The following is a 55,605-nucleotide window of genomic DNA, read 5'->3' on the forward strand; positions in this document are numbered from 1 at the left end:
ACCGTGGTCTCGGGCAACGGCACCCCGCAGGGCCTGCTCAACGCCACGATGTCCGGCCCCGCGCCGATCACCGGTGGCGCGTTCGGTCCCGAGGGCAGCCTGTACGCGGTGCTGTTCTGCGTGTTGGCGACGATCGTGTTCCTGTGGGTGGCCCACCGGCGTGGCCGCATGGTGCCCCGTCGTCGGCGCGCCGCCCAGGTTGTCGCCGCCACTACACTCGCCCAGTGATGGATCGTCGGCGCGCCCTGGAGCTGTGGCGCGGGTTCCACGTCACGGTTCGGGATCTCCCGTTCGGGGTGCTGATCCTGGCGGCGTCGTTCCTGCCGACCCTGCAGAACCAGGGGACGCAGGTGGGTGACCTGCCTGGCCGCCCCTTCGACGCGCTGGCCGTCGCGGCGATCGCCGTCGAGTGCCTCCCGCTGGCGGTGCGCCGGCGGTGGCCGGTGGTGTGCCTGGCCCTGGTGTCGCTCGGCTTCGCCGTCGACCAGCTCCGCGGCTACCACTCGCTCGCGGGCATCGCGCTGCCCATCGCGCTGGTGAGCGTGGGGGCCCACCTGGAACGCGGCCGCCGCACCACCGCGCTGGTGTTCTCCGCGGCGTACGTGGTGCTGGCCGTCGCGCTCTACCAGGTCGGCAATGGCGCCGAGTCGGTGAGCGAGTTCGTGACGTTCTACCTGGCGCTGGCCGTGTTGTGGGGCATCGGGGCGGGGCTGCGGTCCTCCCGGATCGCGGAAGCCGAACGCCGCCGCCGCGTCGCCGAGGACACCCGCGCCGCCGAGCGCACCCGCATCGCCCGCGAACTCCACGACGTGGTGACCCACCACGTGACCGCGATGGTCGTGCAGGCCGAGGCGGCGCGGTACCTGACCGCCGTCCCCGACCGCCTCGACCAGACCCTGAGCGCCATCACCGACACCGGCCGCCGGGCCATCACCGACCTGCGGCACCTGCTCGAACTGCTCAACCCCGACCACGGCACCGAACCGAGGACACCGACGCTCGGCGGACTGCGCACGCTGGTGGAGCAGACGCGCAAGGCCGGGCAGCCGGTGGAGTTCACCGAGGAGGGCACGCCGGCGGAGTCGACCGGCAGCGCCGACCTGGTGGCCTACCGGGTCGTGCAGGAGGCCCTGACCAACGCCCTCAAGTACGCCCACGGCAGCCGCACCTCGGTGGCGGTGCACCACGGTGAACGCGAGATCACCGTGGCGGTCAGCACGGACGGTTCCAGCTCCCGGTCCGGGTCCCCCGGCGGGAGCGGACGGGGCCTCGCCGGTCTGCGCGAACGGGTCGACGTGCTGGGCGGCGAGTTCAGCGCGGGCCAGCAGGAGGGCGGCGGCTTCGTCGTGCGGGCGCGCATCCCCAGCGGGAGCCGGTCATGACCGCACCGACCCGGGTCCTGGTCTGCGACGACCAGATGCTGATCCGCACCGGTCTGGTGACGATCATCGACGCGCAACCCGACCTGGAGGTGGTGGGCGAGTGCGGGGACGGGCAGGCCGCCGTGGACCTCGCCGGCCGACTGCGCCCGGACGTCGTGGTGATGGACGTGCGCATGCCGATCCTCGACGGCATCGAGGCCACCCGCCGGCTGGCCGGCTCCGGCGTGCCGGAACCCGTCAAGGTGCTCGTGCTGACCACGTTCAACCTGGACGAGTACGTCTACGAGGCGCTGCGCGCGGGCGCGAGCGGCTTCCTGCTCAAGGACGCGCCACCGCCCCACCTGCTCAACGGCATTCGGACCGTGGCCACGGGCGCGGCCCTGCTGGACCCCGAGGTGACCCGCCAGCTCGTGGGCAGGTACGCCGCCCGCATCCGGCCGGCCAAGGACACCCCGCGCGAGGTCCCGCTGACCCCGCGCGAACTGGAGGTGCTCCGCCTCATCGCGGACGGCCTGTCCAACAGCGAGATCGCCGCGGCCCTGGTGATCAGCCAGGAGACCGTCAAGACCTTCGTGTCCCGCATCCTCGCCAAACTCGGCCTCCGCGACCGCGTCCAGGCGGTGGTCTACGCCTACCGCCACGGCCTGGTGAACTGACCAGCCAGGTGAACCCGGCGACCGGTGGTTGCTCGAAAGAGTGATTTCCGGTGATGGCGGTGCCTGGCGGACTCGTCGCGGGGGATTGGCGGACGGGGGGGGCTGTGGCGTCGTCAGCCGACGTGATCGCGCGGATTCGTCAGGTTCTCGATCTGGCGGAGCAGAATGCCAAGGATCTGGATTCTGTTCAGGAGCGCGCCCGCGAGGTGTCCGAAATCCTGCTGGTGGTCGGTGAAGGCAGCAGCCGCTCGGATTTCTCGGCCGCGGCAGTGCTGTTCGACCGGTTGGCCGAGGGGACAGCGGTCTGACGTGGAACCAGCTTTCAGGGCGGCGGGGAGTGCCGCTGCTGACCTGGTGCGAGAAGGTTTTCTGATAACCGGAAGGACTGACCGGCAAGGGTACTTCCATCCCTGGACCGAGGGTACGCCCGAAGAAGCTGCGGCCTGGGTCGAGAAGCGGGTGGAAGAGATGATCAAAAGTGGTGAAGGGCCTTACCCGGGCGCGCCCTGTTGGTTCGATCTGGCGGGCAAGGAACGGCTCAAGCCGCCGGCGGACAGCGGGACCGGCTGAGGTGACGCCGGCCCGTCGGGCGGGGCGCCGGTCGGCTCACCCCACCCGGGACGGGACCACGGTCGACCGCCGGATCAGTGCGCGGCCAGGCCGGCGGGGCGGCGGGAGGGCTTGCCGTAGAGGTGGCCGTGCGGGGCGGCGTCCTCCACGTGGGCGGTGGCCACCTGACCGAAGTTGACCACGAACGAGCCGCCGTCCTCGGTCGGGATGGCGCGCACCTCGCCGGAGCGCACCCACTGCTCCAGCTTGCCGGGCAGGTCCTCGGCCGCGGACTCGGCCAGTGCCACCAGGACCGGGTTGGCCACCCCGGCCAGGTGCAGTACCAGTGCCTTCTTGGAATCGCTCATGCCCCAACCCAAGCGCAGCCGGACCGGACCGGCAACGCGGGTTCACCGTTGGCGGAGATTTTCAGCGCTGGGCGGACAGTCCGGCCGCCCAGCCGCCGTCAGAGGGGTCCACAGTGGACCACACTCCGGTTCTCACTTGCGGAAGAAGCGTTCCCGCTGACCCTGGCGCACCAGGCGCAGCCACTCCACGAACGCCTTGGGGTCGCGCCGCACGCCGACGAAGTACAGGCCGAACCGGAACACCTCCAGCAGGCCGAGCTTGCGCATGCCGGGCTGGGACAGCAGGTAGCCCCGGTTGCGGTAGGTGTAGTACCGCTTGATCTCGTTCTCCGGGTCCTGCGCGTGGAACCGCCCGCCGAGCATGGGCTTGAACTCGGCCGAGCCGTCCGGGTGCAGGAAGGTGGCGCGCAGGGTGGTGCCGAACGGCAGCCCGCTGCGCTGCAACCGGCGGTGGATCTCCACCTCGTCGCCGCGGAAGAACAGCCGGTAGTCGGGCACGCCCACGATGTCCAGGGCGGCGGCCCGGAACAGCGCGCCGTTGAACAGCGAGGCGATGCCGGGCAGGAAGTCGTTGCCCAGCTCGTCGGTGCCGCGCTTCCAGGTCAGGCCCCGGCGCAGCGGGAAGGCCAGCGTCTGCGGCCGTTCGATGTTGGCCACCACCGGCGACACCGCGGCCAGGTTGCGGGCCCTGGCCTCCTCCAGCAGCGTGGCCAGCACGGTCTCGTCGGCCGGGCGGCCGTCGTCGTCGCCGAGCCAGATCCACTCCGCGCCCAGCGCCAGCGCGTGCAGCATGCCGAGGGCGAACCCGCCGGCGCCGCCCAGGTTGCGCTGGGACAGCAGGTAGGTGGACGGGATGGCGCACTGTTCCACGACCTCGCGGGCCGGCTGGTCGGCGCCGTTGTCCACGACGACCAGGTGGTCGGGCACCCGGGTCTGGGCGGCCATCACCTTCAGCGACTCGGCGAGCAGCTCGGTGCGGTGGCGGGTGACCACCACGGCCACCACCGCACCCTTGGGCAGGTTCACGCTCATCCGTTATCGCCGCCACCGTTGCCGGCGAACGCCGGCGCCTCGCCGAGCCGTTCCAGCATCTCCGGGCTGAGGTTCTCGTACGGGTCCTTGCCCTTGTAGGCGGTGAGCACCTCGCGCAGGCTGCCGTGCATCTTGACCTTGCCCTCGTCCATCCAGATCGCCGAGTTGCACAGTTCCATCAGGAACTCGTCGGAGTGGCTGGCGAAGACCAGCAGACCCGATCGCTTGACCAGGTCGACCAGCCGGTCTCTGGCCTTGTTCAGGAAGGCCGCGTCGACCGCGCCGATGCCCTCGTCGAGCAGCAGGATCTCCGGGTCGATGGAGGTCACCACGCCCAGCGCCAGGCGCACCCGCATACCCGTGGAGTAGGTGCGCAGCGGCATGGACAGGTAGTCGCCCAGCTCGGTGAACTCGGCGATGTCGTCGACCCGCTGCTCCATCTGCTTGCGGCTCATGCCGAGGAACAGGCCCCGGATGATGATGTTCTCGAAGCCGGAGATCTCCGGGTCCATGCCGACGCCCAGGTCGAACACGGGCGCCACCTTGCCCACGATCCGGGAGGACCCCCTGGTCGGCTCGTAGATGCCGGACAGCAGGCGCAGCAGCGTGGACTTGCCGGCGCCGTTGTGGCCGACCAGGCCGACCCGGTCGCCCTCCTTGAGCGAGATGGAGATGTCGTGCAGCGCCTCGATGATCGGGATCTTCGTCTCGGTGGCGATCTTGCCACCGACCTTGCCGAGCACCAGCTTCTTCAACGAGCGCGACTTGGCCTCGAAGATCGGGAAGTCGACCGAGGCGTTCCAGACGTCGATGCTGACCATGTTCTTGCTGCCGCCTCACTCAGACCCAGTAGGAGACGCGGGCACGGTAGTTGCGCAACGCGGTCAGCGCCAGCGCCCAGCCCACGATGGTGAGCGCGCCGACCACCACCCAGTGGTGCCAGCTCTGCTGGTGACCGAGCAGCGGCGCGCGGACGATCTCGATGTAGTGGTACATGGGGTTCAGCTCGGCCACGGCGGTCCGCCAGCTGCCGGTCCCGTTGGTCACCTTGGTCAGGTCACCGGTGCTCCACACGATCGGCGTCATGAAGAAGACCAGGTTGATGAAGCTGCTGACCACCGGCGGGATGTCCCGGAACCGGGTGCTCACGATGCCGAACAGCAGGGCCACCCACGAGCCGTTGATCACCAGCAGGGCGAAGGCCGGGATGGCCAGCAGCATGCCCAGGCCGAGGCCGGGGTGCTCGACCTGGCTGTTCTGCAGGTAGTACGGGTGGCTGAGACTGGAGAAGAAGATCGCCAGCACGATGACGTAGACGATCAGGTTGTGCAGGAACAGCAGCACCTGCCGCCACACCATCCGCAGCACGTAGATGCTGATGGGCGCGGGCAGCTGTTTGATCAGCCCCTCGTTGGCGATGAAGACGTCCGTGCCTTCCACCACACAGCCGAGGATGAAGTTCCAGATGATGAACCCGACCGTGACATAGGGCAGGAACGTGGCGATGTCCTGGCCGAAGAGCTGTGAGTACAGCAGGCCGAGCGCCAGGGCGGTGCTGCCCATGCCGATGGTGATCCACAGTGGACCGATCACCGATCGTCGGTAGCGCTGCTTGATGTCCTGCCAGCCCAGGTGGGCCCAGAGTTCACGTTGTCCCCACGCCTCCCTGATGTCCCGGAAGGCGCGCGACCAGCTCCGCGAGTCGGACGCGGGCGGTGCTGCGGGCTGTTCGATCGTGCTGGTGGCTTGCACGAGGACTGAGGGTACCGGCGGCCCAATGGACTACTCGCCGCTGGGCGGTCACGGTGCGGTCACTCTGATGATGCCTTGCCGGTTGGCATACGCCTACCGCTGGTAGCCGGTCCGTCCGGCCGGTTGCTTCCTCCGGGTGGCGACTTGGTGATCATCGGGGTGATCAACGCCCGGGAGCCCGCCGTGCTGGGGCGACGGGTTCCCGGGCGGAGGCAAGCCGACCGGTCGTACCGCTCAGGGCTCGGCGCGCACCCGAGGGGTCAGGCCGTCACAGGTACTGGCCGGTGCCCCGGATGTGCGGCCCCTCGCCCTCGCCGCCGGCGCCGCCCGGCGGCAGCGCGCGCCCGCGCATCTGCTCCAACTGCACCCTGGCGGCCATCTGCTGGGCGAACAGCGCGGTCTGGATGCCGTGGAACAGCCCCTCCAGCCAGCCGACCAGCTGCGCCTGGGCGATCCGCAGCTCCGCGTCCGAGGGGGTGGAGTCGTCGGTGAACGGCAGGGACAGCCGCTCCAGCTCGTCGCGCAGCTCCGGGGCCAGGCCCTGCTCCAGCTCGCGGATGGAGGACTTGTGGATCTCGCGCAGCCGGTTGCGGGACGCCTCGTCCAGCGGCGCCGCCCGCACCTCCTCCAGCAGCTGCTTGATCATCGTGCCGATGCGCATGACCTTGGCCGGCTGCTCGACCAGGTCCGCGACCTCGTTGTTGTTCCTGCCCTCGTCGCCCTCAACCGCGCCGTTCAGGCCCGCGCCGGGCAGGCTGGCAGCGCCCAGCGGCACTCCGTCGGGGCCGACCACCACGACGTGCCGCTCCTGCCCGGCGTGGCCGGCAGCGTTCTCGTTCGGCTCGTTCATACCCTCCATCCTGCCCTTGACCGGGGCGGCGACGCCGACCCGGGCGGGCGGACCTGGTCACATCCGCGACATCAACTCCTCGCCCCGGCCACCGCGCTGTTTGGCGTCGTCCGTACGGTGTGGGCATGGCGTTCGACGTCGCTCGGGTTCGTGGGCTGTTCCCCGCGCTGGGCGACGGCTGGATCCACCTGGACGCTCCCGCGGGCATGCAGGTGCCCGAACAGGTGGCTACCGCCGTTTCCACCGCGCTGCGCGCCCCCGTGTCCGGCCCAGGCGGGATCTTCCCCGCATCACAACGTGCTGAGGCGATCGTGGACGCCGCCCGGCGTTCCATCGCCGACCTGGTGGGCACCGACCCGGCCGGGGTCGTGCTCGGACCGAGTTCGGCCGTGCTGCTGCAGCGGCTGGCCGACGCGCTCGCCGACGGCTGGCTGCTGGCCGACGAGGTCGTGGTGTCGCGGCTGGACCACTCGGCCAACGCCGCGCCGTGGCTGCGCGCCGCCCAGCGGGCGGGTGCCACGGTCCGGTGGGCCGAGGTGGACATCGAGACCTGCGAGCTGCCCGCCTGGCAGTACACCGACCTGGTCACCGAGCGCACCAAGGTGGTTGCGGTCACCGCCGCCTCGGGTGCGGTCGGCACCCGGCCCGAGGTCCGCAAGATCACCGACACCGCGCGCGCGGCCGGCGCCCTGTCCGTGGTGGACGCCTCCTTCGCCGCGCCGTTCGTGCCGCTGGACCTCACCGCCTTGGGCGCGGACGTGGTGGCGGTGTCGGCCAACGCCTGGGGCGGGCCGGCCGTGGGCGCGCTGGCCTTCCGGGACGCCGACATGCTCGACCGGCTGCCCTCGGGCGCGCTGGAGCCGGGGGTGCGCGGCCCGGCCCGGATGGAGCTGGGGCCGCACCCCTACCCGCTGCTGGCCGGCCTGGTCGCGTCCGTGGACTACCTGGCCGGGCTGGACGACGCGGCCGTGGGGCCGCGCCGGGAGCGGCTGCTCACCTCGCTGGGGTCGGTCAAGGCGTACCAGGCCGGGCTGCTCGCTAACCTGATTAACGAACTGCGATCACTTCGTCACGTTATGGTGATCGGCGACGCGATGCGCCGGGTGCCCGCTCTGGCGTTTACTGTGGCCGGGGTCAAGGCCACCGACGCCGTCGAGCACCTGTCCGCGCGCGGGGTGTGCGCGTTCGCCGACCCCGGGCACCACGGGGTGTTCGCGGCGTTGGGCGTGGGCGAGATCGGCGGTGCCGTGCGGCTCGGCCTCGCGCACTACACCAACGCGATGGAGGTTGACCAGCTCGTTCGGGCGGTGGCCGAACTGGGATAGGCGGAGAGCACCGGAGGTGGGGTGGACGAGTCACTGGCAGGCGAACTCGCCGACCTCGGTGCGATGCTCCGACTCGCCCCGCTGCTGACCGACTACCTGCCGACCGCGACCACCGACCTGCGCCCGGCCGCGTTGACCGCGGTGCTGGACGAGGTGCTGCTCGGCGCCCGCGTGGTCACCGTGCAGTGCGGGTGCGGCGCGTCGTCGGTGCTGTTGGCCCGGATGCTGGCCCGCCGAGGGTTCGGGCACCTGCTGTGCCTGGAGCACGACGAGCGGATGGCCGCGTTCGTGGGCAGCCAGCTGCGCCGGGAGGGCCTCGGCCACGTGGCCAGGGTGGTGTACGCGCCACTGGCCCCGCACCCGGCCGCGCCCGGTGGCCAGCCCTGGTACGAGCCGGAGCTGGTGCACGACGAGGTGGCCGGCTACGTGGAGCGGTTCGGCCTGGTCGACCTGCTGCTGGTGGACGGCCCCGGGCCGGCCGACCCGAACGTCCCGGACGGCCGGCACGCCCGCTACCCGGCGCTGCCGGTGCTGCGCGCGGTGCTCTCGCCCGGCGCGGCGGTGTTCCTGGACGACGTGGGCCGGGTGGGTGAGCTGGCCGTGCTCGACCAGTGGGAGCGGGAGTTCGGGCTGCGGTTCCGGTCCCTGCCGGGGACGGGTCTCGCCGCCGCGCACGCCACCCCGTAGCCTGCCCGCCCGAGGACGGGACCAGGCGGTGGAGGGGTGCGCGATGTCGTCGACGGTGCAGCGGGCCGAGGTGGACCAGGACACGGATGGGCAGCCCAGCTGCTACCTGCTGGAGTTCTCGGTCGGCGGGGGCGGCGCCCGGCACGCGGACGTGCACGCCTACGGCGACCTGGACAGCGTCCGGGCCAGCCTGGAGCGGCGCGGTGGCGTGGACGCGTACCTGGTGCTCTGGTACGGCGCGGTGCTGCACCTGTGGGTGGTGCGGCACGGGGCGATCGTCGAGGGCGTCGACCTGCACCCGTTCCTGCGCACCGGTGACGAGCGGCACGACCGGAGCGTCGCCCGGCTGCTGGCCTCGCGCGAGGGGCGGGACGGCGAGTCGGACGTGGACTGGCCCGCGCTCTTCGACTCGCTGTGCGAGGCCTGCGACTGGGATGCCCGCGCCGCGCTGCCACTGCTCACCCACCTGTTCGAGCTGCACGACCGGGGCGTCTCAGGTGATGCGGCGGCGGCCGAGGAACTGGCCGCGCTGACCGAGTCGATCGAGGAGGGGGAGCTGCCGGACGAGTTCGCGATCACCCCGGCCGACCACTCGTGTCTGGACCTCGACTGGGCCGCGATCGGCCGGGCCGTCGCGCCGCTGAAGCCGCCGGTGCTGGGCACCGGTGAGGTCCACGTGCGCTGGGCGGAGGACTGCGCGCCGCACCCGGAGAGCTTCCTGCGGCAGCCGTTCGGCCGTGCCGAGTTCCACGCCGGGGTGAACGACCTGGAGAACGGCGAGGACGAGTACCCGGAGGGACACCCCGGCGCGGAGTGAGCACCGGGGTGCCGCTGGTCAGCGCACCTTGAGCGCGAGCTTGCCGAACACGTCCTCCTCGTCGAGCATCCGGTGCGCCTCGCCGGCCTGGCGGATGTCCAGCACGTTGTGCACCACCGGGCGCACCACGCCGGACTCCAGCAGCGGCCACAGCCGCTCCCGCATGTCCGCGATGATCGCGCCCTTGCCGTTGGGGCCGTGCACCGGTCGGCCGCGCAGCCCGGTCCCGGTCACGCTGGCGCGCTTGACCAGCAGCTTGTTGAGGTCCAGCTCGCCCTTGCGGCCGCCCTGCAGGCCGATGACGACCAGCCGGCCGTCGTTGGCCAGCGCCTCGACGTTGCGGTCCAGGTAGGACGCGCCCATGTTGTCCAGGATGACGTCCGCGCCGTGGCCCTCGGTCTCCCGGCGCAGCTCGGCGACGAAGTCCTGGGTGCGGTAGTTGACGGTGATGTCCGCGCCGAGCTGGCGGCACTTGGTCAGCCGCTCGTCGCTGCCCGCGGTCACCGCCACGGTCGCGCCGAGCGCCTTGCCCACCTGGATGGCGTGCGTGCCGATGCCGCCGGCGCCGCCGTGCACCAGCAGCACGTCACCCTCGGTCAGGCCGGCGCCCATGACCACGTTGGACCACACCGTGCAGGCCACCTCGGGCAGGGTGGCGGCGGTGACCAGGTCCAGCGCGGCGGGCACGGGCAGCAGCTGCGCGGCGGGCACGGCCACCCGCTCGGCGTAGCCGCCGCCGGCCAGCAGCGCGCACACCTCGTCGCCGACCCGCCAGCCCTCGACACCCGGGCCCAGCGCGGCGATCGTGCCGGCGCACTCCAGGCCGATGATGTCGCTGGCACCGGGCGGTGGCGGGTAGAAGCCCTGGCGCTGCATCAGGTCCGCGCGGTTCACCGCGGTCGCGGCCACGTCGATCAGGACCTCGCCGGCACCCGGTGCCGGCTCGTTGACCTCGGTCCACTCCAGCACTTCGGGGCCGCCCGGCTCGCGGACAGTGATCGCATGCATGTCCTGACGGTAAACCGTTCGCGCCCGACCCGCCGTGGGCTCGACCCTGTGACCATGCGAACACCACCCACCCCCGTCGACCCCTGGCCGCTGCGGCACCTGGTGTTGCGCACCCCGCGCCTGGAACTGCGGCCCGACGACGACGCCGGCCTGCTCCAGCTGGCCGAGCAGGCCAGGCAGGGCATCCACGACCCGGAGTGGATGCCCTTCGGCGTGGCCTGGACGGACGCGCCGGCCGAGGAGCTGGGCACCGACGTGCTGCGGTTCCACTGGGGGCAGCGGGCCGCGCTGTCCCCGGCCCGCTGGACGGTCAACTTCCTGGTGCGCCTGAACGGCGAGGTGATCGGCAACCAGGGGCTGACCGGCCACGACTTCGCCGTCACCCGGGAGGTGCGGACCGGTTCCTGGCTGGGCCGGCGCCACCAGGGCCACGGCTACGGCACGGAGATGCGCGCGGCCGTGCTGATGCTCGCCTTCGACCACCTGGGCGCGCGCACCGCGCGGTCGTCCGCCCGGCTGGACAACGCGCCCTCGCTCGGGGTGAGCCGCCGGCTCGGCTACGTCGAGGACGGCACCGAGGTGGTGGCCGTGCGTGACGAGCCGTCACCACACGTGCGGCTGTTGCTCACCGCCGAGCGGTTCGCCGAGCACCGCCCGTCCTGGTGGGTGGACGTGCGCGGCCTGGACGCCTGTCTGCCCTTACTCATCTCGGGTGATGGGACGGCGTGACGTATTGACCTTGGCGGCGCGGTCCCGAAAGGGTGCCCACGGTGTTCGCCCCGTCAAGCAGTTCGGTCCAACCAGGTCCGCACGAAGGGAACAGCCCATGCCGGTAACCAGGGTTACGACACGCGTTGGCACGGCCGCGGTGGCCGTGGCCGCCACGGTGGGCCTGGCCTGCGCGCCCGCGTCGGCCAGCACCGACCGGGTGACCGGCCCGCTCGGGCCGGCGCTGGCCAGGCAGCTGACCAGCCAGGTGAGCGCGGACGGGGTGAACCGGCACCTGCTGGCCCTGCAGCGGATCGCCGACCGCAACGGCGGCACCCGGGCCGTGGGCACCAAGGGCTACGACGACAGCGTCGACTACGTGGCCGGCAAGCTCAACGCGGCCGGCTACCAGGTGAGCACGCCGCTGTTCACCTACCACGTGACCGTCGTGGACGCCGGCACGGCGAACGTGGCCGGCCAGCAGGTCGAGGCCGTCCCGATGGAGTACTCGCCGCAGACCCAGGCCGGCGGGGTGACCGGCCCGCTGGTGGCGGTGCCGCAGGACGACTCGCCCGGCTGTCAGCCCGAGGACTTCGCCGGCCTGCCGCTGCGCGGGGCCGTGGCGCTGATCCGGCGCGGCGGCTGCACGTTCGCGGACAAGCAGCGGTTCGCGGCCGAGGCTGGCGCGGCCGCCGTGCTGATCGCCAACAACGTGGACGGCCGGCTGGCCGGGGTCACCCTGGGCAGCCCGGACGCGGGCAGGGTCCCCACCGCCGGGATCAGCCGGGCCGACGGCGATGTGCTGTTCACCCGGACCGGCGCGAGCACCACGGTCGACGTGCGCTACCACCGCGACGCGCGCACCGCCCGCAACGTCATCGCGCAGACCCGCACCGGCCGCACCGACAACGTGGTGATGGCCGGCGCCCACCTGGACGGCGTCGAGGCCGGGCCGGGCATCAACGACAACGGCAGCGGCTCGGCCGGGCTGCTGGAGACCGCGCTGCGGCTGGGCGGCTCGCCGTCGGTGAGCAACGCGGTGCGGTTCGCCTGGTGGGGCGCTGAGGAGCTGGGGCTGGTCGGGTCCACCGAGTACGTCCGCTCGCTGAGCTTCGAGCAGCAGCTGGACATCGCCCTGTACCTGAACTTCGACATGATCGGCTCGCCCAACAGCGGCTACTTCGCCTACGACGGCGACAACTCCTCCGGCACCAACCCGGTGCACAGCCCGTACGGCTCGGCGCAGATCGAGCGGGCGTTCGTGGACTACCTGAGCGCGGTCGGCGTGGCCGTGGAGGACACCCCGTTCAACGGGCGGTCCGACTACGGCGAGTTCATCGCCGTCGGCATCCCGGCGGGTGGCCTGTTCACCGGCGCCGAGGTGGTCAAGACGCAGGCGCAGGCGGACAAGTGGGGCGGCCGGGCCGGCGCGGCCTTCGACCCCTGCTACCACCAGGCCTGCGACACCCTGGGCAACATCGACCGCGCCGCGCTCGGCCGCAACGCCGACGCGCTGGCCTGGGTGGTGGCCTCCTACGCGCTGAGCACCGAGGACGTCAACGGCGTGCCGGCCAGGGCGCAGCGCGCCGCGGTCCGGGGTGAGGCGGCCGGTCTGGTCGCGGCCAGCCAGCCGGCGGTCCGGCCGAGCCTGCTCGACCAGCGCTGACTCGGCCGGCGCTGACTCGATCGGCGCTGACTCGGCCGGCGCTGAGCAGTGCCTGCGGTGGTGGGCGCCGCGCGGTGCGGTGCCCACCCGGTGCTGGTGATCAGCCCAGGTCGCGGGCGCCGAAGGTGTCGCACCGCGCCGGGTCACCGGACTGGATGCCGGTGGTGAACCACTTCTGCCGCTGCGCCGAGCTGCCGTGGGTGAACTGGGTGGTGTCGATCCGGCCGCCGCCGATCTCGGACTGGATGTAGTCGTCACCGATGCGCGCGGCCGCGTCCAGCGCCCGGTTGATGTCGTCCTGGGTGATCTTGGTGATCAGCGGCTGGCCCGAACTGGTCGGCGTGGACGTGGCGTGCGCGGCCCACACCCCGGCGTAGCAGTCGGCCTGCAGTTCCAGGCGCACCGAGTCGGAGTTGGCGCCGCTGCGGGTGCGCACCCGGTCGGAGGTGCCGAGCAGGTTCTGCACGTGGTGGCCGTACTCGTGGGCCAGCACGTACGCCTCGACGAACTGGCCGCCCTGCGCGCCGAACCGGGTGCGCAGCTCGGTGAAGAAGCTCAGGTCGATGTAGACCTTGCGGTCGGCCGGGCAGTAGAACGGGCCGGCGGCCGAGGTGGCGTTGCCGCAGCGGGTCTGCACCCCGCCGCTGAAGAAGTCGGTCCTGGTGACCTGGTAGGTGCGCCCGGACCGGGCGAACGCGTCGGTCCAGTAGTTCTGGATGGAGTTGATGTAGGCCACCGCCCGGCAGTCCTGGTTGGCGTTGGCGTCCGCGCCGGTGCGGCACTTCTGCTGCAGGCTGTCCGAGCCGAGCTGCTGCCCGGAACCCACGTCGTCGAAGCCGGACCCGGACGGCAGCACCGCGGTGCCGCCGAGCTGGGAGAGCAGGAAGTAGATCAGCACCCCGACCACGCCGAGCCCGCCGCCGCCGAGCAGCACCCGGCCGCCGATGCCACCGCCGCCGCCGGATCCGCGCAGGTCCTCGACCTGTGAGGTGTCAATGGAAGCGTTCTCGTCGAACTCCACGTCCCTCGCCCTCCCGCCCCGTGCGTCGGCGGGGAAAACGATAGTCCAGCCGGGCGTGGCGCGACGGGTGCGCGACGCCGGTGCCGGGCCGGGAGAGGTGGGGCCCGGGCCGTGACCAACCCCGGACGGGGAAAGAGGGGAAACACCTGGGTGCGGCACCCCGCACTCGGGCACCGCACCCAGGCTCCCTCAACAGAAGTGGCGATCGCCAGGTCGCAGGCTCGCGTTCGCACTGCCGCGGTGGGGTCCCAGTCGTGACGACCGGGAGACGCGCATCGGAAGGAGAGACGTCGATGGCGTTTTGATCACCCGATGCCTGCGCACGTGCTGCTGCTCGCGATCGTGGACCGGGTGTTTCCTAGCACCCGAACCACGGGAAGGCAGCGGCTAGGTGACCGCCACGGCGAGAACTTGTCCGCACTGCACCACCTATCCCTTCCCGGCGGGCCGATCAGCTGACCTGTTCCAGTTACCTCTCGTAGTCATCCATCAGTGTTCCGGTTAACTACTGCGATCGGCCGGTCGTACTTCGATGGTGCGCCTGTTCGCCGCATCATTCAACCGTTCGGCCCAGCCTTGGGCGGGTGAATTCTGGCGTTCACCCGTTTGACGGGCCGCGGTGCTCCCGCACTGCTTCAGAACTGGTTCTCACCGCCGTCGACGTAGATGTTGCTGCCGAGGATGAAGCTGCTCTGGTCCGACGCGAGGAAGGCCACGGCGGCGACGACTTCCTCCGGGGTGCCCATCCGGCCGATCGGAACCCGCGCCGCGAAGCCCGCCTTGACGGCCTCGGCGTCCTCCTCGCCGACCACGGCGGCGATCACGGGCGTGTCGATCGTGCCCGGCGAGATCGCGTTGACCCGGATGCCGCGCCCCTTGAGTTCGTTGGCCCAGGTCCGGGTGTAGGAGCGCAGGGCGGCCTTGGACGCCGCGTACGTGCCGAACGCCTCGACGCCGTCGTCGGCGCGGACGGAGCAGTTCAGGATCACCGAGGCGCCCTTGTTGAGCAGCGGCAACGCCTTCTGCACGGTGAACAGCGTGCCCCGCACGTTGACGTTGAAGATCCGGTCGAAGTGCTCCTCGGTGGTCTCCTCCAGTGTCGCGAAGGATCCCGTGCCGGCGTTGGCGAACAGCGTGTCCAGGCCCTTGCCCCGGGCGCGGACGGCGTCGTAGAGCCGGTCCAGGTCGGCGGGGTTCGAGATGTCGCCGGGCACCGCCGTGGCCGAGCCGATGGCCTCGACCGCCGCGGCCAGTTCCGCCTCGCGCCTGCCGGTGATGAAGACGTGCGCGCCCTCGGCCGCGAGGCGCCGGGCGGCGGCCAGGCCGATCCCGCTGCTCCCGCCGGTCACGACCGCAGTGCTGCCTTCGAGCTGTCCCATGCTGCTGACCTCCATGAACATTAGTACCAATCGGTACAGAATGAGACCGTAGCACTTCAGTACCGATTGGTACTGAAGGGGTATCCTTGGTCTCGTGACCGGTCAGGAGAAGGCGCTCATCGGCCGTCCCAGGGGCTTCGACGCCGACGAGGCGCTCCGGCGCGCGCTGCTGGTCTTCTGGGAGCGGGGCTACGAAGGGGCCAGCCTCGCCGACCTGACCAGCGCCATGGGCATCACCAAAACCAGCATGTACGCGGCCTTCGGCAACAAGGAGCAGCTGTTCCGCAAGGCCCTGGAGGTTTACAGCGAGGGGCCAGCCTCCTACGCGATGCGAGCCCTGACCGAACCGACCGCCAAGGCAGTGGCCAGGGCAATGCTCAACGGTGCGGTCCAGACCACCACCCGCCCCGACTGCCCCGCCGGATGCCTGGGCGTGCAGGGCTCACTGGCGGCCGGAGACCTCGGCCAGCCCGCCCGGGACGCGCTGGTCGAGTGGCGCAACGCCGGCCGCCTGCGCCTCCAGGAACGTTTCCAGCGGGCCGTTGACGAGGGTGACCTCCCTCGGGACACCGATCCGGGACGGCTCGCCAGCTACGTCATGACGGTGTCGTTCGGCATCGCCGTGCAGGCCGCCAGCGGCCTCAGCCGCGCCGACCTCCAGGAGGTCGCCGACATGGCACTGGCCAACTGGCCGCCCGGCTGAGCGACGGCCACGAGCAGAAAAGCCTGGCGGCCGTTGTCCAACGACCGCCAGGCGGAGGGGGATTGATCTTGCGGCCGCTCAGGCCGTGGTGCTGATCCGGTCCAGTGCCGGCGGGGCCAGGTTGGGGTTGGCGCCCAGGTAGGCCAGGAACGCGTCCAGGTCGATGCCGCTGCCGGTCAGGTTGGTGGCCTTGGTGAACTCGGTGAACCCGTCACCGCCACCGGACAGGAAGTTGTTGATGGTCACCCGGTAGCTGCCGGTCGGGCTCACCGGCTGGCCGGCCACGGTGATGTCGGAGACCTTCGAGCCGATCGGCGCCGAGGCCGACCAGGTGTAGTGCAGGCTGGCCGACGGCTGCAGGATCCGGGTCTGCACGCTGCCGTCCGGCTGCCGCTGCCACTGCTGTTCCAGCACGGTCTTGAGCTGGTCACCGGTCATGGTCACGGTCTGCAGGATGTTGCCGAACGGCTGCACCGTGTACGCCTCGCCGTAGGTCACCACGCCGTCGCCCTCACCGGCCGCCGAGCCCGCGTAGGACAGGTCGGCGCGCACCCCGCCCGGGTTCATCAGCGCCAGCTGCGCGCCAGCGGTCTGCTGGGTGGCGGCCAGCTGCGAGTCGGCGATCACGTCACCCAGCGGGGACTCGCCCGAGGCGGCACCCTGCTTGACCACATCACCGCTGATCGTGCCGACCTGCCGGTTGGCGATCGGCGCCGACTCGGCCGCGGCCCGGTCCACCAGCGCCTGCGCGTCCTTGTCGGCCGGCACGTCCCTGGTCACGATCTGGTTGAACGCCCTGGTCTGGGAGCGCACCACGTCGCGGGTGCGCCGGTCGATCCTCAGGTCGGCCACGGACAGCAGCCGGCCGAACGAGGCGCCCTGGATCAGCGGCCGGGGCTGGCCGGCCGGGTCGGTCACCGTGCACACGTACTGCTGGTGGCTGTGGCCGCTGAACACCACGTCCACCTTGGCCGAGACCTGGGTGGCGATGGTCGTGGCCGGGCCGGGCGTGGTGCGGCAGTCGTCCGGGCCGCCGCCCTCGGTGTTGTCGCCCTGGTGCAGCAGCACCGCGATGCTCTTCACGCCGACCCGGTCCAGCAGGTCGGCGTACTTGTTGATGGCCGCGACCTCGTCACCGAACTTCAGCCCCTTGATGGCGTCCGCGGACACCACCGTGGGCAGCTCCTCCAGCGGCACGCCGATGATGCCGATCGGCACGCCCCCGGAGAAGGTGATGGTGAACGGCAGGGTGGCCGGCACGCCGTTGTCGAAGGTCATGTTGGCGGCCAGGTAGGGCCAGCGCGAGCCGGTGTACCGGTCGTCGAACTGGCAGCCGTCCGTGGGGTGGCAGCCGCCGTGCTGCAACCGCAGCAGCTCCTGGTAGCCCTCGTCCAGCTCGTGGTTGCCCACGGCCGACGCGGTCACACCGAGCTGGTTGAGCAGGTCGATGGTGGGCTCGTCGTGGAACAGCGCGGACACGGTCGGCGACGCGCCCACGTTGTCCCCTGTGGACAGCACCACCGAGTTCTTGGCCTGCGCGCGCAACCGCTTGACGTGGGTGGCCAGGTAGGCGGCACCACCGGCGTTGACCGTGCTGCCGTCGGACAGGGTGACCCGGCCGGACGACCCGGACGGCGGTTCGAGGTTGCCGTGCAGGTCGTTGAACGCGATCAGCCGCACGTCCGTGGTGGACTGGGCCGGCTGCTTCGGCTGGGCCGAGGCTGGGGCGGCGGTCACCGCCGCGGTGGTCAGCGCGGCCAGGGCGGTGGCCGCCAACGCGGACGCCCGGCGCGCCAACCGGGTGGACACGGTCATGGATTGCCTCCTGCTTCGCGCCCGGCGGGGTCCGGGGCGCGCTACGGGCGGCAGTGTGCCTGGCCGACCCGACCAGCACCAGGGCCAGCCGGTAAGGCGTTAGTGAACGGATGCTGACTCTCCGAGCAGGCATAACCTTGAACGCGTGAGGCAATCGGGGGAAGAGCCGAGGTGGCTCAACGGGGACGAGATGCGGGCGTGGCGGTCCTACGTGGTCGGTGCCGCGCTGCTCGACGAACGGCTGCACCGGGAACTCCAGGACAACCACGGTCTCTCGCTCACCGACTACACCGTCCTGGTGGTGCTCTCCGAGGAACCGGACCACCGCATGCGGATGAGCCAGCTCGCCGACAAGGTGGCCTCGTCCAAGAGCCGCGTCTCCCACCAGATCGCCCGCATGGAGGCCGCCGGCCTGGTGCGCCGCGTGACCTGCCCCGGCGACGGCCGCGGCGTGCTCGCCGAACTGACCGAGGAGGGCCAGCGCCGCCTGACCGAGGCCGCCCCCACCCACGTGGACGGCGTGCGCAGCCACCTGATCGACCTGCTCTCCGAGTCCGAACAGACCACCCTGGCCAGCATTTTCGGGCGAATCATCGAGCACCTGCAGGCCACCGGCCGCTAGCCGGCTACCCTGTCACCACACAGGGAAGCGTGGCAGAGCGGCCGAATGCACCCGCCTTGAAAGCGGGAGACCCGCAAGGGTCCGGGGGTTCAAATCCCTCCGCTTCCGCAGGTCAGAGGGGGTGTGACCGGTCCTAGCGGGTCGGTCGCACCCCCTCGCTGTAGCAACGGGTGTAGCAACGCCCTCAACCGAGTTCGTCCGAGAGCTTCCTCAACGCCTTCCGAACGGACTGAGGCAATCCAGGGTGTGGTCGTAACTACCTCACCTGGATCGTTCGCCTGCTACTTGTGGTCAAGAATTGGCGTCTTGCCGCAGCAACTCGCCTAAAACGGATTTAAGGCAGGCTATGTCAATCAGGGCTCAAATATTGATGCGCGACTAAATGCTGGTTCCGTTCACTTGTCTAAGGAAGCCGATAGTTGACCTCGCCGCGATAGGAAGCAATTTTGTCCTGGAGTGCTTTGGGGTTGGGGACCTTGGTTGGGGCTATAAGGTGTGCAATAAGTTCACTGGTGACCTCGTAATTCTCATTCCTTGCGACAATTCGCGTGCCGGTACTACTGCCAGTAGCCAGCACGTTTCGCCACAGGTCACTGTTTTCTCGCCAGTCAATCGTATTGGCAGCGGTGATCGCATTTTGCAAGCTGAGACCGCGATCCACCACCTTTATCAGGGCCCGCACTAGTGCAATGTGGGCAGCTGGACGGAGAAGCAAGGATTGGTGCGAAGTCGCGCGAAGGTCGGGAATACGGGTGGGTTCTTCTACTGCTTCCCTCAATACAACAAAACCGCTTAGTATTGCGCTCCACCACTCGTATACGTATTCATAAGCCTGGTCGAGCTCCTCGTCGCTGGGGCGTACAACGCGTGACTTTTCGTCAAAGTCCTTGATGTTGTAACAAGCGAGAATATCCTTGATTGTCTCGTAGACGGCGCTAATTGTAGTCAACTGAAGGCTACGTGCACCAATGGTATTGCTTCTCCAGTTAACGACGCATCCGCAATGCCCTCGCGCTCGCCCGACTACTCCAGGGCGTGGACGGGGTGGAGGTCCGGCTGCACAAGACCACGCTCTACAACTCGGTGTTCCGCTTCGACGACGAAATGATCGTCAACACCCACGTCTACGGCTTCCCAGGCGCGCACGCCCCCGCCCTGCACCTGCGCCGCCTGTCCAGCGGGGACCTGTTCGAGACCTACTCGGAGAGCTTCGAGACCGTCTGGGCAGCCGCCAAGCCCGCCACCCTCTAGGAGGACCGCCCGTGGCCCGCATCGACCACTACAACGACCCGCACGCACCTCAGGCCACCACGATCCGCACGGCCGTCAGCGCCGTCGTCCGCGACCAGGCCGGCCGGGTGCTGATGATCCGCCGGACCGACAACAACCGCTACGCCATCCCCGGCGGCGGCATGGAACCCGGCGAGACCGTCACCGGCGCGGTGGTTCGGGAGGTGGGGGAGGAAACCGGCATCAACGTCGAGGTCACCGGCTTCATCGGTATCTACTCCAACCCCCGTCACGTCATCGAGTTCAGCGACGGCGAGGTACGCCAGGAATTCTCCCTGTGCTTCGCCGCCCGCCCGATCGGCGGCCAGGTGCGCACCAGCGACGAGTCCAGCGAGGTCGACTGGGTGGAGCCGGACCAACTCGCCGAGTTGGACATCCACCCCAGCATCCGACTCCGCATCCAGCACGGGCTAGAAGACCGCACCCAGCCCTACTACACCTGAATCCCCGCCGCCCGCAGCCGCGCCTCCGTGCGCTCCACCGCCCCCACCAATTCCGGCGCTGCCTGCCGAACGAAGACGGTCACCAGGTCATCCGGCCCGTAGCGCTCGGCGATTTCGGCCAGCCGCTCATGCACGGTCATCCGCTGCCCGTCCGGGCCGGCGGTCATGTCCGCCCACCACAGCGCATCGCGGAGTGGGGTCTTCTCGTCCTCCCACTCCGCCAACTCCGCCGACAACCCCCGCAGCTCCGCCTCCCTGTAGGCGCACGAGTGATGCGCCACCAGCGCACACAGCCGCTCCGGTGCACCCTGGTAGCGCAAAAACCGCGCCCCATCCAATGGATGAAACCCCGTCTTAGCCAGATCAGGCGCGTACCCAATGTCGTGCAAAAGAGCAGCGCCTATGAGTATATTGCGATCGCTCTCTGAGATCACCGAAGCTACCTGATCTGCACGTGCCGCCACGCCTCGAGTATGTTTCCACCGGCGTGGAAGTGACTTTTCTAGTTTCTTCTGGCTCCAGTGGGCAAAATCGCGCATAAGCTATGTTAGAACTGTTATTGATGTGAGATGTAGCGGCTGAGATGCACGCTGGCGACGCTCGACGTTCCGCTTGATGCGGCTGTCATCGGTGACTGTGAAACGACCTATATCGACAGGCGCCCTTCGTTGGCTGCGATGATCACTTTCTGAGCGAGGAAACGCACAAGGTTGATGTCGTGTTCAAGCAGGTCTGCTTCCTTGTCAAAGGGGAGTAGTGGACGCGCGTTCGCGTCACCCCCAGCTTCCTTGGTGTGTACAATTCTGCATCGGATCGAGTATACTCGCCGGGCGATTTGGTCAAGCAAACTCTCATCGCTTCGCTGGTTCAGCTTGTTTACTCCAGATATCTCGTTACTTTTGCTCAGAAACTCGTGTATGTTCGGTGACTCCGCAAGGAATGCGGTAACTTCAGATTCGTCAATGCATGCTCGCAGTGTAATCTTCAATTGGTTGCGTTCCGAGGAGGACTCCCTGGTGTTTGCCCTCATGAGATCTATAATCTTCTGTACGTCTCTATCGCTATCTATATCAAACAAGGGGTCGCGGAATGTATTGCGGATCCTGTGTAAGGTACTCTGATTTAAGAAGGTTGGGAAAAAGTGCTCGATTGCCTGGTAGTAGGCTAGATACTGTAGTAACGGGACTCCTGTAGCTGAGCTTCCGTATAGATACAGGGAAACTGCCTGCCGGGCGTAAGAAGTCCTCATGGGGCCGAGTGGTTTGTTGTGCTCATCTCGGTTGCGAGGAATTTCGAGTACGTCGTCGTCGCGCCTCATCAGAGAAAGGGGAAAGGCGCGAAGCATATCGAATTCGAAAAAAAGGGCAGACGAACATCGTTCAAGTACTTCTAACGCCTCATCGTGTCTCAGTGCGCTAGTGTTGTGGATCTTTAGCGCAACCTGTCTCTGTAGGGGCCACAAGTAAGCGTCCTTGATTGTTAAGGTGCTGACTGGACTTGCTGTCCCTAGCTCAATTTTCTGATGTTTGGCGGTGCCAATTGGTATCGGTATGCGCCAGTTAGAGCGCTCCCATATGTTTTCAAAATCGGCATATCTTTCGGCGATGTCGCCCCCCTCTAGCTCTTCGTATCCCGGAATTTCACTAAAGATCCAGCTGCTTAATATTCTTTGCCCTCTATCAAGTCCACGTACGACTGCCTCGATTGAGTTCCGTGACTTGTCTAGAAATGCACAGTAGTCTCCCAGAAAAGTCCAGTGTTCAAAATTTTCTCTTGCGAGCAGAGGGAGGAGTCTTGATTGAATAATAAAAGGTCTCCTTTGCCTGCCGTTAGGGAAATCTAATAAGAAGAACTTACTCTCATGTTGCTCAACCTTCGACCCCCAGGATAAATCAAATCCAGTTTGCCAAGTTATTCCTATTCCTGCGGATCGGGCTCGTTGTGCAACCTCTAGTTCGGTGCCTTCTAGAGAGGTTTCAGATTCCGCTTCCTTCGTCATTTGTCTCCTAGGTATTTGGGAAACCGGCGTGACCTATGATGGAGCCTTTAGATATCTTGCCGAACTTGGCTCTAGGGGATCAAGGCGCGCCGCCGGCGGCGGCGCGCGGTGTGCATGTTGCGTTGGTGCCAGGGTCGCATCCATCCCGGCGCGCCGGGCTCCCGCTTCGCTCACGCCCGGCGGCCGGGCGGCGCGGCCAGGAGCAGTGTGAGGCAGCGGCATCGCCGACGAGGGATGAGCCAGGAGCAGCCAGCGGCACCAGTCGGGACGATCGCGCGGTGGGTCACCGCAGGTTTGCAGGGCACGGCGATCGACGCCCGCTGACGCTCCGCGCCAGCGGCCCACGGAGAAGGTGGACGACTAGCGTGGTGGCTCAGAGGGTGTCATGTGATCTGGTGAGTCGATGCCTGGACTTGGTGGACGAGTACAGGCGGCATCATCCCGAGCAGCGCGAGGGACAAGCCCACTACAACGTCCTGCGGCGGGAGTGGCCGGATCTTCAACACGAGGTCGTGGGCACCGACCGGAACTGCTACGGCGACGACCGCAGGCTGCCCGCGTTCCTCAGTTGGGTTGAGCGGGCGTTGTCCGCCGAGCAGCGGGAGCGGGAGGAAGGACGTCCCGGGGCGCTCTGATCAACCGCGCGGGGTCCGGGCGAACAGCGAGTTGTAGCGACCGGTGTAGCAACGAGGTTGTACCGGGGTGAACGGGGACGGACGATCGTGACCCCTTGACCTGCGGGGATGGACTGCCGTGGACCGTGGTGAACGGCCGGGAGCGGCCTTGAAAGCGGGAGACCCGCAAGGGTCCGGGGGTTCAAATCCCTCCGCTTCCACCCATAGCCCCTGACCTGCGGAAACGTGGGTCAGGGGTGATCTGCGCAGTGCATGCTTGAGCGCACACAGCGCTTCCAGTGCACACGCCTGGCGGCATTGGGAGCGCGCTGGCTCCTCAGTGCGTGCGGCAGTTAGTCGGGACTTTGAACCGTGAACGAGACCATGAAGTTGGTCGAACTGCTGGCGGACAAACGGGCGGTTCTCTTCGATTTCGACGGCCCCGTTTGCGATGTGTTCGCCGGCTTGCGGGCTTCGGACATCGCCGCTGACCTGGTGGCGCTGCTGCGTCGACTCGACGTCGAGATGACGCCTGTGCTTGCCGCTGAGCGGGACCCCATGGCGGTGTTGCGCTTCGCCGCGACAGCCGAGCCGGCGGTGACCCGAGCGGTGGAGGACGCGCTCTGCGCCGCCGAACTGGCCGCGGTAGACATGGCCAGGCCGACCCGAGGGGGAGTGGAGACCGTCCTGGCGTGCCTGGCGGCGGGGAAGGTCGCGGCGGTCGTGAGCAACAACTCCGCCGCTGCTGTTCACCGATACCTCGACAGCCACGACCTGACGGGGACGGTGTGGCCGGTGGTGGGTCGGCCGTACGCGGAGCCAGACCGCATGAAGCCGAGCCCGGAGCCCCTCGAACGGACGTTGGCGCAGTTGCCCGTTGCCGCGGGCGAGGCCGTGCTGATCGGCGTGTGCCGGTCGCGGTGGAAGACGGCCTCTGGTGGGCTCAACTGGGTGCCGGTGCCCCGGACGAGACGACACATCGGGCAGTCGTAGTCCGCTGGCGCGTGGTTTCGCATCGGCGGAATGTACGGGTGTTTTTGTGGCCACGGGTGGGTTGCTGCTCCGGTCGGACTATTTCCGGGCTGCTTTTCGTTGTCTTTGGTTCGGCGTTTGGGGCTATTCGGGACGGCGGAGATAACGAGTTGGTGGGTGCGTGCCTGGGGTGGTGGTCGCGGGCGTAGTTTCGGGGCTGTCCTGTTGGTGCCATGGGCTGGCAACGGGATCGGGGGACGTGTGGGCTGGCGTCATGGCTGCTGCGCCTTGAGGGGATGATTTGTCGGCTACCACCGCGCGCCGAATTGTGGCGAGATTGGGCGCGCTTTCACTGAGTTCCGCGCTTGCGCTAGGGGGAATGGTCGCCGGGACGGCGTTGGCGGAGGGGACGGGCGGCACGCCCGGCGCCGCCACGGACTCGGCCACCGCGCCCGTGCCGGACGGCTCGACCACGCCGGAGTCGCCGGGCACCGCTGATCCGTCACCACCGCCGGCCGAGTCAGCGCCGCCGGCGGCACCTCCGGCCGCCCCGCCCTCGGTACCGCCCGCGGGGCAACCGCCGCAGGACGCCCATGTGGGCGACTGGCCCGACCTGCGGGTCACCGCCAGCTTCTCCAAGGCCGCCTACGGGCCGGACGAGCAGCTGCGCATCACCGTGGAGGTCAGCAACGCCGGTGCGGTGCCCGCCGCCGGGGTCCGGGTGCGCTACGACCCGGCGCCGAACGGGGTGCGCCTGGACGACCCGGGCTGGGGGGAGCTGGGCACCGGGGTCGCCCTCGCGCCAGGGGAGAAGCGGACGCTGCAGCTGACCGGGAAGCGGTTCGACGACAACGCCGTTCCGGTCCGGTTCTCCGGTGATGTCGTGAGCGACCCGGCCGAGGACGCGAATCCGGCGGACAACCGGTTCGACATCCAGGCGAACATCGACGGCCCGGTGGGTGAGGTCTCCGGGGTCGTCTTCCACGACGTCAACGGGAACGGCACGCCCGACCCGGCCGAGGCGATCGGGCGCACCGAGGTGCTGCTGGAGGACAACGGCCACCCGGCCCGCGGCTTCCTGGCGGTCACCGACGAGCAGGGGCAGTACACCGTCAAGGACGTCCCGGTCGGGGACTACCACGTCTCGCTCACCGCGCGGGACTGGGCGGTGAGCGCCGGGACATCGCGCGTCACGGTGAAGCCGGGCAAGAACAAGGACACCCACGTCCGGGCCGTGCACCCGGTGTTCGGCACGCTCAGCGCGTCGATGAAGCTGGACCGGGACACCTACCAGCCGGGCGACACCGCCAAGGTCCAGGTGACCCTGGTCAACCGGGGCACGGTCGACGTGGTCGGGGTGACCGCGGGCTGCAACGGCTACGGCAACCCGAACGGCCTGAAGGGTGACGGGGCTGGTTGGGGCGCGCTGGCGCACCGGGGTGCCGGGGTCACGGTTCCGGCCGGCGCCACCATCACCGTGGACGTGTCCGAGGCCGTGCCGGCGGAGGCCCGCAGGTTCGGGTACGTGCAGGCGTCGTGCGGTTTCACCAACGGTGACGACGACCGGGACTGGGACGAGCTGTGGGCGGTGGCCAGGGCCAAGGTGCCGGGGGCCAGCGGCGGCGCCACGGGCGTGCTCAGCTACGACGACGACAAGGACGGCCAGGCCACCGGCGACGGCGTGGCCAACACCAAGCTGGTGCTGCTCGACGCCGACACCCGCAAGGTCGTGACCAGGGGCTACACCGACGCGGCCGGCAAGATCGCGTTCGGCGACGTGCCCGCCGGCCGCTACGACCTGTACGTGGTGGGGCCGTGGCAGGAGCGGGACCCCGAACAGGTCTACGAGTTGCGCGGTGACGAGGTGACCGACTGGGGCTACCTGTGGGTGGTGCCCGGTCCCAACCAGCCCGATCCCGAGGGGCAGGCACCGACCGACCCGGGCGCGCCCGCCGGTCCGGGCGGTCCGGCTGGCTCGGGTTCGGTGCCGACCCGGCCGGCGGGGCTGGCCGCCACCGGAGCGGACGCGGTCGGGCTGCTGGTGCCCGCGCTGGTGGCGCTGGCCGCCGGCGTCGGCCTGCTGGTGGTGACGCGCCGCCGCAGGGCGGCGGCCTGACCGGGTGAGCGGCTGATCGGTGGGGCGGCGCGGGACGTTGCCCACCGATCAGCCTCCGGTCGCGAAGTGGATTCCTGGAAACGTGCCGGACGCTCGAAATCGCCGTGTGTTGCTGGTATGTTCGGCCGAATTTCGGGGTCCTTTTTTGTTGCCCTCGTTCGCCGCTTGGGGCTAGTGGATCGAGTGCGGATAACGAATTGGTCGTCGGGTGGCCGATGGCGTGCTACGGGCGTAGCGTCGGTGCTGTCCGGCCTGGTCCGAGGCCAGTAGCAGAATCGGAATCGGAGCCGGGTCAGGGCCGCGCTGTGTCCGCATTGCTTCACTAAGGGGTTGAATTTGTTCTCCACTGCTGCGCGCCGATTTGCGGCGAGCTGGGGCGCGCTTTCGCTGGCTTTCGTGATCTCCTCCGGTGGGCTGGCCGCCGGCGTGGCGTCGGCGGCGGAGCCGGCTGACGCCAGGCCCGACCTGCGGGTGTCCGTCAACTTCACCAAGGACGTGTACGACAACGAGCCACCCGAGGTGGTGGTGTCGGTGACCAACGTGGGCACCGCGGCCGCCACGAGTGTCTGGGGCAGGCAGGTTGAGGAGCCCACCCGCCTGCGCCTGAACCGCAGCACCTGGGGGCCGTTCCGAGGCGCGCGGATCGAACCGGGGCAGACCCTCACCGGCACCCTGCAGGGCTACTACGGTGACCAGGTCTCGACCGTGCTCACCTTCACCGGCAGTGTGATCGACACCGTGGCCGGCGACGCGAACGAGGCGGACAACCACTTCGCGGTTCGCGCGATCGCCGAGGGCCTGCGCGGTGGCGTGTCCGCCACCGTGCTGATCGACAACCCCGAGCAGCCGCCCCTGGCCGGCGTGGGGGTCGAGGTGTGGAGCCCGAGCCTGAACAAGAACTTCGGGCGGCGGACCACGGACGCGCGGGGCGTCTTCTCCTACCCCGACCTGCCCGCCGGCGAGTACGAACTCTGGCTGCTCGACGGCTGGACGGTCCAGCCCGGCCTCGGGCGGTTCCACGTGTACCCCAACAAGCAGAACAGCACGTTCTTCCGGGGCGTCCGGACCAACACCAACGACCTGGCCGCGGCCGTGGAGTTCCAGCGGGACGGCTACCAGCCGGGCGAGTCGGCCCAGGTCGCGGTGACCCTGACCAACAGGGGCACGACCGACCTGGCGGGCGTGCGCGCGGCCTGCACCGGCGCCAGGGACCCGTACGCGCTCACCGGTGCGGGTGCCGGCTGGGGTGAACTGGACCGGTACGCCGGCAGGGGCGTGACCGTGCCCGCGGGGCGGTCCGTGACCGTGACGGTGTCGGAGCGGGTGCCGGAGGCGGCGCGCGAGCGGGGTTATGTCGAGGTGTCCTGCGGGTTCGGCAACGGCGACGACAACGACGACTTCAACCACCCGTGGGCGAGCGCGCTGGCCAGGGTGCCTGGCATGACCGGTGGCGCCACCGTGACCGTGGCCTGGGACCGCAACAACGACGGCCAGCTCGCCGGTGACGGGGTGGCCGGTGCCGAGCTGGTGCTGGTCGATGTCGTGTCGGGCGCGGAAACGGCCAGGTCGGTCACCGACGCCACCGGCCGGGCCGAGTTCCGCGATGTCCCGGCCGGCCGGTACCGGTTGGCCACCGGCGGCCTGTGGCGGCCGGAGTACCCGGACGACGCCGACAACACCCGCGACGTGCTGGGTGGCGGCGTGCGCGACCTGGGCGATTTCCTGGTCCGGCCCGCGTTCGTCCGGCCGGGCACGCCGGATTCCTGACCGCGGGTATTCGCCCGAACACGCGCCGCGCGTTCGGGCGATTTCTTTTTTCCTGTTTTCTCGGGCTGTTTTTCTGACCTCTGGTTCAGTTCAACTGAACTCGGGTGCACGAACTTGCGTTGTGTTTTTCGGATTGGCAGGATGCGGCGCTGTTTCCATTTTCCGCTCATTCGATTCTGGTTGGGGAGAAAGTGAAGAAGCTCGTCGTGTCGCTCGCTGTCGTGGCGCTGGGGCTGGCCGGGTGCGGCAGCTCGGTCACCGGGTCCGCCAAGACCGCGCAGTCCACCGGTCAGGCCGAGCAGAGCAGCACCGGGGCCGCGCAGGACGCCAAGGACGACAAGGCCGCGCCAGCCGGCGACCAGGAGGTGGCGTTCGGCGAGAAGGTGGTCGTCAAGCAGGACTCGACAACCGAGTACTCGGTCACGATCGGGGCGCCCGAGGAGGTCACCGAGAAGACGGACTTCCCGCCCGAGGGCCGCTACGTGAGCGTGGCCGCCTCGGCGGCGTTGACCGACGGTGTGCTGGCCGTGGTCAGCGAGGACGACTTCGTGCTGGTCGACTCGCAGGGCAAGAAGTACGAGCCCACCCCGGCCGGGCTGGACCTGGAGAACGCGTTCATCCACATGCTGGGCACGGTCGGCGAGACCAAGACCGGCACGATCTTCTACGACGTGCCGACCGGCGCCAAGGGGTTCTCCGTGGTGTTCACACCGACCGACAACAACGAGAAGCCGGTGGGCGTGACCGCCACCTGGAAGTGACCGCGACCGGGAAATGACCGCGGCTGGAAATGACCGCGGCCCCGGCGCACCTGGCTGACACGATGGCCGGATGACAGCTCGGTTCAAGGACCTGTGCCTGGACGCCAACGACCACCAGCGGCTGGCCGACTGGTGGTGCGCGGCACTCGGGTACGTGCGCAGGGACAGCCTGGCGGAGCCCGAGGACGGGTGGGTGCGGCCGGTTGACTGGCCGGTGCCGATCGTGGACGTGACCGGCGCGGGCCCGCTGATCTGGATCGTGCCGGTGCCCGAGGCGAAAACCGGCAAGAACCGCATGCACGTGGACGTCTGGGGGGACACCGAGGAGCTGCTCGCGGCCGGCGCGACGCTGGTGCGGCGGCGCGGCGGCGACATCGAGTGGGACGTGCTCGCCGACCCGGAGGGCAACGAGTTCTGCGTGTTCGCCCCCCGGGGCGACTGACCGGCCGGCCGGCCGGGCCCGGTCGGGTGCTGTCGCCATCGCCACAGCGCGGAGCACCAGCGCTGCCGGCCGGTCACACCTAGGATCAATTCGTTGTTGACATAACAACGAAAAGAGGTGGGTGTGACCGCGCTGGAGGCCGTGGGCATCGCGTTGGCCGGCCTGTTCGCGGGCACCATCAACACCGTGGTCGGCTCGGGCACCCTGGTCACCTTCCCGGTGCTGCTCGCGGCCGGCTTCCCGCCGGTGACCGCCAACGTGTCCAACAGCCTCGGGCTGGTGCCCGGCTCGGTCAGCGGCGCCATCGGCTACCGGCGGGAGCTGGTCGGCCAGCGGGCCAGGCTGCTGCGGCTGGGCACCGCCTCGGTGCTCGGCGGCATCGTCGGCGCGATCCTGCTGCTCGTGCTGCCGGCGGACGCGTTCGCCGCCATCGTCCCCGCGCTCATCGCGGTCGCGCTGGTGCTGGTGGTGCTCCAGCCCTGGCTCGCCCGCAAGCTGGCCACCCGGCAGGGGCAGCGGCACGAGCACGGCGGCGTCGCCCTGTTCGTGGGCACGTTCCTCACCGGCATCTACGGCGGCTACTTCGGCGCGGCCCAGGGCGTGGTGGTGCTCGCGCTGGCCGGCATCCTCATCGACGAGACCTTGCAACGGCTCAACGCGGTCAAGAACATCCTCACCGCCACCGTGAACCTGGTGTCCGGGCTCATCTTCGTGTTCGCCGCGCACGTGGCATGGGACGCGGTCGCCCTGCTGGCGGTCGGCTCGATCGTGGGCGGCCAGATCGGCGCCAAGATCGGCCGGCGGCTGCCGCCGGCGGTGCTGCGCGCGGTCATCGTGGTGGTGGGCGTGGCCGCCATCCTCCAGCTGCTGCTCAAGTGACCCGGACTGGTCCGGCTGTCGCAGTGACCAGCCTCCGTTGGCCCACGCGCCACCCGCCGCGGCCTGGTTAACCTCGCGGTGGGCGCGCGCACGCCAACGGAAGGGTGTGGCCGATGACCACCACCAGAGCGCGGATGACACCGATCCTGCTGGCCGCGGTCTGCCTGGCCGGGGTGGCCGGGTGCAGCCAGGAGCAGGCGGCCAGCCACGCGCGGGCGCACCAGCACCACGTCGGGCAGACCGGCACGGCCACGGCCACGGCCGGCGCGGCCGCGCTGGGCCAGTCGTTCGGGTCACTGCCCGAGCTGTGGAAGTGGGTGCAGGACAGCACCGGTGAGTGCGCCGACGCCCGGCCGGCCAGCCGCCAGGAACTGGCCGACTACCTCGGTCCCACCCGGATCAGCTGGTACGACCCGTACGTGGCGGAGTGGGCGGTCTGCGGTGTGGCGCCCTACGACCGGCTGGGCCTGGTGCTGTTCAAACCCGACCAGCAGCGGGCGCTGGAGGAGTTCTGGAAGCGGGGCGTGGACAGCGGCGAACTCCAGGACAACTCGGACTGGGCGTTCGGCAACGGGTTCGCGGTCACCGCCGGCCCGCTGGGGGTCGAGGAACTGGGGCTGCACTACCTGTGGTGCGAGCCGGTCGACGACCCCCAGGCGCACCGCATCCCGGCGGACGTGGCCGGCTGCGACTTCGCCATGCCCCAGCACGAGCACTGACCCGACCGGCGAGCCGGACCGGGGTTGCCCGCCGCCGGGCAACCCCGCCGGTGCTCAGTTCCCTCAGCCCAACTCGAAGGAGCGGGCCGCGGCCAGGAACGCGTCGTTCTCCTCGGGCGTGCCCACCGTGACCCGGGCGCCGTCGCCGACGAAGGCGCGCACCACGACCCCGTGGTTCAGGCAGTGCTCGTTGAACTCCGCGGTCCGCTCGCCCAGCGGCAGCCACACGAAGTTGCCCTCCGAGCGCGGCACCTCGTAGCCGGCGGCCAGCAGCTCGCCGCGCACCCGGGTGCGCTCGCCCACCAGGTCGCGGCAGCGCGCCAGCAGCTCGTCCTCGGCGGCCAGCGAGGCGATGGCCGCGGTCTGCGCCAGGCTGTTGACCGAGAACGGCACGTACACCTTGCGCAGGGTCGCGGCCACGCCCTCCGGCGCCACGCAGTAGCCCACCCGCAGCCCGGCCAGGCCGTAGGCCTTGGAGAAGGTGCGCAGCACGACCAGGTTGTCCCGGCCGCGCGCCCAGTGCTCCTTGGCCAGCTCCACCCCGTCCGGCACGTCCGGGTCGACCACGTACTCCCGGTAGGCCTCGTCCAGCACCACCAGCACGTCGTCCGGCACGGCGGCCAGGAACCGCTCCAGCTCCTGCCGGCGCAGCGCGGTGCCGGTCGGGTTGTTCGGGTTGCACACGAAGACCAGTCGGGTGGCCGGGGTGATGGCCGCGGCCATCGCGGTCAGGTCCAGCTCGTGGGTGCCGGTGAGCGGAACCGGCCTCGGCTGGGCGCCGACCACCCGGACCAGCACCGGGTACGCCTCGAAGGACCGCCAGCCGAAGACGACCTCGTCCCGGTCGGTGCAGGTGGCCTGGATGAGTTCCTGGCACAGGGTCACCGACCCGCAGCCCACCGCCACCTGCGACTCCGGCACCGCCAGCTTGGCGGCCAGGTGGCGGACCAGTTCGGTGGCGCCGTTGTCCGGGTAGCGGTTGATCTCGCCGGCCGCCTTGCCGATCGCCTCCACCACGCTGGGCAGCGGGCCGGCCGAGACCTCGTTGCTGGCCAGCTTGATCGCGCCGGGCAGACTGCGACCGGGCACGTATCCAGGGATGTGGTCAAGGTCGGCGCGGGTGCGCACGGTCATGCGGTGCTCCTCTTCCTCCTCCGGTCGCCGGCCCGGTCGCCGACTCGCAACAGGACGGTAACCGGGCCGCCGCTGTTCCGGTCATTGCTCCGTCTGGTTGGTCACGTTGACGTCTGTTCACCCTTACGTGGTTGGCTGAGGTATGACCGAGACCAGGACCGAAACCCTGCAGCTGACCGACGGCCGCGAACTCGTGCTGACCGTGGCGGAACCGGAGAACGCTGTCCGGGGTGGTCTTGTCGTGCTGCACGAGGCGCTCGGGGTCACCGACACCGTTCGCGGCCTGGTCGCCACCCTGGCCGACGAGGGCTGGCTGGCGGTCGCGCCACACCTGTTCCACGACGCCGAGGAACCGGACCAGGCCGACGGCGGCTCCGCCGCGGTGCAGGCCAGGGTCGACCGGCTCACCGGCGAGTCCGTGCTCGCCGACACCGACGTGGCGTTCGTCTGGCTGGGCGAGCGCGGCGTGCCCGCCGACCAGATGGGCGTGATCGGGTTCGACCTGGGCGGTGCCGTCGCCCTGGTGGTCGCGGCCAGCCGCACCCTGGGCGCGGCGGTCAGCGTCGCCGGCGGCGGGGTGCTGGCGCCGATCTCGCCCGGGCTGCCCGCGCTGGTGGAGGTGGCCGGCGAGCTGGCCAGCCCGTGGCTGGGGCTGTACGGCGACGAGGACGAGGCGATTCCCGTGGAGGACGTGGAAAAGCTGCGGGACGCGGCGGCCAGTGCCAAGGTGGCCACCAACGTGGTGCGCTTCGCCGGGGCCAACCACCGGTTCGACGCCTCGCCCGAGGCCGCGGCCGAGGCCTGGCAGCGGGCGCTGAACTGGTTCGACTCCCACCTGCGCTGACGCCTCGGGCAGGCACCGGACACCGCTGAACAGAGCACGGCGTTCAGCGGTTCGGCGGTGTGCGCGCAGAAAGTTCGCAAAAGCGGGAACCGGAACACGATTCGCTGCTTCAATTCCAGCGGGTGCACCACTTAGCGATGGGGGCAGGGGTGGAGACTGACTCGGGAACGCAGACAACGGTGGACGCCGCATCCGTGGCGACCACCTCCGGGGTGCTGCTCCCCGCGGACGACCAGGTGACCGCCGCGGCCGGGCAGCCGGCCACCACCGACGGGCAGCTGTCGTTCGCGGTCGGCGCGATCGTCCAGATCGGCGGGGCCGTGGCCGAGGGCGCGGTGCGGCTGACCGAGGAAGCCGCGCAGGGCATCCTCCAGGTGATCGGCTCGGCCCGCACCGAACTGGCCACCCTCCAGCGCAACGCCGAACAGGACCTGGGCACTCCACTGCTGTTCGGCAACAACTTCGTCGGGCGGGCCATCGCCGAGCGGCTGCGCGGGGTGGCCAGCGAGGGCGCCGAGTCGGCCGTGGGCGTGGTGACCAGCTTCGCCGAGGTGCTCGACCAGGTGGAGGCGACCGTCCGGGCCGCGGCGGGACTGCTCACCGACACCGACGCCGCGGCCGGGCAGGCGATCACGCGGGCCGGGGGGCAGCGGTGAACGAGTCGTACCCGCAGCCGCCGCGCACCGAGCCGGCCAACCTGAACGAGCCGGTGGACTGGATGGCCTGGAGCCACCAGGAGCTGTACGACATGATCCACACCGGCGTTGACCTGGCCGCGGCCAGCGCGGTGGTGGCCGGCTGGACCAGGCTGGGCAACGGCCTGCACGACATCGCCCAGCAGCTGCTCAACGCGGTGCAGGCCTCGGAGAGCGGCTGGGAGGGCGCCGCGGCCGACCAGGCCCGCCAGGGCATGCGCGCCGTGGCCGACTGGACGATCAGCACCGGCGACCTGGCCCACCAGGCCGCCTCCGCCGTCGCCGCCGAGATCGAGCACGTGGAGCTGGCCAGGGCCACCATGCCGCCGCCCACGGCGACCTCGTCGCTGGACCTGTCCGGCTTCCTGCCGGCCAGCACCGGCACCGACCCGGTGGCGGGCGGCGCCGAGGCGACACACATGTCCAGTGCGTCCTCGGACAACAAGCCCGGGTTGATCGAGGGCAGCGGACCGGCGGACAGCGCCGGCGGCTTCGTCTCGGTGCTCGGCGGCGACTCCGGCGGCTCCAGCTCCCTGGTCAGCGGCGAGGTGCCGGACACCTCCAGCGGTGGCGGCGAAACGGTCAGCGGGGTCTACTTCCTCGTCGGCGACCCCGGCAACGACCTGGCCGCCAACCAGGCCAGCGCGGACGCCGCGCACCGCGAGGCCGCCAACGTGATGAGCCAGTTCCAGGCCAACTCCAGTGCCGTGGACAGCACGGTTCCCTCGTTCTACGCGCCGACCAACCCCGTGCTGGACCCCAGCCAGAAGGCGGTGGCGCTCCCGCCGACAGGCACGCCGACACCGGTCGGCGCCGAACCCGCCGGCCCGGTGGGTGGCGGTGCCGTGGTGGGCGGCCGCACGCCCGGCGGGTACTCCGGCGGCTACCCCGGTCGGATCGCGGCCCTGACCCCCGGCGTGTCCGGCGGCACGGTCACCGGGCGGGGCGGCGCGTTCGGCATCGGCGCGCCCGGGTCGCAGCCCGGTGCGGGCCAGTCGCCGCTGGACCGGGTGGGCGGCCGGGCCGGCGGCGTGGTCGCCAACGAACCGCTGGCCCCTCGGCCGGGCGGTGCGGGCGGCCCCGGCAGCGGTGGCCTCGCCGCTGCCGCGCGGGGCGGCGCCGGTGCCGGGGTTGGTGCTGGTGCTGGTGCTGGTGCCGGCGGGTACGGCGGCATGCCGCTGGGCGCGCGCGGCGACGACGACCGGGAGCACCGGCGGCCGGACTACCTGGAGGAGGACGACAACATCTTCGGCCTCGACGGGCAGTACGCGCCGCCGGTGATCGGGGAGTCCAGCAGAGGGCGGCACGACGATGACTGATCCGGAACACGACTGGATCAGGCTGGCGCTGCCCGAGTTCTTCGCGCTGTGGCGCACCCACCACCCCGGCCACGAGCGGGTGCCGCTGGGCGTGCCGCACTTCGGCGCCACCGCCGAGGACCGCCGGGTGCTGGTGGACACCGCCTCGCGGACGTTGTCCCAACGGGGGCTGGGCACCGTGCACCAGCCAGCCCGCGACCTGGAGCTGCTGCTGTCCGCGCTGGCCAGGACCGGCACCACCGCCGTGCACTTCCACGAGGTCTACCCGGACTGGCGGGCCACCGGCGTGGTCGTGCGGGGTGTCATCGCCGCCCGGGTGGACCAGGAGGTGCTGCTCGCCCCGGTCCGGCGCGCCCGGCTGGCGCCCGCGGCCGTGAGCGTGCTGCCCGACCACGTGGCCGGTCCCGGCCGCTCGGTCAACGTGCGGTGGGCCGACTACCAGCGGGCCGCCCGGATCGGCTCGGCCGAGGGCACCGAGGCGTTCCTCGACGAGCTGCGCGCGGCCGGCGTGCGCGAACCCGAGGCACGCACCCTGCTGCGCGTGGTCAGCGGCCGGCGCGGCGGCGGCCAGTTCAGCGCGCGCGGCCAGGGCTCGGGCAGCAACCCGGTCAACTGGCTGGACACCGCCGAGGGCCGGTACGCGCTGCGGCGCAGCCGGGAGTACCTGGTCGTCACCCCGGTCGACGCCAACCGGCTGACCGGCACGGTGGCCGACCTGATCGGTGAGCCACGGGCGAACTGAGCACGGCCCCCGGGCCACAAGAGGTGGTCAAGCGGTCCCGGATCGACTAGGAACGGGGCCATGACGGACACTCCGGCCGGCAGCGTTGCCGGCAAGCCCGAGGCCGCCGGCGGTGCGCCCGAGGTGTTGTGGCGGCCAGCGCCGGACCAGGAGGAAACCGGCCGGATGGCGGCCTTCCGCGCCTGGCTGCGCGCCGAACGCGGCCTCGACCTGCCCGACTACCAGCGGCTGTGGGAATGGTCCACCACCGACCTGGCCGGCTTCTGGGGCGCGGTGGCCGAGTTCTGCGACGTGCGCTTCCACCAGCGGCCCGAGCGGGTGCTCAGCGACGAGACCATGCCGGGCGCGCGCTGGTTCCCCGGTGCCACCCTGAACTACGCGGAACACGCGCTGCGGCCCGGACCGGGCAAGGCGGACGACGACCCGGCCGTGCTGTTCCACCGCGAGGACGGGCACGCCGAGCGGCTGACCTACGGCGAACTGCGCGCCCAGGTGGCGGCCGTGCGGGCCGGGCTGGCCGACCTCGGGGTGGGGCGCGGCGACCGGGTGGTGGCGCTGGCCCCGAACTGCCCGCAGACCCTGGTGGCCTTCCTGGCCGCGGCCAGCCTCGGCGCCACCTGGTCGTCGTGCTCGCCCGACTTCGGCGCACGCGCCATCGCCGACCGGTTCACCCAGATCAAGCCGGCCGTGCTGATCGCGGTGGCCGGCTACCGCTACAGCGGGCGGGCCTTCGACGTGCGACCCACCGTGGAGCGGCTGCGCGCCGACCTGCCGGACCTGCGCGCCACCGTGGTGATCGACTACCTGGACAACGGCGCCACCGTGCCCGGCCAGGTCAGCTGGACCGACCTGGTGGACCGGCACGCCGGCGCCGAGCTGGCCTACGAGCCGGTGCCGTTCGACCACCCGCTGTGGGTGCTCTACTCCTCGGGCACCACCGGGCTGCCCAAGGGCATCGTGCACGGGCACGGCGGGATCGTGCTGGAACACCTCAAGGCGCTGTCCCTGCACGCCGACCTCGGGCCGGGCCAGCGGTTCTTCTGGTTCACCACCACCGGCTGGATGATGTGGAACTTCCTGATCTCCGGCCTGCTGGTGGGCACGACCATCGTGCTGTTCGACGGCAGCCCCGGCCACCCGGACCTGACCGCGCTGTGGCGGCTGGCCGAGCGCTACCGGATCACCTACTTCGGCACGTCCGCCCCGTACGTGCAGTCCTGCCTCAAGGAGGGGCTGCGCCCGGCCGAGGCGTTCGACCTGTCCGCGCTGCGCACGGTGGGCTCCACCGGTGCGCCGCTGTCGCCCGAGGGGTTCGCGTGGATCAGCGAGGCCATCGGGCCGCACGTGCAGCCGGCCAGCGTGTCCGGTGGCACCGACCTGTGCACGGCGTTCGTCGGCGCCGCGCCGGACGTGCCGGTGTGGCGCGGTGAGCTGTCCTGCCGGATGCTGGGCGCGGCCGTGGCCGCCTTCGACGAGCAGGGCCGCGCACTGGACGACGAGGTCGGCGAGCTGGTCATCACCAAGCCGATGCCGTCCATGCCGGTGTTCTTCTGGAACGACCCGGACGGCACCCGGCTGCGCGAGGCGTACTTCGAGAACTACCCGGGCGTGTGGCGGCACGGCGACTGGATCCGGATCACCCCGCGCGGCTCAGCGGTGATCTACGGCCGCAGCGACTCCACCCTGAACCGGGGTGGCGTGCGCATGGGCACCAGCGAGTTCTACCGGGTGGTCGAGTCGTTCCCGGAGATCGCCGACTCACTGGTCATCGACACCACCGGCGCCGGCCAGCCCGAGGGCGAACTGCTGTGCTTCGTGGTGCTGGCGCCCGGCGCGGAGCTGGCCGAGGTGGAGCCGGCCCTGCGGCGGGAACTGCGCGCCCAGCTCTCGCCCAGGCACGTGCCCAACCGGTTCGTGGCCGTGCGGGAGATCCCGCGCACCCTCAACGGCAAGAAGTGCGAGGTGCCGGTGAAGAAGATCCTGGCCGGCACCCCGCCGGACCGGGCGGTCAGCCGCGACGCGCTGAGCAACCCGGACTCGCTGACCCCGTTCCTCGACCTGGCCAGCACCAACCACCAGGCCTGACATCCGTGTCGTAGATCACAAACCCGTCGGGCGGCCTTCCGGCCGGTTTCACCCGGGAAAACCACCGCCCGACGGGTGGATGTCCGACCGGTTACAAGCCGTTGACCAGCGGCGATGACCGGGCGGGGGGCGTAGCCTCGATTGTGCAGGGGGGCGTTTTGCTTCCTGGGGGCCGGCATGTGTAATCTATGCGCCGTGGCCGCGGGCCCCGGGAGGCTTCGCCTAGTCTGGTCTATGGCGCCGCACTGCTAATGCGGTTGGGGGCTTAAACCCCCTCCCGGGTTCAAATCCCGGAGCCTCCGCAACATCCAGCTTCGGCTGGATGACAACTGAACAGGCGCTCGTAGCTCAATGGATAGAGCACTTGACTACGGATCAAGAGGTTGCAGGTTCGAGTCCTGCCGAGCGCGCAAGAGCGAGGGTCTTAGCTGGACAGTCAGCTAAGACCCTCGCTTTTTGCGATCTTGGGGTCGTCTCCCACACCGAGCAGGCGCTCGGTGACACCTTGACCCGAGAGTGGGAGACATGGCGAAAGGTGACCTTCCGAAGGGGACCACCCCCGCGGGTGCGGGGACCACTTGCCGATCTGGCGCGGCAACTCCAGCGTGCCGGGACCACCCCCGCGTGTGCGGGGACCACCAGGCCATGACGAAGAACCTTGAGGCTGGCCGGGGGACCACCCCCGCGTGTGCGGGGACCACGCTTCCTGATCAGCAGCTTTCTCTACTGATCTTGCCAGATTTGGCCAGTCAGACGGACTGTTTCAGGCACTTGCCACCGGCTCTCCGGCTCATTCTCCGGCTCGATTTCTCCTGCCGCCTGAGGCTACTCACGTTGCGGTGTTCGCTCTGGCCGCCGGAGCACCCGGCGGTCTTGCTCGTCTTCTCCCCGTCTCGGTGGGAGAATCACCGGATGCCGAGCCGACTAGCCGTCATCGCGATCGACGCCGTCAACCCCGAGGTCGTCGCCGACTTCTGGTGCGCCGTGCTCGGCTGGACCATCCTGGACCGAGCACCCGACGGCATTACCATCGGCGACAGTGAGCGGTCCTGGCCGATGATCGACATCTTCGAGGTGCCCGAGACCAAGACGGTCAAGAACCGCCTGCACTTCGACCTGCGTGCCGACGGGGTGTCGACGGCGGACGAACTGGACCGGCTGCTGGCGCTGGGAGCGCGGCGAGTCGACGTGGGCCAGTCGCCCGACGTGAGCTGGGTCGTCCTGGCCGATCCGGAGGGCAACGAGTTCTGTCTGCTGTCCCAGTCGGTCCAGCAACTGTCCGAACAGAGCTAACGCCTCCGCCCGCCGGCCGCGCGCAGGAACACCGGCCTTTGGTTTGCCGGCTGGTTCGCGCCCGTGGGTTGTCGGGGTGGCCGGCTACGGTGCGGCGCCATGACGACTCCCCCTGTGCTGACCGATCTGGCCGCGCGGATCGCCGCGGCCGCGCCCGAGGGTTGGGAACGGGCTCGGCTGCGGTGGCGCATCCGCGAGGACGGCACGGGCCGCAGCGAGCCCACGTACACGCTGACCGGTGGTGAGAGCCGTCGCGTCAACCTCGACCTGTCGGATCGGGCCTTCGACGTGATCAGGGTGGTGGAGCGCGCGCCGGTGCACCTCGTGCTGGAGGTGGCGGCGACGGGCCAGTTCGCGGCGACCGTGGGTGAGACCGTTGATCGCGGCGAACCGGACAAGTCGATCCTGTACGTCCGCGACGAGGACGCCACCCCGCCGGACCGGGGCGACGAGCAGGACGGGCCCGCCGCCGCCACCCCCGCCGGTGATCCCGAGGAGGCCGTGCGGCTCTTCCACGAGTTGATGCGCCGCCGCGCGGAGATCGTCGGCTATGCGGAAGAACTGCCGCCGCCGGCCAGCGACGAGGACCTGGACGAGCTGGAGGAGCGGCTGGGCGTCGCGCTGCCCGCGGACCTGCGCGCCCTCTACCGCGTCGCCAACGGCGACGACACCCTCACCACGCCGGTGTTCGACCGGCACCCCTGGATTCCCGTCGAGGAGGTGGGTGAGGAGGACGACGAGTGGGCTGAGATCTCGCGGGCCTGGAAATACGAGCCGCAGCGCAAGCCCGTGCTGGACGCCGAGCCGGCGAACAGCGTCCGGCGCTCGGTGCTGCGGCCGGGGTGGATCCGGTTCGCGCACGACACCGGCGGCAACTGGCTCGCCGTGGACATGGACCCGGCCGCCGGCGGGTGTCCGGGCCAGGTCATCGCGGTCGGCATCGACTTCGTGGAGGCGCCCCTCCGCGTCGCCGACTCGGTGACCACGTTCCTGCGCCTGCTGGTGGAGGCGGTGGAGCGGGGTGACTACGAGTGCCACGGCGGGGACGACCTGCACATCGAGGCGGATTTCCCGCACTGGGGCGAGGTGGACCAGGAGCGCACCTGGTACGCGGACGCCCGGCTGCTCGCCGAGGCCGGGGCCGAGGTGCGCCCCAAACTCCAGAAGGTCCGGGTGACCGGCGTCGAGGACCTCGGTTTCCTCGCGAACATGCCCAACCTGCGGGTGGTGGGCCTGGCTGGCCCCGGCCAACTGGATCTGGCCCCGGTGCGCGCGCTGCCGGTCGAGGCACTGGAACTCGACCTGGAGTCCGTCGACCTGGCGCCGTTGGCCGGGCACGACGAGCTGCGCTTCCTGTCGATCACCGCCAGGACCGCCGTTGACCTGGCGCCCCTGCGCACGCTGCCCGCGCTGTGGGCGCTGGACGTGGCGGCCGCCCCGGTCGCCGACCTCGCCGCCATCGCCGACCTGCCCGGTCTGCGCTACCTGGAGGTGACCCGCGACCAGTGGCGCGAGCTGTGGCACCGGGACGATCTGGTGTCGTCCCTCGCCGTCGTCGGCATCCACCCCGAACCGCCGCAGCGGGAGTGGCCGCTCGGCACCGGCTGGGCGGCGACCGAACACGGCCTGCCGCCCCGGCGCGTCACGGGGCACTGGACAACGGGATGACGGGGTGACGCTCGGCGCCCGCTGCCGCGCTGGTCAGCTCTCGCAGGCCACGCCGTCGTTGTCGCGGTCAAGGCCGGCGCGGTAGCCGGGCTCGCCTCGGTGCAGTGGTGCGGCGCCGGCCGCCTTGGCCTGGGAGCAGTTGGCGTAGTAGACCGCCTCGGGCTGCTGCTGGACCACGGGTGGGTCGGGTTCGCGGGTGGGCTGCCGCTCGGGCGTGGCCTCGGGCGGCGGGGTGGTCACCGGCAGGGTGTCCGCGCCGCGGCAGGGTTCACCCCACAGGCCGAGGCCGGCCTGGTGGGCGGTGTCCTGGGCCTGGCTGAGCGGGCTGCCTGGGGTCGCGGGCCGGGCCAGGCCCTGGCTGACCGCGAGGGTGGCGAAGTCGGTGCCGTCGGCCAGGCGCAGTGCGGGTGGGTGGCCCTGCGCCACCCACTGGACCTGCTTGTTCAGCAGGGTGGTGCGGGCGAACTCGGTGGCCGGGTCGCGCCAGCACTCGCCGGGCACGGCCAGGCTGTCGAGGGTGACGGTCAGGCCGTCGGACAGGACGACCGTGCGGGCGTCGGTGACCGCGACCACCGTGGGCAGGGGTGGCGGGGTCGAGGGTGTCGTGGCCGCCGCCGGGCTCGACGTGGAACTCGCGGTGGTGGTGCTGCTGGTCGTCGCCGGGGCCGGGCTGGTGGCGGCCTGCTGGCCGGTGGACTCGCGGTCGCCGAAGATGCCGGCGACGAGCACGAGCGCCACCAGGGCCAGCAGGCCGACGCGCAACCAGCGCGGGACGCGCCGCCACCGCTCCCGAAATCTGGTCGGCTGTCCTGCTGCCATGAATATCCCCCTCATTCTTCGGTTTTCCCCAGGCCACCGGAGCGCGGTCACGCTATCGGCAGTTCTGGCCGGCTGGCCAGGGAGAATGCCGCCGGCCGCGGTGGTGGGGCAAATTGTTATCCGAAGGATTACCGGGGGTAGTTCCGCGAAATGAGCGACGCGTCAGATCGGGTGATATCCGGAATTTGGTGTAACGCTTTTCAGTGGGACACCTGAGCCAGGGACCGGCTCAGGCCCGGGTGATCGGCTCCTGGAGTTCGACCACCCACTGGGCGCGGTCGGCGGGGCAGTCCAGGTACAGCTCCCGGGTGTACCCGGCCGAGCGGTAGCCGTTGGCCTCGATCCAGTGGGCCAGCGCCTGCGCGCTGGGCATCACCTCGTCCATGGAGCCCCGGTGCACGGTGGTGGCCGCCTCGATCTCGGGCAGGTCCACGATGGCGAAGTCGTGGTCCGCCCGGGGTTCGGCCGCGACCGGCAGGCAGGCGTGCACCGTGATCAGGCCCTCGCCCTCGCGCGAGTCGGCGTTGCCGGGGCGATCACCGGCCTCCGCCCGGTGCTCGGTGTAGTAGGCGATGCCCGGACCGGTCGGGGTCAGACCGGCGGCGGTGAGCCGGCGCTCCAGTTCCGGGTAGAGCGGCGCGATGACCGGGCTGATGTCCTCCGGGGCGAACCCGGCGGCGGTGGCGGTCAGCTCGGCGACCCGGACGGCGGGCAGCCGCTTGATCACGACGTCGTGGGCGGGCATGTGGTGCGCACCTTCTTCCAGTGTCCGGAGCCTCGCCTCGACCCGGGCCAGCCGCGCGGTCTCCGCCGCCAGCCGCTCCGCCACCTCCGCCCGCCGCAGCCGCAGCATGCCGCGCAGCTCGGCGATGCTCACCCGCTCGTCCAGGATCGCCCCGACCTGGTGCAGGGTGAAGCCCAGCTCCTTCAACGCGGTGAGCCGGTTGAGCCGGGTGAGCTGGTCGGCGCGGTAGTAGCGGTAGCCGGTGGCGGCGTCGACCCGGGCGGGCCGCAGCAGTCCGATGGCGTCGTAGTGGCGCAGCATCCGCACCGACACCTGGCCGTGTCTGGCGAAATCTCCAATGCTGAACATGACGCCTCCCAGTGCAGCGGCTGACACGGTGTCAGGGTCAAGAGCGCCTCGGCGGACCGGGCTTGGTTGACTTGGCCCGCGCGCTGTCCGGAGGTGTTGGTGTTGTCACTGCCACGTGGCGATCTGGGCCGGACCGGGGTGTACCCGGTGTCGGGGCTGGCCGAGCCGAGCGGGGTGCGCTGGCGCACCGCGGACCGGCGCGGCTACGGCCTGCTCAAGACCGTGCCCGCGGTGGCCGATGGGTTGGTGGTGCTGTCGTTGGGGTTCGTCGAGCACCGCACGCGCGGCGGTGTGCTCGCCCTCGACCTGGCCAGCGGCGCCGAGGTGTGGCGGGTCGAGGGCGAGCGCGGGAGCCGGTGCGTGCTGGCCGACCAGTCGGCCAGCTCCGGTGGGCGTGCGGGGCGCGCCCGGCGCGGCATCGCCCGCGCGGACGAGTGGCTGGTCACCGACGCGTGTCACGCCGCGGTCGCCGACCAGACCGCGTGGCTGCCCCGGCACCGGGAGCACGGCGCCGACCGCGACCACCGGGAGGACCGCTTCCACGGCGAGTTCCCCTGGACCAGCACCGAGATCGTGGGCCACGACCTGCGCACCGGACAGCTCCGGCACACCTACGTCCCGGACCCGGGCCGGTACCGGATCGGCAACAGCCCGGTGGTGGTGGCCGCCGGCCGGGTGTACGCGGTGCTGGTCGACTTCGGCTGGCCGGCGTGGAACATCGCGAGTCGCGTCGACTCCCCCCGACCGGAGCTGCACGTGCTGGACGCGGCCACCGGCGAGCTGGTCTGGCAGCGCGAGCTGGGCCTGCTGCCGATCGGCTCGCTGGTGCTGGCCGGCGGCCTGCTGTACCTGGCCGCGGCCGACGGCGAGGTGCACGCGCTGGACGCGGACAGCGGGGAACTCCGGTGGCGGGCCCACGTCGGGGCGGAGCTGGGCGCGCACGTCGACCGCGAGTACGACGTCGGCGCGGACGCACCCGACCCGTACGCGGTGGTGCCGGACTTCCTGGTGCCCGGGGACGGCGTGCTGTACGCGCAGACCAGGACGGGTGTGCTCGCGCTGGGCTGAGCACCGGCGCGGCCAACGGTGAACGGTGAACGGCCGAGGTGAACGGTGAACCGAGGAGGGGGAGCACATGATGGTGCCGGCGTACGGGGATTCCGGCCGGACCGGGCGGTTCGCGGTGTCCGGATTGGACAGACCGAGCGGCTGGGACTGGCACTCCGACATCGGCAACCCCGTGGTCGGCCGGCTGCTGCGGGACGGCGACCTGCTGTTCCTGGGCGGTGGCAACGGCGTGCTCACGGCGGTGGACGCGGACAACGGGGTGATCCGCTGGCAGAAGCAGGTGCGGGTGATCCGGCCGCTGCCCGACGACTGGGAGGACCCGAACCCGGACGAGTGGGACTACGGCTGGGAAGAGCACGAGTGGCTGGCCATCCCGCTCGCGGTGGTCGCGGGCAAGGTGTTCGTCAAGGTCGAGATCGTGGACCAGGACCCGTACGAGGTCGCGGTCGACCGCTACACCGGTGAGCTGGTCGGCGAGGTGACCACCGGGGAACCCGGGGTGGACCCGGCCACCCTGGTCATGCTGGACACGCTGCGCGCCGTGGACCCGCTCACGCTGCGGGTGCACTGGTGGCCGAAGGGCGTCGACACCTGGCCGCTGGAGGCACCGCCCGCCGTGGTCGACGGCCTGGTGGTGGCCTCGTGCAAGGTGGATCCGGAGCGTGGACACGGCGGGCTGCACGCGTTCGACCGGGCCAGCGGAGAGCGGGTGTGGGGGATCGGTGTCGAGCGCGACGCCGAGGGCAACGCGGTGGCCGTCCACCCGGTCCACCCGGCGGTGGCCGACCGGACGGTGTGGATTCCGCGCTGGCGCGGGGAGAGCACCGAGATCGTCGGGTTCGACCTGCGCACCGGTCGGCTGGTGCACGAGTACGCGCCGGCCGAGGGCGGGCGCTGGCGGGCCAGTGGCGCGGTGGCCGTGGCCGGCGGACTGGTGTACGCGGTGCTCACCAACGGGGCGCCGCTGCCCGAGGGGCAGTCCCACCCCGCCGAGGTGCACGCGCTCGACGCGGCAACGGGTGAGCTGCTGTGGGTGTCGCCGGTGGGCCTGCCGGTGGTCGGCTCGCCGGTGCTGGCCGGCGACCAGGTGCTGCTGGCCGGCTCGGACGGCCGGGTGTGCGGGCTGGACGCGCGCACCGGTGCGCTGTGGTGGACCGCGGACGTGGAGGTCGAGCTGGGCGTTGGCGCCATCAACGCGGCCCGCGGGGTGCACACGGAGTTCCCGGCCGCGCTGCTCCCCGGTGACGGTGTCCTGTATGGACAGAGCAGGACGGGGGTGGTGGCGCTGCGCTGAGGTGCCGGCCCGGCGCCGGCGGTCCGGGTGACCGGGGCCACTGGTGGGGCTGACCACTACCTGGGCGGTGCACCCCTCGGCGGGCGGATAGCATCCGGGGCAGTCGGCACGGATTTCCGAGTGTAGGAGCGAGAAGATGGCAAAGGCGCCCGTCAACGTCACCGTTACTGGTGCGGCCGGCCAGATCGGCTACGCGCTGCTGTTCCGCGTTGCCTCGGGGCAGCTGCTCGGCCCGGACACCCCGGTGAAGCTGCGTCTGCTGGAGATCCCGCAGGCGGTCAAGGCCGCCGAGGGCACCGCCATGGAACTCGACGACTGCGCGTTCCCGCTGCTCGCCGGCATCGACATCTTCGACGACCCCAAGCAGGCGTTCGCCGGCGCGAACGTGGCCCTGCTGGTGGGTGCCCGGCCGCGCACCAAGGGCATGGAGCGCGGTGACCTGCTGGAGGCCAACGGCGGCATCTTCAAGCCGCAGGGCGAGGCCATCAACGCCGGTGCCGCCGACGACATCCGGGTGCTGGTGGTCGGCAACCCGGCCAACACCAACGCGCTGATCGCCCAGGCCAACGCGCCGGACGTGCCGGCGGAGCGGTTCACCGCGATGACCCGGCTGGACCACAACCGCGCCCTCTCGCAGCTGGCCCACAAGCTGGGCGTGTCGGTGACCGAGATCAAGAAGATGACGATCTGGGGCAACCACTCCGCCACCCAGTACCCGGACCTGTACCACGCCGAGGTCAACGGCACGGTCGCGGCCGACGCCGTGGGTGACGACGCCTGGCTGCGCGACGAGTTCATCCCCACGGTGGCCAAGCGCGGCGCGGCCATCATCGAGGCCAGGGGCGCGTCCTCGGCCGCGTCCGCGGCCAACGCCGCCATCGACCACGTCTTCGACTGGGTGAACGGCACCCCGGAGGGCGACTGGACCTCGGCGGCCGTGGTGTCCGACGGCTCCTACGGCGTGCCCGAGGGCCTGATCTCGTCGTTCCCGGTGGTGTCCAGGAACGGCCGCTACGAGATCGTGCAGGGCCTGGACCTCAACGAGTTCTCCCGCCAGCGGATCGACGCCTCCGTGGCGGAGCTGGCCGAGGAGCGCGACGCCGTGCGCCAGCTCGGCCTGATCTGAGCACGCGTCCACACGAGACAGTCAGCGCACCGGCCGGTCCCGCGACGGGGCCGGCCGGTCTGCGTTGCACCGGGCCCCGGGGCGCTACCCGGCGGGGTGGTCCGTTGCGGACGGAGCCGACCGGTCCTGGTGGTCCGGCCGGCTCGGCCAGCCCGGCTCGCCGGACCGCCTGGCGGCCTCGGCGCGGGCGTCGGCGATCCGGCCGAGCAGGCCGCACAGGAACTGGGACCCCAGGCCGATGGCGAGCACGAGCACCGCGGTCCCGATGCTGAGCAGGAACGCGATCGCGATGATCCCGGCGGTGATGGCGGCGACCACCAGCCCCGTGCGCAGCAGGGCGTTGCGCTGCCCGGGTAACTCCTCGGGCAGGCAGAACCACGTTGTCCACCGGGGTGCTTCCGCGGGATGGGGGTCGGCGTCCACTCGGGACGGCCGGCGGTGGGTGGGGCCGTCGGCACCACGCGCGCCTAAGCTCACTGTTCGTTCCTGTTCCGTTGACTACTGGGCGCGGGTTGGTTCGCGGAACCGCCAGACGCGCTGACCGCCTCGCCTGCGACGTCCTCGTCGCCGCGCCGGCCGAACGGGGATGGGCCCGGAGTCGGCCGCGGCGGAGTTCGGCCGTGTTCACGTGCTGTGTTCATTCTGGCGACGCGGCGCGTTATCACGAAGTGATCACGGTGGTTGTGCGGCGAGGTGCGGGTGTGGCTCGCCGAGCGGTCAACCGCGCGTGGTTGACCTGGTCGGGACACTGTCAGTCACGGCCTCTCGTCGACAGGCTGGCTGTTACCGACTGGACATACCCCGCATGAACAGGGAAGTTCGCAATGCGTTAGGTAGTTGCCCACTTTCGGTAGATCATACGTACGGTAATGGTTGGTCGGTCGCGGTTTGGATAGGCCCGCTGACCGCTCCGGCGATGTGGTGGTTGCCTCGGTGATGGGGTCGCCACATTCCGTGGTGATGGGCCGTCGACAACCGCGCGGACGCTGATCAAGATTGTTTTGCGTCACTCTTTCGGGTGACTGGAAAAGGGTGGCCGTCCGCCGCTGTCTTACATCACCTTTACGCAACGGTGTGGCGTCGATGGCACGAACTTTTCCCCCTTGTGTAACGCGTCGACCAGGGGAAACGGGGATTTTGCCCGATGTCGGGCCGGGTGGGGGCGCCCTCGCCTGAACCTTTTGGGTGTTTTTTCTTCCGGTTGCCGGGGCATAGTGCGGCACACGGCCGGGCACCGGCCGCCGAATCGTGCTGTTTTGGCTGGTCACCACGGTTAGGTGCGGTGGTGATCCCCGCTGCTGTGCACGGGTCGCGCAATCAGGTAAGGTTCCGCCGTTTTCTTGGTTGGGCTACCGCGGTTCCCGCATTCGTCCGCCACGCGGGCCAATGACCGCGACCTGCCCGACCCCCCGCGCTTGGCGCACCAGTGGCGAACGCGGGGAAGAAACAGCTACGTCGGGGGCCACGCTCTAGTGGGAAGGAGACCCATGGCATCCCGGTTCACCCTGATGCGCGTCGGCGGGGCAATTCTCGGTGCCTCAGTCGCCCTGATGACCTCGGCACTGCCGGCGGCTGCGGCGACAACCGCGCACATCGACCCCCACGGGGGTGAGGGCGGCTACCAAGTTCGCCTGACCAAGCCCGGTCAGGAGGTGTCGACCTCGCTGATCGGTCTGCGCGTCGACGGCGACAAGCCGGTCAAGACCTACTGCGTCGAGCTGCACGTGAGCGTCGACAGCAAGGTCGGGATGGTCGAGGTTCCCTGGGACAAGTACCCGGAGGCCGACTCGCCGTTCCACAAGAACCGCGACAAGATCAACTGGATTCTGCACCACTCGTACCCGAGCGTTCAGCCGGCCCAGCTGAGCGCCAAGGTCGGCAAGAACATCAGCAGCCAGGAGGCGATCACCGCCACCCAGGCCGCGATCTGGCACTTCAGCGACAGCGCCGAGCTGGACCGGGGCAACGCCACGCCGCGCAACCCGGACGCCTCCGGTGACGTGGTCGCGCTCTACGACTACCTGACCGGCAGGGAGAACGTGGGCATCGGCGAGCAGCCCAGCCCCACCCTGACCATCGAGCCGACCAGCCTGGAGGGCAAGGCCGGCGAGCTGATCGGGCCGTTCGCCGTGACCACCACGGCCGAGAGCGTCACGCTGGAGGCGCAGCTGCCGCAGGGCGTCACCCTGACCGACGGGACCGGCAAGGAGTTCGAGAAGCCGGCCAACAACACCTACAAGACCAAGGACGCCGGCACCAGCAAGGCCGACGTCTACGTGAAGGTCCCGCGCGACGCCAAGGCGGGCGAGGCCAAGTTCACCATCAAGGCCGACGCCAAGCTGGACAAGGGCCGGCTGTTCGTCGGCAGCGGCGGCAAGACCCAGTCGCTGATCGTGGCGCTGCCGCAGGACGTCAAGCTGTCCGCCCAGGCCACCGCCAAGTGGACCGCCGGCACCCCGGTGACCTCGCCCTCCGTCTCCACGCCGTCGAGCGCGCCGTCGACCTCGGCCAGCTCCCCGGCGCCGTCCTCGCCGGCTGAGGTGGTCCCGTCCACCAGCGCGCCGGTGACCACCTCGGCCAAGCCGGCCCCCGCGGCCGGTGGCGGCAACGACGACCTCGCCCAGACCGGTGCGTCGATCTTCTGGCCGGTCGTGATCGGTGTCGTGCTCGTGGGCGCCGGCGCGGGCGCGCTGGTGCTGCAGCGCCGCCGCAAGGGCACGTCCGCCTGAGCCTGACCGGGCGCACCCGGCGTGGGTGACCCAACCGCGTGGCCAAGGGGCCGCTCCCGAACGGGGGCGGCCCTTTTCGCGCGCCCCACATCCGGGTAACTGGGGATGTGCGACAGTCGGAAGGGACCATCCGGACAAACCAGGACGTTGGTCGCGCTCCGCCGCCGCGCGCGGTGGTCCGCGGGAGCAACGCCGTGGGGTGGCCGGAGTCAGTCGGGTACCCTGCGTCAGGGCTTGGCTCGTGCGGGTACCCGGTCAGGATCGGACGGGAAGTGCTGGAGGAACGCACCATGAACTTCGACGAGCTGAAGAAGAAGGCCCAGGAGCTGGTGGAGAAGCACGGCGACAAGATCGAGGGCGCCGCGGACAAGGCCGGTGACTTCGCCAAGAGCCGGTTCGGCCGCGCGGAGCAGATCGACAGCGTGGTGAACAAGGCCAAGGGCCTGCTGGGCTCGGTCCGGCGGGACGCCGACCAGGACCGCGGCCCGGAGTCCGGCCAGCAGCCCGGTCAGCAGCCCGGTCAGCAGTCCGACCAGCACCCCGGTCAGCAGCCCGGCCAGCAGCAGTAGTCGTGAACCCGCCGCGGCGGGAACAGTGAGCCAGGTGGACAAGTGAGTCAAGTGAGCGATTCGGAGACCGCTGCGCAGGTGGGGCGCGAGGACGCGGCCGCGGCGCCGTCCGCGCCCGCCCGGCGCCCGACCATGCTCACCTGGCAGGGCGTTGGCGCGTCCAGCCTGGAGTCGGTGCGGCTGATGGCCGGCGGCGACCGGCTGCGTGCCTCCGGCCGGCTGATCAGCGGGGGGACCGGGGCCCACCGCGGTGCCCTCGGTGCCGAGGCCGGCGACACCGGGCAGGCCTACAGCGCCTCGTTCGAGCTGAGCACCGACAAGGCCGGCCGCGCCAGCCGGCTGCTGCTGCGCAGCACCACCGCCGAGGACGAGCGGCAGGTCGCGGTGTCGCGCACCCAGGACGGCCTGTGGCTGGTGGACCGCGGCCAGGGCGCGGAGCGGGCCGAGTTCGACGGCGCGCTGGACGTGGACGTGGCCGGTTCCGTGCTGTTCAACGGGTTGCCGGTGCGCCGGCTCGACCTGCACCGCGACGCCGGTGACCAGGAACTGCCCGTGGTGCGGGTATCCCTGCCGGACCTGTCCGTGCACCTGGTGCGGCAGCGGTACCGCACGGTGCGCGTCGGCGAGAACTACTCGCTGATCCACTTCAGCTGCGCCGGGCACACCGCCGACCTGACCGTGGACGGCGACGGCATGGTGCTGGACTTCCCCGGGCTGGCCCGGCGGGTCTGAGCCACCCCGGCCGGCGGCTCAGACCCGCACGGCCACGGCCAGTGCCTGGCCCACCGCCGTGCTGGCCGTGGCCACGCCCAGGCCGCCGCCCCTGGCCCGCAGGTGCCGGCACAGGTCCACCACCACCCGGGCCATGGACGCGCCCAGCGGGTGGCCGTAGGCGATGGCCCCGCCGTGCACGTTGACCCGGTCCGGGTCGATGTCGGGCAGCCCGTCCACGCACGCCAGCAGCATGGCCGCGAACGGCTCGTTGATCTCCCACAGGTCGACCGCGTCGACCCGGGTGTTGAGCCGGCCGAGCAGCCGCCGCACCGCGGTCACCGGGGCCAGGGAGAACAGGTGCGGCTCGGCCGCGGTGACCACGCTGGCCAGCACCTCGCCCAGCGGTGTGCCGCCCAGCTCCCCGGCCAGTTTCTCCGACCCGACCAGCACGGCCACGGCGCCGTCGCTGAGCGGCGCGGCGTTGCCCGCGGTCACCGTGCCGTGCTCGGAGAACACCGGTTCCAGGCCGGCCAGCCGCTCCGCCGTGACATCCGGCCGCACCGGCTCGTCCCGGCGCACCGACGAGCCGTCGGACAGCCGCACCGGAAAGGCGAACCCGTCGTGCACGCCGGCCTCCCAGGCCGAGGCGGCGCGGCGGTGCGAGCGCAGCGCGTAGGCGTCCATCCGGTCGCGGCCGATGCCCAGTTCCTCGGCGAGCTGCTCGGCGGCCCGGCCCAGCGGCACGGTCCACTGGCTCGGCATCCTCGGGTTGACCAGCCGCCAGCCCAGCGCGGTGGAGACCAGCTCCATCCGGTCCGGCAGGGCCCGTTCCGGTCGGGGCAGCACGAACGGCGCGCGGCTCATCCCCTCCACCCCGCCGGCCAGCACCAGGTCGGCGTCACCGGTGACGACGGCGCGGCAGGCCTGCACCAGCGCCTCACCACCGGAGGCGCACAGCCGGTTCACCGTGGTGCCCGGCACGCTGGCGGGCAGCCCGGCCAGCAGCGCCGCCATCCGGCCGACGTCGCGGTTCTCCTCGCCGGCGCCGTTGGTGTTGCCGTAGACCACGTCGTCCACCCTGGCCGGGTCGAGGGTGTCGGCGTGCCGGGTGAGCAGTTCGGTGATGGGCAGTGCGGCCAGGTCGTCCACGCGCACGCCGGACAACCCCCCTCGGTAGCGACCGAACGGGGTGCGGGCGGCGTCGAGCAGCAGCGCGCGTCGCATGCGCCCCATCTTGCCCGCGCTCGGCCGCGGCCACTTGTCGAGCGAGCCGGTGATTCCCCGTCGGGTGGCGTGCTCAGGGCCGGCGGTCGGCCTGGCCGGCGCGCTGCTCGATCAGCACGGCCAGGCCGTCGAGCACCCGGGCCAGGCCGAACTCGTAGGCGTGGTCGGGGTCGAGGGCGCTGCCGTGGGCCGCGCCGGCCGCGCTGCCCACGCGCACCGCGAGCGGGTAGGCCCGCTCGTCGAAGACGCGGGCGAGCAGCGGCGCGTTCGCGGCCCACCACTGCTGGTCGTCCAGGGCGCTGTCCTGCTGGGCGGCGCGGGCGTCGATGGCGGCGCGGGCGCACGCCTGCACGAAGTTGAGCAGGTAGGTCAGGCAGGCGTCCAGTTCGACGTCGTCCAGGCCCAGACCGTCCAGTGCGGACAGTTCGTGCTCGTACTTGGCCATCAGTCCGGGGCCGAGCGTGGGCCGGCCGGTGGACACGCTGGCCGCCCAGGGGTGGGCCTGGAACAGTGCGCGGTTCTCCTCGGCCACCGCGCGCACCCGGTCCCGCCACGGCTGGCCGGTGGTGTCGGTGCGGGGCATGGCCGCGTAGGCGGCGTCGAGCATCAGGTCCAGCAGTTCGGCCTTGCCCGGCACGTAGGTGTACAGCGTCATGGGTGCCACGCCGAGCGCCTGGGCCACCGCGCGCATGGTCACCGCGGCCAGGCCCCTGGCGTCGGCCAGTTCGGTGGCGGCGGCCACCACCGCGTCGATGCTCAGCCCCTGCCTCGGCCCGTGCTTGGCGGCGACCGGGGTGCGCCACAGCAGTTCCAGGGTGCGGGCCGGGTCGCCGGCTCCGCTGCGTTCGGACGGCACGGCGTCATGCTCTCACGACCGCGGTTGGACAACGTACAGAGTACGGTGTACGTTGTACTGTGTACGGAGACAGTCGGCCGGGCGGTGCTCGGCCGGCACCGTGTTGTTGAAGCTCTCGTCGGGCCCCCGGTCCGGCGAGACGCGACCCGTGTGAGGAGTTTCGTGCGCATCACCGCGTCCGCCGTGTCCCTGAACGTCGACGACGTTTCGGCGTCCAGCGCGTTTCTCGTCGAGCACTTCGGTTTCGAGGAGAAGATGGCCGCGCCCGGCTTCGCCTCGCTGGGCAGGGACGACGCCGGGATGAACGTGATCTTCCTGCGCCGCGGCCTGGAGACCCTGCCCGCCGACCAGCGCGACCACCACGCCGACGGGCTGATCCTGGCCTTCGAGGTCGACGACCTGGAGGGCGAACTGGCCCGGCTGCGCGCCGAGGGCGTGGCCATCACCATGCCGCTGACCGAGGAGGAGTGGGGTGAACGCGCCTTCCAGGTGCGCGACCCCAACGGCGTCATCGTGCAGCTGGTCGACTGGAAGGGAGCCAGCTCCTCGTGATCCCAGCTGCCTCGTGATCCCGGCGTGGGCCGGTGCTCCCGGCGCGGGCCGGCTGAGCGCTACGGCGCCAGCAGGAAGCCGGAGAACCCGGGCAGGTAGTTGCCGTCCACGCCGATCGCGCGCACCTCGATGGTGTGCGGGCCGGCGGCCAGGGGTTGGCTGGTGAACGCCACCCGCCACTGGCCGCCGACGCCGGGGCCGTCCACCGCCGTGGGCACGGTGGCGATCGGCGCGTCGTCCAGCCGCACCCCGAACCCGGCGACCCCGGCCAGGTGGGTGCCGGCGAGCTGGCCGGCCGTGCCGCTCAGGGTCACCTCCAGCACCAGGCGGCCCCGGGGCAGGGTGCGGCCCGCCTGGAACGGCTGGCCGGCCGCGTCCAGCAGCCGGGCCGACGGCTTGGGCAGCTGCGCGGGCACCGGGGTGGGGCTGGGTGCGGTCGTGTCCGGTGGCGCGGGCAGCTCGGCCGTGCCACCGTCGGGGCTGGTCAGCTTCGGGGTGCCGGCTGGTTCGGCGATCAGCTCCAGGTCCGCGTGCACCGCCCGGACCGCCTGGCCCGCCGCCGGGTCGGCCGGCGGTGGGTTGAGCAGGGTGACGGCCAGGGTGTAGTCCGGCCCCACCACCAGCGCCTCGGCCGGCAGGTCGGCGACCATCGGGTGGCGGATGCCGGTGTGCGTCCACGCGGTGCCCTCGACCGCGGGCCGCAGCGGCAGCACCACCGCACCCACCTGGACCGACAGCGCCGGCGGCGGCGCGAACTGGTGGTCGTAGTCGGCCGGCTGCACGTCCAGCCGCAGCTGGGCGCCCAGCACGCCGCCGATCCGCTGCCCGGACGGCGCCTCGCTGGCCGGCTGCTCGCGCACCGCCACGACCACCCTGGGCGGCGTCACCTGGGCCGGTGGCTGGGCCGCGCCGCCGGCCACGGCCACCAGGTCGATCGCGGGTCGCAGCTGGCCGCCGTGGAACCCGAGCAGCGCGGTCGCCTCCGTCCACTGTGGAGCGACCGGGGCGGTGCCCACCAGCTCACCGTCCACCAGCACCCGCACGCCGTCCCGGCGCAGCACCACCTGCCAGCGGTGGCTGACCCCGAGGCCCAGTTCGGGCAGTGGCACGACCGGCTCGGTGATCGGGGCCAGTTGGGGCATGCCCGCTCCCACCAGCGTCCAGACCCCCTGCCGGCCGTCCTTGCCCGGCCCCACCCGGATCCGGATCGTGCCCGGCGGCAGGCTGTCGTCGTCCTGGGCGCGGCCGGCCAGCTCGGCGGCCGGTGGCAGCGCGTTGGTGTAGGCGGAAACCGCCTCGAGGCCGACCGCGTCGGCCGGGCCGGGCACCAGGTCGAGCAGGAGAACACCGGTGCCGCCGGGCGCGTCGGTGTCCACCACCAGTCGGCCCAGCTCACCGTCTGCCGTGGCCGGATCGGCCAGTCGGAACGGGGTGCGCGAGCGCAGGATCGCCGGCCGGTTCCCGCAACTGCCGCCCACCACCAGGTGGTGGCTGTCCTCACCGCCGCCCCTACCGGCCTTGGTGCACTCGTCGATTAGCCGCCACCGGGTCGGGTCGGGCGCGCTCGGGCCGTCGAACCGGTCCACGAACACCAGGTTGGGCACGTCGGCCAGGTCGTCGGGCGGGGTGGCCGGGGTGCCGGTGGTGGTGGCGGGTTCGGAGCGCTGGCCGAAGGCGTCCACCGCGCGCACCTCGACCCGGTGGGCCACGCCGTTGTCCAGGCCGGCCAACTCGACGGACGGCAGCGCCACCAGCCGGGTGTGGTCGAGCGCGTCGGCGGCGCCCCACCGCACCTGGTAGCCGGCGGCCCGGTCGGCGGCGGCCCAGCTCACCCGCAGCCGGTGGTCGGCCGGGGTGACCGCCAGTCCGGTGGGCGGGTTCGGGCGCGCACCCCGCTCGGGCAGCACCACCCCGTCACCCGCGAACCGGTCCAGCACCACGGCCGGTGCCGGGGCCGGTGTGTCGTCGTCGTTCTGCGTCGTGCGCAGCGCGACCACGCCCCCGCCCAACACCGCGAGTCCGACAGCGACCAGCACCACACGACGCCCCCGCATCCGGTCAGGCTACTGGCCAGGGGGTCGCTGCCAAGCCCTGTTCCGGCCAATCCCGTTCGGGGTGGGGCAGCGCGACCGCCGCGGGGCCGCCGGGCCTAGGCCTGCCGGCTGTTCAGGTAGGTGAGCACGGCGAGCACCCGGCGGTGGCCGCTGTCGGTGGGTTGCAGGCCGAGCTTGGCGAAGATGTTGCCGATGTGCTTGTGCACGGCGTTGTCCGTGATGACCAGCCGCTGGCCGATGGTGGCGTTGTCCAGCCCCTGCGCCATCAGCGCGAGCACCTCGCGCTCGCGGGCCGTCAGGTCGGCGAGCGGGTCGCGCCCGGACCGGGCCAGCAGTTGGGCGATGACCTCCGGGTCCATCACCGTGCCCCCGGCCGCCACCGCGCGCACCGCCTCGGTGAACTCGGAGACCCGGCCGACCCGGTCCTTGAGCAGGTAACCCACGCCACCCCGGCCGTCGGCGAGCAGTTCACCGGCGTAGTCCTGCTCGACGTACTGGGACAGCACCAGCACCGGCAGGTCCGGCTGCCGGCGCCGGGCCCGCACGGCCGCGCGGATGCCCTCGTCGCGGAACAGCGGTGGCAGCCGCACGTCCACGATCGTGACGTCCGGCCGGTGCTCGGCCACGGCCGCGAGGAACCCCGGTTCGTCCGTGGCGACCGCCACCACCTGGAAACCCTTGCTGCCCAACAACAACTCCAGTCCGCTGGACAGCAGCACGTTGTCCTCGGCGATCACGACCCGCACGGCAGCTCCACCCGGACCGAGGTCGGGCCGCCGGCCGGGCTGCTGACCTGGAGCGAGCCGTCCAGCGCGGCGGCGCGGCGGGCGATGCCGCTCAGGCCGGTGCCCCGCGCCGCGTCGGCACCACCCACCCCGTTGTCGGTGACCACCACGGACAGCACGGCTCCGGCGCGGCTGACCCGCACGCTGGCGGCCGTGGCCCGGCTGTGCTTGGCCACGTTGGTGAGTCCCTCGGCGACCGCGAAGTAGGCGGCCGCCTCCACCGCCGCCGGGACCGTCCCCAGTGGACCGACGTCGACCTGGGTCGGCACCGCGGCCCTGGCGGCCATCGCCCACAGCGCGCCGGCCAGCCCCCGGTCGGCGAGGATCGGCGGGTACATGGTGCGGATCACGTCGCGCAGCTCCACCATGGCCTCCTCGGCACTCTGGTGCGCCTCGGCCAGCAACACGGCCATGGTCTCCGGGTCCTCGTGCAGTGCTTCCCGCGCCATGCCCAGCCGCATGCTCAGCGCCACCAGCCGGGCCTGCGTGCCGTCGTGCAGGTCGCGTTCGATCCGGCGCAGCTCGGCGCCGTGCGCGTCCATCACCTTGGCCCTGGTCTCGGTCAGGGTGTCGACCCGCCGCGCGAGCTGCTCGGCCGCT

55 protein-coding genes, 3 tRNA genes and 1 pseudogene (2 of these 59 running past the window's edge) are annotated in these 55,605 nt (G+C 71.0%); 38 read left to right on the forward strand and 21 right to left on the reverse strand.

Annotation, left to right across the window (positions count from 1 at the left end; genetic code table 11):
• The 4 genes from LX83_RS06255 to LX83_RS06270 form a co-directional block, all read left to right on the forward strand.
• Positions 1-228 carry the 3' portion of a CPBP family intramembrane glutamic endopeptidase gene (locus LX83_RS06255; protein ID WP_253768035.1) on the forward strand. Its footprint begins 609 nt before the window's first position, so the window shows 228 of its 837 coding nt (coding positions 610-837); its start codon lies off the left edge, out of view; the stop codon is at positions 226-228.
• A complete protein-coding gene (locus tag LX83_RS06260) occupies positions 228-1,382 on the forward strand; it encodes a sensor histidine kinase (protein WP_253768037.1) in 1,155 nt (384 codons plus the stop codon). Before LX83_RS06255 ends, LX83_RS06260 begins: the two co-directional genes overlap by 1 nt.
• Positions 1,379-2,038 (forward strand): response regulator, encoded by a 660-nt coding sequence (locus tag LX83_RS06265; RefSeq protein WP_253768041.1) that lies wholly within the window; start codon positions 1,379-1,381, stop codon positions 2,036-2,038. The genes LX83_RS06260 and LX83_RS06265 overlap by 4 nt, the downstream gene beginning before the upstream one ends.
• 104 nt (positions 2,039-2,142) lie before the next feature.
• On the forward strand, positions 2,143-2,346 hold the full coding sequence (locus LX83_RS06270; RefSeq protein WP_253768045.1) for a hypothetical protein: 204 nt from the start codon (positions 2,143-2,145) through the stop codon (positions 2,344-2,346).
• Positions 2,347-2,682: 336 nt separating this feature from the next.
• On the opposite strand, the gene LX83_RS06275 is transcribed toward LX83_RS06270, so the two are convergent.
• The 5 genes from LX83_RS06275 to LX83_RS06295 all read right to left on the reverse strand — a co-directional run bounded on the left by LX83_RS06275 (position 2,683) and on the right by LX83_RS06295 (position 6,589).
• Positions 2,683-2,955, reverse strand: coding sequence for a hypothetical protein (locus LX83_RS06275; RefSeq protein ID WP_253768047.1), 273 nt, complete (start codon positions 2,953-2,955; stop codon positions 2,683-2,685).
• Between the two features lie 132 nt (positions 2,956-3,087).
• Positions 3,088-3,987, reverse strand: coding sequence for a galactofuranosyltransferase GlfT1 (gene glfT1 / locus LX83_RS06280; RefSeq protein WP_253768049.1), 900 nt, complete (start codon positions 3,985-3,987; stop codon positions 3,088-3,090).
• The gene (wzt, locus tag LX83_RS06285) at positions 3,984-4,808 is read right to left on the reverse strand and encodes a galactan export ABC transporter ATP-binding subunit Wzt/RfbE (RefSeq protein WP_253768051.1); all 825 of its coding nucleotides are present in this window, start codon (positions 4,806-4,808) and stop codon (positions 3,984-3,986) included. Before wzt ends, glfT1 begins: the two co-directional genes overlap by 4 nt.
• 19 nt (positions 4,809-4,827) lie before the next feature.
• Positions 4,828-5,739 carry a galactan export ABC transporter permease subunit Wzm/RfbD gene (wzm, locus tag LX83_RS06290; protein WP_253768053.1) on the reverse strand — a complete coding sequence of 304 codons (912 nt, stop codon included), beginning with the start codon at positions 5,737-5,739 and terminating at the stop codon, positions 4,828-4,830.
• Between the two features lie 268 nt (positions 5,740-6,007).
• Positions 6,008-6,589, reverse strand: coding sequence for a bacterial proteasome activator family protein (locus tag LX83_RS06295; RefSeq protein ID WP_253768055.1), 582 nt, complete (start codon positions 6,587-6,589; stop codon positions 6,008-6,010).
• 125 nt (positions 6,590-6,714) lie between these two features.
• On the opposite strand from LX83_RS06295, the gene LX83_RS06300 reads away from it, so the two are divergent.
• Genes LX83_RS06300 through LX83_RS06310 form a run of 3 tightly spaced genes read left to right on the forward strand, consistent with a single transcriptional unit; the run spans position 6,715 to position 9,418 of the window.
• Entirely contained in the window at positions 6,715-7,914 is a 1,200-nt protein-coding gene (locus LX83_RS06300) for a cysteine desulfurase-like protein (RefSeq protein WP_253768057.1), read from the forward strand.
• Positions 7,915-7,935: 21 nt separating this feature from the next.
• Positions 7,936-8,601 (forward strand): class I SAM-dependent methyltransferase, encoded by a 666-nt coding sequence (locus LX83_RS06305; protein ID WP_253768059.1) that lies wholly within the window; start codon positions 7,936-7,938, stop codon positions 8,599-8,601.
• 43 nt (positions 8,602-8,644) lie between these two features.
• Positions 8,645-9,418, forward strand: a complete 774-nt coding sequence (locus LX83_RS06310; protein ID WP_253768061.1) for a hypothetical protein — start codon at positions 8,645-8,647, stop codon at positions 9,416-9,418.
• 18 nt (positions 9,419-9,436) lie between these two features.
• On the opposite strand, the gene LX83_RS06315 is transcribed toward LX83_RS06310, so the two are convergent.
• Complete coding sequence (locus LX83_RS06315; protein WP_253768063.1) at positions 9,437-10,426, reverse strand: NAD(P)H-quinone oxidoreductase; 990 nt, start codon at positions 10,424-10,426, stop codon at positions 9,437-9,439.
• A gap of 54 nt (positions 10,427-10,480) precedes the next feature.
• Between LX83_RS06315 and LX83_RS06320 the strand changes: the two genes are divergently transcribed.
• Both LX83_RS06320 and LX83_RS06325 read left to right on the forward strand, forming a co-directional pair.
• On the forward strand, positions 10,481-11,155 hold the full coding sequence (locus tag LX83_RS06320; protein ID WP_253768065.1) for a GNAT family N-acetyltransferase: 675 nt from the start codon (positions 10,481-10,483) through the stop codon (positions 11,153-11,155).
• Between the two features lie 97 nt (positions 11,156-11,252).
• Entirely contained in the window at positions 11,253-12,800 is a 1,548-nt protein-coding gene (locus LX83_RS06325) for a M28 family metallopeptidase (protein ID WP_253768067.1), read from the forward strand.
• A gap of 100 nt (positions 12,801-12,900) precedes the next feature.
• Here LX83_RS06325 and ypfJ read toward each other — a convergent pair whose 3' ends face one another.
• Both ypfJ and LX83_RS06335 read right to left on the reverse strand, forming a co-directional pair.
• Positions 12,901-13,821 carry a KPN_02809 family neutral zinc metallopeptidase gene (gene ypfJ, locus LX83_RS06330; RefSeq protein WP_253768069.1) on the reverse strand — a complete coding sequence of 307 codons (921 nt, stop codon included), beginning with the start codon at positions 13,819-13,821 and terminating at the stop codon, positions 12,901-12,903.
• Positions 13,822-14,456: 635 nt separating this feature from the next.
• Complete coding sequence (locus LX83_RS06335) at positions 14,457-15,200, reverse strand: glucose 1-dehydrogenase (protein ID WP_253768071.1); 744 nt, start codon at positions 15,198-15,200, stop codon at positions 14,457-14,459.
• A gap of 94 nt (positions 15,201-15,294) precedes the next feature.
• On the opposite strand from LX83_RS06335, the gene LX83_RS06340 reads away from it, so the two are divergent.
• Positions 15,295-15,903, forward strand: a complete 609-nt coding sequence (locus tag LX83_RS06340) for a TetR/AcrR family transcriptional regulator (RefSeq protein ID WP_253768073.1) — start codon at positions 15,295-15,297, stop codon at positions 15,901-15,903.
• Positions 15,904-15,981: 78 nt separating this feature from the next.
• Here the strand turns inward: LX83_RS06340 and LX83_RS06345 are convergent, their stop codons facing one another.
• Positions 15,982-17,718: a bifunctional metallophosphatase/5'-nucleotidase gene (locus LX83_RS06345; RefSeq protein WP_253768075.1), complete on the reverse strand. Its 1,737-nt coding sequence runs from the start codon at positions 17,716-17,718 to the stop codon at positions 15,982-15,984.
• Positions 17,719-17,908: 190 nt separating this feature from the next.
• On the opposite strand from LX83_RS06345, the gene LX83_RS06350 reads away from it, so the two are divergent.
• Together LX83_RS06350 and LX83_RS06355 are read left to right on the forward strand one after the other, a co-directional pair.
• Complete coding sequence (locus LX83_RS06350; protein WP_253769097.1) at positions 17,909-18,340, forward strand: MarR family winged helix-turn-helix transcriptional regulator; 432 nt, start codon at positions 17,909-17,911, stop codon at positions 18,338-18,340.
• A 23-nt stretch (positions 18,341-18,363) separates the two neighbouring features.
• Positions 18,364-18,448, forward strand: a tRNA-Ser gene (locus tag LX83_RS06355).
• Between the two features lie 295 nt (positions 18,449-18,743).
• Here the strand turns inward: LX83_RS06355 and LX83_RS06360 are convergent.
• Positions 18,744-19,289 carry a hypothetical protein gene (locus tag LX83_RS06360; protein WP_253768077.1) on the reverse strand — a complete coding sequence of 182 codons (546 nt, stop codon included), beginning with the start codon at positions 19,287-19,289 and terminating at the stop codon, positions 18,744-18,746.
• Positions 19,290-19,333: 44 nt separating this feature from the next.
• On the opposite strand from LX83_RS06360, the pseudogene LX83_RS06365 reads away from it, so the two are divergent.
• A pseudogene (locus tag LX83_RS06365) lies at positions 19,334-19,591 on the forward strand (XRE family transcriptional regulator); the annotation flags it as partial.
• A gap of 11 nt (positions 19,592-19,602) precedes the next feature.
• Positions 19,603-20,073 carry an NUDIX hydrolase gene (locus LX83_RS06370; protein WP_253768079.1) on the forward strand — a complete coding sequence of 157 codons (471 nt, stop codon included), beginning with the start codon at positions 19,603-19,605 and terminating at the stop codon, positions 20,071-20,073.
• Here LX83_RS06370 and LX83_RS06375 read toward each other — a convergent pair.
• Both LX83_RS06375 and LX83_RS06380 read right to left on the reverse strand, forming a co-directional pair.
• Positions 20,064-20,612 carry an HD domain-containing protein gene (locus tag LX83_RS06375; RefSeq protein WP_301327761.1) on the reverse strand — a complete coding sequence of 183 codons (549 nt, stop codon included), beginning with the start codon at positions 20,610-20,612 and terminating at the stop codon, positions 20,064-20,066. The genes LX83_RS06370 and LX83_RS06375 overlap by 10 nt on opposite strands.
• 107 nt (positions 20,613-20,719) lie before the next feature.
• Positions 20,720-22,072: a hypothetical protein gene (locus tag LX83_RS06380; protein WP_253768083.1), complete on the reverse strand. Its 1,353-nt coding sequence runs from the start codon at positions 22,070-22,072 to the stop codon at positions 20,720-20,722.
• 416 nt (positions 22,073-22,488) lie between these two features.
• Here LX83_RS06380 and LX83_RS06385 point away from each other — a divergent pair, with 416 nt between their 5' ends.
• The 8 genes from LX83_RS06385 (at position 22,489) to LX83_RS06420 (ending at position 30,342) form a co-directional block, all read left to right on the forward strand.
• Complete coding sequence (locus tag LX83_RS06385) at positions 22,489-22,707, forward strand: hypothetical protein (protein ID WP_253768085.1); 219 nt, start codon at positions 22,489-22,491, stop codon at positions 22,705-22,707.
• A gap of 351 nt (positions 22,708-23,058) precedes the next feature.
• Entirely contained in the window at positions 23,059-23,679 is a 621-nt protein-coding gene (locus tag LX83_RS06390) for an HAD family hydrolase (protein WP_253768087.1), read from the forward strand.
• A gap of 358 nt (positions 23,680-24,037) precedes the next feature.
• On the forward strand, positions 24,038-25,774 hold the full coding sequence (locus tag LX83_RS06395; protein WP_253768089.1) for a DUF11 domain-containing protein: 1,737 nt from the start codon (positions 24,038-24,040) through the stop codon (positions 25,772-25,774).
• 396 nt (positions 25,775-26,170) lie between these two features.
• A complete protein-coding gene (locus tag LX83_RS06400; RefSeq protein WP_253768091.1) occupies positions 26,171-27,541 on the forward strand; it encodes an MSCRAMM family protein in 1,371 nt (456 codons plus the stop codon).
• A gap of 206 nt (positions 27,542-27,747) precedes the next feature.
• Positions 27,748-28,302: a DUF4352 domain-containing protein gene (locus LX83_RS38330; protein WP_253768093.1), complete on the forward strand. Its 555-nt coding sequence runs from the start codon at positions 27,748-27,750 to the stop codon at positions 28,300-28,302.
• 70 nt (positions 28,303-28,372) lie between these two features.
• Entirely contained in the window at positions 28,373-28,744 is a 372-nt protein-coding gene (locus tag LX83_RS06410) for a VOC family protein (RefSeq protein WP_253768095.1), read from the forward strand.
• A gap of 123 nt (positions 28,745-28,867) precedes the next feature.
• A complete protein-coding gene (locus tag LX83_RS06415) occupies positions 28,868-29,623 on the forward strand; it encodes a sulfite exporter TauE/SafE family protein (RefSeq protein WP_253768096.1) in 756 nt (251 codons plus the stop codon).
• A 113-nt stretch (positions 29,624-29,736) separates the two neighbouring features.
• Complete coding sequence (locus LX83_RS06420) at positions 29,737-30,342, forward strand: hypothetical protein (RefSeq protein ID WP_253768098.1); 606 nt, start codon at positions 29,737-29,739, stop codon at positions 30,340-30,342.
• A gap of 63 nt (positions 30,343-30,405) precedes the next feature.
• Here LX83_RS06420 and hisC read toward each other — a convergent pair whose 3' ends face one another.
• A complete protein-coding gene (hisC, locus tag LX83_RS06425) occupies positions 30,406-31,476 on the reverse strand; it encodes a histidinol-phosphate transaminase (protein ID WP_253768100.1) in 1,071 nt (356 codons plus the stop codon).
• Positions 31,477-31,618: 142 nt separating this feature from the next.
• Here hisC and LX83_RS06430 point away from each other — a divergent pair, with 142 nt between their 5' ends.
• From LX83_RS06430 to LX83_RS06470, 9 genes are all read left to right on the forward strand, one after another.
• Positions 31,619-32,320, forward strand: a complete 702-nt coding sequence (locus LX83_RS06430) for a dienelactone hydrolase family protein (protein ID WP_253768102.1) — start codon at positions 31,619-31,621, stop codon at positions 32,318-32,320.
• 179 nt (positions 32,321-32,499) lie between these two features.
• Positions 32,500-32,976 (forward strand): hypothetical protein, encoded by a 477-nt coding sequence (locus LX83_RS06435; RefSeq protein ID WP_253768104.1) that lies wholly within the window; start codon positions 32,500-32,502, stop codon positions 32,974-32,976.
• Positions 32,973-34,334, forward strand: a complete 1,362-nt coding sequence (locus LX83_RS06440; RefSeq protein WP_253768106.1) for a WXG100 family type VII secretion target — start codon at positions 32,973-32,975, stop codon at positions 34,332-34,334. The genes LX83_RS06435 and LX83_RS06440 overlap by 4 nt, the downstream gene beginning before the upstream one ends.
• On the forward strand, positions 34,327-35,076 hold the full coding sequence (locus LX83_RS06445; protein WP_253768108.1) for an ESX secretion-associated protein EspG: 750 nt from the start codon (positions 34,327-34,329) through the stop codon (positions 35,074-35,076). The genes LX83_RS06440 and LX83_RS06445 overlap by 8 nt, the downstream gene beginning before the upstream one ends.
• Positions 35,077-35,136: 60 nt before the next feature.
• Positions 35,137-37,161, forward strand: coding sequence for an acetoacetate--CoA ligase (locus LX83_RS06450; protein ID WP_253768110.1), 2,025 nt, complete (start codon positions 35,137-35,139; stop codon positions 37,159-37,161).
• A gap of 211 nt (positions 37,162-37,372) precedes the next feature.
• A tRNA-Ser gene (locus LX83_RS06455) sits at positions 37,373-37,463 on the forward strand.
• A gap of 35 nt (positions 37,464-37,498) precedes the next feature.
• Positions 37,499-37,571, forward strand: a tRNA-Arg gene (locus tag LX83_RS06460).
• 502 nt (positions 37,572-38,073) lie between these two features.
• The gene (locus tag LX83_RS06465) at positions 38,074-38,454 is read left to right on the forward strand and encodes a VOC family protein (protein ID WP_253768112.1); all 381 of its coding nucleotides are present in this window, start codon (positions 38,074-38,076) and stop codon (positions 38,452-38,454) included.
• Positions 38,455-38,553: 99 nt separating this feature from the next.
• Positions 38,554-40,122 (forward strand): SMI1/KNR4 family protein, encoded by a 1,569-nt coding sequence (locus LX83_RS06470; RefSeq protein ID WP_253768114.1) that lies wholly within the window; start codon positions 38,554-38,556, stop codon positions 40,120-40,122.
• A gap of 33 nt (positions 40,123-40,155) precedes the next feature.
• Here the strand turns inward: LX83_RS06470 and LX83_RS06475 are convergent, their stop codons facing one another.
• Both LX83_RS06475 and LX83_RS06480 read right to left on the reverse strand, forming a co-directional pair.
• Positions 40,156-40,941: a thermonuclease family protein gene (locus LX83_RS06475; protein WP_253768116.1), complete on the reverse strand. Its 786-nt coding sequence runs from the start codon at positions 40,939-40,941 to the stop codon at positions 40,156-40,158.
• Positions 40,942-41,170: 229 nt separating this feature from the next.
• A complete protein-coding gene (locus tag LX83_RS06480; protein ID WP_253768118.1) occupies positions 41,171-42,034 on the reverse strand; it encodes a MerR family transcriptional regulator in 864 nt (287 codons plus the stop codon).
• Between the two features lie 102 nt (positions 42,035-42,136).
• Between LX83_RS06480 and LX83_RS06485 the strand changes: the two genes are divergently transcribed.
• The 3 genes from LX83_RS06485 (at position 42,137) to LX83_RS06495 (ending at position 45,522) form a co-directional block, all read left to right on the forward strand.
• Positions 42,137-43,102: an outer membrane protein assembly factor BamB family protein gene (locus LX83_RS06485; protein WP_253768121.1), complete on the forward strand. Its 966-nt coding sequence runs from the start codon at positions 42,137-42,139 to the stop codon at positions 43,100-43,102.
• Between the two features lie 67 nt (positions 43,103-43,169).
• Entirely contained in the window at positions 43,170-44,396 is a 1,227-nt protein-coding gene (locus LX83_RS06490; RefSeq protein WP_253768123.1) for an outer membrane protein assembly factor BamB family protein, read from the forward strand.
• A 136-nt stretch (positions 44,397-44,532) separates the two neighbouring features.
• Positions 44,533-45,522: a malate dehydrogenase gene (locus LX83_RS06495; protein ID WP_253768125.1), complete on the forward strand. Its 990-nt coding sequence runs from the start codon at positions 44,533-44,535 to the stop codon at positions 45,520-45,522.
• A gap of 84 nt (positions 45,523-45,606) precedes the next feature.
• Here LX83_RS06495 and LX83_RS06500 read toward each other — a convergent pair whose 3' ends face one another.
• A complete protein-coding gene (locus LX83_RS06500) occupies positions 45,607-45,999 on the reverse strand; it encodes a hypothetical protein (RefSeq protein ID WP_253768128.1) in 393 nt (130 codons plus the stop codon).
• 1,010 nt (positions 46,000-47,009) lie between these two features.
• On the opposite strand from LX83_RS06500, the gene LX83_RS06505 reads away from it, so the two are divergent.
• From LX83_RS06505 to LX83_RS06515, 3 genes are all read left to right on the forward strand, one after another.
• On the forward strand, positions 47,010-48,251 hold the full coding sequence (locus LX83_RS06505) for a thioester domain-containing protein (protein WP_253768130.1): 1,242 nt from the start codon (positions 47,010-47,012) through the stop codon (positions 48,249-48,251).
• A 290-nt stretch (positions 48,252-48,541) separates the two neighbouring features.
• Positions 48,542-48,820: an antitoxin gene (locus LX83_RS06510; RefSeq protein ID WP_253768132.1), complete on the forward strand. Its 279-nt coding sequence runs from the start codon at positions 48,542-48,544 to the stop codon at positions 48,818-48,820.
• A 51-nt stretch (positions 48,821-48,871) separates the two neighbouring features.
• Positions 48,872-49,552, forward strand: a complete 681-nt coding sequence (locus LX83_RS06515; protein ID WP_253768134.1) for a putative glycolipid-binding domain-containing protein — start codon at positions 48,872-48,874, stop codon at positions 49,550-49,552.
• An 18-nt stretch (positions 49,553-49,570) separates the two neighbouring features.
• Here LX83_RS06515 and LX83_RS06520 read toward each other — a convergent pair whose 3' ends face one another.
• Together LX83_RS06520 and LX83_RS06525 are read right to left on the reverse strand one after the other, a co-directional pair.
• A complete protein-coding gene (locus tag LX83_RS06520; protein WP_253768136.1) occupies positions 49,571-50,758 on the reverse strand; it encodes a thiolase family protein in 1,188 nt (395 codons plus the stop codon).
• 73 nt (positions 50,759-50,831) lie between these two features.
• Positions 50,832-51,614 (reverse strand): TetR/AcrR family transcriptional regulator, encoded by a 783-nt coding sequence (locus LX83_RS06525; RefSeq protein ID WP_253768137.1) that lies wholly within the window; start codon positions 51,612-51,614, stop codon positions 50,832-50,834.
• Between the two features lie 162 nt (positions 51,615-51,776).
• Here LX83_RS06525 and LX83_RS06530 point away from each other — a divergent pair, with 162 nt between their 5' ends.
• Entirely contained in the window at positions 51,777-52,166 is a 390-nt protein-coding gene (locus LX83_RS06530; protein WP_253768139.1) for a VOC family protein, read from the forward strand.
• Between the two features lie 59 nt (positions 52,167-52,225).
• On the opposite strand, the gene LX83_RS06535 is transcribed toward LX83_RS06530, so the two are convergent.
• The 3 genes from LX83_RS06535 to LX83_RS06545 form a co-directional block, all read right to left on the reverse strand.
• A complete protein-coding gene (locus tag LX83_RS06535) occupies positions 52,226-54,220 on the reverse strand; it encodes a hypothetical protein (protein WP_253768140.1) in 1,995 nt (664 codons plus the stop codon).
• Between the two features lie 95 nt (positions 54,221-54,315).
• On the reverse strand, positions 54,316-54,966 hold the full coding sequence (locus LX83_RS06540; protein WP_253768141.1) for a response regulator: 651 nt from the start codon (positions 54,964-54,966) through the stop codon (positions 54,316-54,318).
• Positions 54,954-55,605, reverse strand: the 3' portion of a protein-coding gene (locus tag LX83_RS06545; protein ID WP_253768143.1) for a sensor histidine kinase. It continues 572 nt past the right edge of the window; the window shows 652 of its 1,224 coding nt (coding positions 573-1,224); the start codon falls outside the window, past its right edge; its stop codon occupies positions 54,954-54,956. Before LX83_RS06545 ends, LX83_RS06540 begins: the two co-directional genes overlap by 13 nt.

It is taken from the genome of Goodfellowiella coeruleoviolacea, assembly GCF_024171785.1.
Classification (GTDB): domain Bacteria; phylum Actinomycetota; class Actinomycetes; order Mycobacteriales; family Pseudonocardiaceae; genus Goodfellowiella; species Goodfellowiella coeruleoviolacea.

What these genes read in the sequence shown, in the direction of transcription:
- LX83_RS06260 (WP_253768037.1), top strand. Translation starts at nt 228, where the DNA reads ATGGATCGTCGGCGCGCCCTGGAGCTGTGGCGCGGGTTCCACGTCACG.
- LX83_RS06265 (WP_253768041.1), top strand. Translation starts at nt 1,379, where the DNA reads ATGACCGCACCGACCCGGGTCCTGGTCTGCGACGACCAGATGCTGATC.
- LX83_RS06275 (WP_253768047.1), bottom strand. Translation starts at nt 2,955, where the DNA reads ATGAGCGATTCCAAGAAGGCACTGGTACTGCACCTGGCCGGGGTGGCC.
- glfT1 (WP_253768049.1), bottom strand. Translation starts at nt 3,987, where the DNA reads ATGAGCGTGAACCTGCCCAAGGGTGCGGTGGTGGCCGTGGTGGTCACC.
- wzt (WP_253768051.1), bottom strand. Translation starts at nt 4,808, where the DNA reads ATGGTCAGCATCGACGTCTGGAACGCCTCGGTCGACTTCCCGATCTTC.
- LX83_RS06295 (WP_253768055.1), bottom strand. Translation starts at nt 6,589, where the DNA reads ATGAACGAGCCGAACGAGAACGCTGCCGGCCACGCCGGGCAGGAGCGG.
- LX83_RS06300 (WP_253768057.1), top strand. Translation starts at nt 6,715, where the DNA reads ATGGCGTTCGACGTCGCTCGGGTTCGTGGGCTGTTCCCCGCGCTGGGC.
- LX83_RS06310 (WP_253768061.1), top strand. Translation starts at nt 8,645, where the DNA reads ATGTCGTCGACGGTGCAGCGGGCCGAGGTGGACCAGGACACGGATGGG.
- LX83_RS06315 (WP_253768063.1), bottom strand. Translation starts at nt 10,426, where the DNA reads ATGCATGCGATCACTGTCCGCGAGCCGGGCGGCCCCGAAGTGCTGGAG.
- LX83_RS06320 (WP_253768065.1), top strand. Translation starts at nt 10,481, where the DNA reads ATGCGAACACCACCCACCCCCGTCGACCCCTGGCCGCTGCGGCACCTG.
- LX83_RS06325 (WP_253768067.1), top strand. Translation starts at nt 11,253, where the DNA reads ATGCCGGTAACCAGGGTTACGACACGCGTTGGCACGGCCGCGGTGGCC.
- LX83_RS06335 (WP_253768071.1), bottom strand. Translation starts at nt 15,200, where the DNA reads ATGGGACAGCTCGAAGGCAGCACTGCGGTCGTGACCGGCGGGAGCAGC.
- LX83_RS06345 (WP_253768075.1), bottom strand. Translation starts at nt 17,718, where the DNA reads ATGACCGTGTCCACCCGGTTGGCGCGCCGGGCGTCCGCGTTGGCGGCC.
- LX83_RS06350 (WP_253769097.1), top strand. Translation starts at nt 17,909, where the DNA reads ATGCGGGCGTGGCGGTCCTACGTGGTCGGTGCCGCGCTGCTCGACGAA.
- LX83_RS06375 (WP_301327761.1), bottom strand. Translation starts at nt 20,612, where the DNA reads ATGCGCGATTTTGCCCACTGGAGCCAGAAGAAACTAGAAAAGTCACTT.
- LX83_RS06380 (WP_253768083.1), bottom strand. Translation starts at nt 22,072, where the DNA reads ATGACGAAGGAAGCGGAATCTGAAACCTCTCTAGAAGGCACCGAACTA.
- LX83_RS06395 (WP_253768089.1), top strand. Translation starts at nt 24,038, where the DNA reads ATGGTCGCCGGGACGGCGTTGGCGGAGGGGACGGGCGGCACGCCCGGC.
- LX83_RS06410 (WP_253768095.1), top strand. Translation starts at nt 28,373, where the DNA reads ATGACAGCTCGGTTCAAGGACCTGTGCCTGGACGCCAACGACCACCAG.
- LX83_RS06420 (WP_253768098.1), top strand. Translation starts at nt 29,737, where the DNA reads ATGACCACCACCAGAGCGCGGATGACACCGATCCTGCTGGCCGCGGTC.
- hisC (WP_253768100.1), bottom strand. Translation starts at nt 31,476, where the DNA reads ATGACCGTGCGCACCCGCGCCGACCTTGACCACATCCCTGGATACGTG.
- LX83_RS06430 (WP_253768102.1), top strand. Translation starts at nt 31,619, where the DNA reads ATGACCGAGACCAGGACCGAAACCCTGCAGCTGACCGACGGCCGCGAA.
- LX83_RS06445 (WP_253768108.1), top strand. Translation starts at nt 34,327, where the DNA reads ATGACTGATCCGGAACACGACTGGATCAGGCTGGCGCTGCCCGAGTTC.
- LX83_RS06450 (WP_253768110.1), top strand. Translation starts at nt 35,137, where the DNA reads ATGACGGACACTCCGGCCGGCAGCGTTGCCGGCAAGCCCGAGGCCGCC.
- LX83_RS06465 (WP_253768112.1), top strand. Translation starts at nt 38,074, where the DNA reads ATGCCGAGCCGACTAGCCGTCATCGCGATCGACGCCGTCAACCCCGAG.
- LX83_RS06470 (WP_253768114.1), top strand. Translation starts at nt 38,554, where the DNA reads ATGACGACTCCCCCTGTGCTGACCGATCTGGCCGCGCGGATCGCCGCG.
- LX83_RS06475 (WP_253768116.1), bottom strand. Translation starts at nt 40,941, where the DNA reads ATGGCAGCAGGACAGCCGACCAGATTTCGGGAGCGGTGGCGGCGCGTC.
- LX83_RS06480 (WP_253768118.1), bottom strand. Translation starts at nt 42,034, where the DNA reads ATGTTCAGCATTGGAGATTTCGCCAGACACGGCCAGGTGTCGGTGCGG.
- LX83_RS06490 (WP_253768123.1), top strand. Translation starts at nt 43,170, where the DNA reads ATGATGGTGCCGGCGTACGGGGATTCCGGCCGGACCGGGCGGTTCGCG.
- LX83_RS06495 (WP_253768125.1), top strand. Translation starts at nt 44,533, where the DNA reads ATGGCAAAGGCGCCCGTCAACGTCACCGTTACTGGTGCGGCCGGCCAG.
- LX83_RS06505 (WP_253768130.1), top strand. Translation starts at nt 47,010, where the DNA reads ATGGCATCCCGGTTCACCCTGATGCGCGTCGGCGGGGCAATTCTCGGT.
- LX83_RS06510 (WP_253768132.1), top strand. Translation starts at nt 48,542, where the DNA reads ATGAACTTCGACGAGCTGAAGAAGAAGGCCCAGGAGCTGGTGGAGAAG.
- LX83_RS06520 (WP_253768136.1), bottom strand. Translation starts at nt 50,758, where the DNA reads ATGCGACGCGCGCTGCTGCTCGACGCCGCCCGCACCCCGTTCGGTCGC.
- LX83_RS06535 (WP_253768140.1), bottom strand. Translation starts at nt 54,220, where the DNA reads ATGCGGGGGCGTCGTGTGGTGCTGGTCGCTGTCGGACTCGCGGTGTTG.